Below are 56180 nucleotides of genomic sequence, written 5' to 3' on the forward strand. Positions count from 1 at the left end.
GAACGTGCTGGCCAACGTGATTATCTGCATCTACTATGCCGTGATTATCGGCTGGGCAGCCAGCTACACCTATTATTCGCTGGTGGGCGCATGGGGTGCCGACCCGCAGGCTTTTTTCTTTAAAGACTATCTGCATATGGCAGACGGCGCATCCGTAGGCTTCGATTTCGTGGGCAAAGTGCTCGGCCCCTTAGTCGGCGTATGGATTTTTACTTTTCTGATTCTCGCATTGGGCGTGCAAAAAGGCGTGGCGCGATCATCGAGCTTCTTTATGCCGCTTTTGGTGGTGATGTTTCTGATTATGGTCGCCATCGCGCTGACCCTTCCGGGAGCGGCCAAAGGTTTGGATGCGCTGTTCACGCCCGATTGGTCGAAGCTCTCCAATCCCGGCGTGTGGGTTGCCGCCTACGGCCAGATTTTCTTCTCGCTTTCCATCTGCTTCGGCATTATGGTAACTTACTCTTCTTATCTGAAACCCAAATCCGACCTTACCGGCACCGGCCTGGTTGTGGGCTTTGCCAACAGCAGTTTTGAAGTATTGGCCGGCATCGGCGTGTTTGCCGCGCTGGGCTTCATGGCCGCTGCCGCAGGAAAAGAAGTCAGCGATGTGGCCTCTTCAGGCATCGGTTTGGCCTTTATCGCCTTCCCCACCATCATCAACCAAGCACCGTTCGGCCCGTTAATCGGCCTACTGTTCTTCGGCTCGCTGGTTTTTGCCGGCATCACCTCGATGATTTCGATTGTGGAGGTAATTATCGCCGCAGTGCAAGACAAACTGCGCCTGGGGCGCATTGCCGCAACCTTCGCCGTATGTCTGCCGATGGGCATCGTTTCGGCACTGCTTTTCGGCACCACCACCGGCCTGCCGGTATTGGATGTGTTGGATAAATTCGTCAATACCTACGGCATTGTTGCCGCCGGTTTCCTATATGTTTTAGCTTTGGCCGCCGCAAAAAAACTGCCGGTGCTGCGCCAACACATCAACACAGTTTCATCTTTTAAAATCGGCACCTTATGGTATATTTTCGTGGGTATCACCATCTCCGTACTCGGCTATATGCTGTTTAACGACACCCAAACCCTGCTGGCCGAAAACTACGAAGGCTACCCCGACTGGTTCTTAAACACTTTCGGCTGGGGTATGTCGCTGGGCTTGGTTGTGCTGGCACTGCTGCTGTCGCTGCTGCCCTGGCGCATGGAAAACAAATTCAACCCCGATGAAGCCCACCCGTCAAACGGCACCCACAAAGGAGAACAACCATGAACACCGCCGCCATCACCATGCTCGTGATAACGCTTATTATCATTTGGGGCGGGTTTATTCTTTCAGTGATACGCCTGCCGAAAGAATAACCCACCACCAAACCGCAAATCATCAAAGGCCGTCTGAAAATATTTTCAGACGGCCATTATTTTTAAGGGGCTGACGTAGATTGGTAATGATGCCAAGCTACGAAAATGTAGATAACCCATTGCAAATTAAGCAAGAGAGTTCAAAAGAAACTGCTTGAATTTTTTGTACTCCAAGTTACTGCCCGTTCCGCTGCCGATGAAATTTTTGACGTTCCGGTTGAGCTGGATGAAAGCTGTTCCGGCGGTCATCGCAAAGGAAAACGCGGAAGCGGTGTGGCAGGGAAAGCGGTCGTTTTCGGCATTCTGCAACGGCAGTCAGGTTATATAACGGCAGTCAGGTTATATACGGTTGTAGCCGGTAATGCCGAGTCCGAGCCATTAGTGCCTGTAATCAAAAAGAAAATCATGCCGGACAGTATCGTTTATACGGATGGCCTGAGCAGCTGTGGCAAGCCGGATGTAAGCGGTTTTACCCACCACCGTATCAACCATTCCAAAGCGTTTGCCGACTGCCAAAACCATATCAACGGCATGGAAAATTTTTGGAATCAGGCGCAGCGCGTTTTTGCGCAAATATAACGTTATTGACCGAAAATCCTTTCCACTGTTCTTGAAAAAAAGTGGGTTTCGGTTTCAACTTCAGCACACTGTTAGGCAGCTAAAAACGCTGTGTGATTGGTGTGGAATTTAGGGCTAATTTACGTCAGCTCCTAAACTGTAAGGTTGCTAGTAGCAGACAGAATAAGTCATGTAGTGGCCGGAGCAACGCTATAATTATTTCCTCATTTGCTTCAGCCTATAACGGTTTCAAAATCCCTGCCGCAGATTTTGGCTTTCTTTCAATATGGGTCTTTATAACAATTGAATTTGGTAGCTTTCAAGGTAACAGATACAGTTTTCCCAACAGAGTGAGATTGCTGATTACAGATCTGGCTTGATTGTCTTTAACGTTAAAGCAAGTGGATTGGAAGCAAATTTCAGGGTATTGGGCAACATTGAACAAGTCGGTGCTTTTCAGGTGTCCGTTCAATTGAGTGTTGTTGGGAGCTGATGATGTTGGGTGGAATTTTCATGTCAATGGAGCTAGTTTAGGCTTGACGGTCAAACTGCACATTGCCTCTGAAATTATAGGAGCCGGCAGGCAGTATTGTTGCTGGTAATGGTGAAACAAAGTGTTTAACAGGTTTTTCATAGAGATCACTGAGATGGACAAGTTTGAATGCAAGATCTCAGCCTGTTGTGCCTAAAATATCGGGTTTGTGGCTAAAAATTTATTGCGCCGGGTCGATTAACAGCACCCGTGCATTCGGGCTGGACCATAGCAATTTTGCTGTTTGGCGCAGTCGGGTTTGAATGATGGTTCGGTGTAACTCAGGCAGGCGGCTGAGATAGCGGGCATCGCCGTAGCGGCGGTGGCTGGCGGCCAGCCGCTCCAGCCATATTTCGGGATTTTGTTGCCGCTTGGCTTCCTGTTCGATAAAAAGTTGTTGCAGATTATCGGCCTCGGTTTTGCTGATATTTTCGGGGAGACTTTCCAATATTTGCCGGGCAGTTTGCCAGGCTTCGGCAGCCTGTTCGGGGCGGGTGCTGAAAAACAGGTTGCTTTCTACCCGGTTGTAAACGGGTTGCGGCCGGGCGGTAAATTTTACGCCGTAGGTATTTTGGTTGCGGCTGCGCAGCGCATCTTTCAGGCGGGCGTTGGCGAGATTGACCAAAAGCGGAATCTGCTCGGAGGTGTCGGGTGTCCAATCATAGAACGGCTGCCACGACCAAGCGTTGATATCCGTACCGCCGGTGTCGTTAATTGCAGCACGGCGCAGGGTGCTGCCTTTCAACAGTTCGACAGGGCGGTTTTCGGCGGCGCGGCGTGGAATATCGGCCAGATATTGCGCCAAAAGCGGTTTGATTTTTTCAGACGGCAGGCTGCTGGCCACATAATAGGTTGTGGGTGCCGAAGAAAGTTGTTTCCAATGTTGCAGCAGGTCGGTTTCGGTGAGTGCGCGTATTTCGCTGCTGTTTTGTGCCCGGCTTTCCGGGCGGCCGTAGCGCAGCAATTCCAGTTCTATCTCCTGCCGTCCGGGAACGGATTGCAGGTAAACGGGGTGGCGCAGGGCGGCGGTTTCGATCACGTTTTGCCAAGGCCCGGCAGATGGGGCTGTCTGGCGGCTGCGGTAAAGTTGCAGCAGGGATTCGAGTGTTTGTTTCGAGGCTTGAATATCGGTGGTTTGATGGTCGTTTTCAAGGCGGTAACGGTAGCTGATGCCTTGCTGCTGCTGCCATTGTTTGAGCGAACGGCCGCCGAAATCAGCGGGCGAAGAATGTGAAACTGCATCGGCCGCCAACTGAGCCTGCCACTCGTTAAGACCGTTTTGCCGGTAACCGCCCTCAGATACAGCTTTGAAATAGATCTTGCTGCCTGCCACGGCTTTTTGCAGCAGCACGGCTTTGTCGCCGTTGCTGAATTGCAGATAGCTGACTTTATTGTTGCTGTCAAAACTCTCCGACACGATTCTGCCTTGCCCTGTGTGCGGCGGAAAAGTGTTTGCGGTCGATCGGGCGGTTGTCGCGGCAGCAGCAGGCACGGCAGCACGGTTATCGGGTTTGCGTTGTAGTGCCGCAATAGGGTTGCTTGATTTGCCGGCAAGATCAAGTGTGTTTTCGGGGGCTTGAATCACGGTAAGCCGGTCGGAAGCAGCCAGCCAGGCGGCGATGCGTTTATTTACGGCGGCGGCACTGATTCGGTAAAGCTGGCCTCGCTCGAGGGTTTGATTGTCGGGTGTGGGGACGGGTTTGTCTGAAAGAACGGTGTCGTCAGCCAGCTGCACGATTTGGGGCAGGTTGTCGGGCAGGGCGGAAACGGTGTTCATATGGTTGTGCAACACCTTGCGGTAGGCGGCGGTTTCTTCATTGCCGGCAGGTTGCAGACGGATGGTTTCCACGGCGTTGTTAAGCAGATTGAGTGCCTCCTGCGCGCCTGTGGCAGCATCGGCATAAAATATCAGCGAGCCGGTTTGTTTGCCGATGTTGCCGAGTTTGAATGATACAGACGGCTCCGTATTTTGCAGACGGAGGTTGACGATATGGGCGGCGAAGTTGTCCAGCAGGCGGTGGTAATAGCCTTGGCTGCCGCTGCTTTGCGATGGGGTGTTGTGAAAGCGGTAAACCAATGACAGTTTGGTTTCGGTGTTGTCTTTATCGTGTATGTGTTCGGTGCGCGGTGTATCGGTGAGTTTGGGTTCGTATTCACCGGCTTCGCGTTCAGGCAGCGCGATGGGTTTCAGACGGCCTAAGTTTTCTTTGATGGCGGCCGCAGCTTTTTTAGGATTGATGTTGCCTGCCACCACCAACACAGCATTATTGCTGCCGTACCATTTGTTGTGGAAGCGGCCGGCAGTAGCCGCCTGTGCGGTTTCGATGGCGGTTTTGCTGCCGATGGGGGCGTAGCGCGCACTGCGCGAGCCGCTGTGCAGCAGGGCGTGGTATTGCCGGTTTAAGCGGTGTGGGAGCGTTTGCTGCCCGCGCCACTCGCCCAGCACAACCTGCTGCTCTTTAACCCAGTCGGCCGGAGAAAACGTTTGGGGGGTGAGAATTTGCCGGTAAACGGCCAGGGCCTGTTCAAGCTGCCGTCTGCCGTAGGGCGGTGTCAGCATATAGCGGGTATGGCGGTAGCCGGTTTGGGCATTGTAATGCCTGCCCATCTGCCAGCCTTCGGCATTGAGGCGGTTGCCCAAACCCTGCGGGAATGCCGGCGAGCTTTGGAATACCATATGTTCGGTGATGTGTGCGATACCTTCTTCGCCTTCGTTTTCATCGGCAGCGCCCGCGTTGATTTGCAGGTGAAGCACCAGGCGGCGCTCGGCGGAAGGCACTTTGAAAATATGATATGCCAAGCCGTTGTCGAGTGTGCCTGCGGTATATTCGGTTTGGGCGGCACGCGCAAAGGCGATGGAGAGGGCTGCTGCGGCAAACAGCAGTAAACGCGGGAATAAGAGCATATTGTAATGTGTCGGTTAACGCCCTGCGGCAGGCGGCGGGGCGGTGTTGTTATGGGTGTGGCAAATCTGTTTTGTTGCCGTTGCGGCGTTGCTGCGCTTCGGTTCGGAGGCAGCGGTTTAAGCCGCCGAAGCGGCAACAGAGCCGGTTTTGTGCGCTCTGTATTGCCTGCGGCTTGCTTGGTGCCGGAAATGCGTGATCCACTATTGCAGATTAAATATAAGCGGATACGGCATGGCTCCGACTTTGTATTGCTGGCAGTGTTAAGGCCGGTTGCCTTGTTTTGTTCGATTTCTTCCGCTGCATTTTATTTTGCGGCAGAAATTGCCGGCGCAAATTTAGCTGCTTTAGGCTGCATTATGCCTGTTTTTAATTATATTGAATACACAAGGCCGTCTGAAAACAAGAAATTGCAGTTTCAGACGGCCTTGTGCAGCCAATTAACCAACATTGTGGTGCCTTATTCAGGCAAGCAGTTGCGGAAATAGGGCTTTCAGGCCGGCCACGATAATTTCCACCGATACCGCCGCCAGCAGCATGCCCATGATGCGGTTGAGAATGGTCAGGCCGGTGTCGCCCAGCTTTTTGCTTACGCGGGAAGCCGCTGCCAACACGGTGTAGCAGATCAGGCTGATAATCAGGCCGGCGACCAGTATCGACAAAATATCCCGATAGCTTTCGGCAGCCGAGGCGTAAATAATCACGGTTGAAATGCCGCCGGGCCCTATCATCATGGGAATCGCCAGCGGCACCACGGCAATGGCGCCGATATTCTGCATCTGTTTGGGGCGGATGGTGATATCGTTGCTTTCATCGGTGCCGACATCGGGCTTGGCGGGGTTGCTGCCCTGGTTCATCATCGAAATGGCAATCAGCAGCACCAAGATGCCGCCGCCCACCTGAAACGCGCCGACACTGATGCCGAAGAGCCGCAAAATCATGCCGCCGGTGAGGGTGAAGGCGGCAATGCCGATAAAAACGGTGAGCGAGGCTATCTGGGTAACCCTGCGCCGCTCGCGCTTGCTCAGATTGCGGGTGAGGTCGAGATAAATCGAAAGCGCGCCGAAGGGGTTGATCAGCACCATAAATGCCAAAATCAGCTTGCCGATTTCCATGCCTATCATAAGGGTTCCTTGCGTTGTGTGGTTTCAATGTTTTTATACAAAGCCATATTCTATTGGAGTGGCATAACCCTGCCGCCTGCCTGCTGGTTGCTTTTTAGTGGTGGGTGTGGTTTTTTCTGCATATCTGCTCATTTTTTAATTAAAGGTTTTTTTTATGAAGACTTGTAAAATCTTTACACATTCTGCCGGCCGCTATGAAGCGGTCAAGCAGGGTTGGTCTTGGCCTGCATTTTTTCTTTGGTGCCGTTTGGGCTTGTGTGAAAAAAATGTGGCTTCTGGGCGTGGGGCTGCTGGCTGTGTTTTTTGTATTGGGTGTTGCGGCAGGCGGTAACGAATCTTTAGATAACCTGATTAATATACTCAGCCTAGCGGTCAGCATCGTATTCGGCATACACGGCAACAGACTGCGCGAACGCAAGCGGTTATTTGTAGATGCCTGAATCGGTTTCGGCACCGAATCCCGAAGCGGCGGTGGCTCTGCATATTTTAAATAATGAAAAACAAGCCGCCCGGCAGAGGCCGGAGCAGAAACGTAACCTTGAGCATGGATGCAGGCCTGCGCTGCGGCTGTTTCCACGGGCGGCTGCCTGCTTTCTTTAACACCGCATCCAATATATTTTCAGACGGCCTTTGAGAAGGCACAGGCCGTCTGAAAATAATCTGATTGTTTGATCATCCTTTATTCTTCGGCGGGTATTCTTCGGCAGACAGACTGGTTACCGCCGCTGGTTGCTGATGCCCATCAGTAGGGCGAGCACCACCATGATCGACAGCGTGGCGGTGCCGCCGTAGCTCACCAGCGGCAGCGGCACGCCCACCACAGGCAGTATGCCGCTGACCATGCCCATATTGACGAAAGCATAGCAGAAAAACGTCATGGTGAGTGCGCCTGCCAGCGTGCGGCTGTAGAGTGTGGGGGCTTTGGCGGCGATGTAGAGGCCGCGCCCGAGTATCAGCAGATAAATCACCAGCAGCAATATGTTGCCGATTAAGCCGAATTCTTCGCCGTAAACCGCGAAAATAAAATCGGTGGTGGCTTCGGGGATATAGTCGAGATGGGTTTGCGTGCCGTTGAGCCAGCCTTTGCCCCAAACACCGCCGGAGCCGATGGCAATCATCGACTGCAAAATATGGTAGCCCGCGCCGAGCGGGTCTTTTGTGGGGTCGAGCAGGGTGAGCACGCGCGTTTTTTGATAATCGTGCATACCGTAGTGCCAAATCAGCGGCAGCGCGGCCACAAAGCCGGCAACGGCGGCAAAAATCACCTTCCACGGCAACCCGGCAAAAAACACCACAAACAGCCCCGAAGCCATAATCAACGCAGCGGTGCCGAGGTCGGGCTGCTTCAGAATCAGCGTGCCGGGCACCAGCACCAGCGCAATGGCGGCCAAATAGTGATACCAGCGCAGCGACATTTCATAACGCTGGAGAAACCACGCCACCATCATGGGCAGGCCGATTTTCATGATTTCAGACGGCTGAATGCGCACCACACCGATATCGAGCCAGCGTTGTGCGCCATTAACGGTAATGCCGAAAAAATGCACGCCCAACAGCAACACCACCCCTGCGGTATATACGGGCAGGGCAAACACCGCCAGGGTCTGCGGGTGGGTTCTGGCGATAAACCACAGCAAAACAAAGCCCAACACGGTGTGCAGGGTTTTGTTTTCAAGCTGGCCGATATCCTGCCCGTCGGCAGAATAAAGCAGAAACAGGCTCATAATGTAAACCGCCAGCATGGCATAAAACAGCCACGGATCCATAGGCTGCCATATGGTGCGTTTGATTCTGTCGAACAGCGTGTCTTCGTTGATGTTCAAGGTGTCGCTCCCGAGGCCGTCTGAACGTTGCCGGCTGTGGCGTAAGCCTGTTGGAACACCGATGCTGCCGGCGGAGAGGCGGGGGCACCGGTTACGGTTTGTGAGGTGTTTTCCTGCTGGGGGGCGGAAGTGCCGGCAGCTTGAACGGCTCCGGCCGGCGCACGGCCTGCTTTCAGGGCGAGCAGGTAATAATCGCTCAGGCTGCGCGCCAGCGGTGCGGCACTGGCGCCCCAGCCGCCGTTTTCCAGCAGCACGGCAATGGCGATTTGCGGTTTTTCAACCGGTGCGAAAGAAATAAACCAAGCGTGGTCGCGGTGTTGTTCGGCCAGCGCGGCGGCGTTATAACGCGCTCCCTGTTTAATCTGCACCACTTGGGCGGTGCCGGTTTTGCCGCCCATGGTGTAGGGCAGGCCGTGGCCGATACGGTGGGCGGTGCCGCCCGGCTGCAGCACTCTGGCCATCGCCTGTTTAACGTATTCGAAATTGCTCTGTTTGAACGGAATGCTGCGCTCGGGTTTGGGGCTGATGAGTGTGATTTCGCGCCGCTCGTGATTGATCAGCTCTTTGACCAAATGCGGGCGGTACACTACACCGTCATTGGCAAGAGAGGCGGTGGCATGGGCCATCTGAAGGGGGGTGTAGGCATTATAGCCCTGGCCTATGCTCACCGAAACCATTTCAGACGGCTGCCATTGGCGCGTTTTAGGGTCTTTCGATTTGGCAAACCGTTTGGCTTTCCATTCGCGCGAAGGCAGAATGCCTTTGTATTCATTGGGCAAGTCGATGCCGGTGGGCGAACCCAAGCCGAATTCGGCCAGATAGGGAGCGGTTTTGTCGATGCCCAACTCATAGCCCAGGCGGTAGAAAAACGTGTCGGAGGATACTTGAACCGCTTTACTCAAATTGGCCGAACCGTGGCCTCGGCGTACCGAGTCGCGAAACAGGTGGCGCGAGCCCGGAATGCTCCACGCGCCCGGGGCGGGCACCACCGTGGTTTGGGTGATTTTGCCGCTTTCGAGCAAGGCCATGCCCATAAACGGCTTGAAGGTGGAGCCGGGCGGATACAGGCCTTGTGTTACACGGTTGATCAACGGCCGCTGCCAGTCTTCATTAAGGGCTTTCCAAGTGTCGCTGTCGATGCCGTCAATAAACAGATTGGGGTCGAAAGAGGGTTTTGACACAAAAGCCAACACGCCGCCCGTTTGCGGGTTGAGGGCGATAATCGCGCCGCGGCGGCCGTTCATCAGGCGGTCGGCCTCTTGCTGAAGGCGGATATCCATTGCCAGCCGCAGCGTTTGGCCGGTTTTGGCCGGCACGGTTTTCAAAACGCGCACCACATGTCCGTAAGCATCTTTTTCTACTTCCTGATAGCCGGGCGTGCCGTGAAGCTGGCGTTCGTAAAAGCCCTCCAGCCCCGATTTGCCGATATGGGTGCTGCCACGGTAGAGCGAAACAAGGCTTTCTTCTTCAAGTTTTTTTTGGTCGCGGTCGCTGATACGGCCGATATAGCCGAGAAAATGGGCCGTCAGCTCGGGGTAGCGGTAGTTGCGGAATGTGCGTGCGTTGATTTCCACGCCCTTGAAACGGTAAAGTTGGGCAGAAAGACGTGCAGCTTCATCGGGTTGCAGTTTGAGTTTGAGCGGAATATTCTCAAAAGAACGGTATTCGGCGCGGAATTTTCTGAAACGCTTCAAGTCGCCCGGGGTGATGTCCACATACGCCCGCAGGGCTTCGATGGTGTCTTCTGTTTTGCCCTTGATCTCTCCAGGCACGATTTCTAAAGAATAGGCCGGATAGTTGCTGGCCAGCACCACGCCGTTGGTATCGATGATTTCGCCGCGTATCGGCGGGGTGGGCACCAAAGAAATACGGTTGGTGTTGGCTTGGGCCACATACTCGTGGTGTTTGAATACTTGCAGATACACAAACCTGCCCAAAAGCAGGGCAAACAAAACCACCATCAATGCAAAGGCCAACACCAGCCGCAACATAAAATCGCGCTGTCTGCTGGCCACATCGTGATCGTGGCCTGTATATTGGTAGAGGTTGTTGTCCATCAGCGTAAACGGCGTGAGTTAAGCAGGCCGAGCATCACTTTGCTCAGCAGAGGCCACAGCAGCGCACCGACAAACGGCGCGGCAAAGCCCTGCCAATCGGTGAAACGGTGGTCGTGCATCAAGCGTATCAAAGCCATCACCGCCTGATTGCAGAGCAGGGCGCACAACACTGCCACCGCCTGTATGCCGTAGCTGTGCACCATAATCTGCCGTTGCCGCTGCTGCACCAAAAACACCATCACCATATACGACAGCGCGTGCAGGCCAAGCGGCGCGGCGGTGCCGACATCGGCCAGCAGCCCCACGGCAAACGCAATGCCCACACCGACCGACTGGGGTTTGTATAAAGCCCAATAAAGCAGCACCAATGCGGTAAATTCGGGTAGCCAGAAAAACGTTTCAAACGGAAACGGCATAAAATCCAACAACATGGCAAGCATGAAGCCGGATACGGTAATGCGTTTTGGCACGCGGCTGTGAAATTCTTCGGAATCAGTCATGGCTGGAATTAAAGGGCAGGAGGCTGCTGTTGCGGCAGCACCAACACATATTTGCTGCTTCTAAACCCCGAAAGCGGCTTCAGGCCTACCCGGTAATAAGGCGTGCCGTCAGCGCGGGCAACCTGTTCTACCTTGGCTACGGGAATGCCTTCGGGGTAAACGCTGTCAAGGCCGGAGGTGAGTAAAACATCGCCGGGGCGCAAGTCGGCATCGGCGGGAAAATAACGCAGGCTGACTGCACCGCCGCTGCCGTAGAGCAGGCTGCGTACGCCTGTACGCGCCACCATCACCGGCACGATGGTTTTACTGTTGGTCAGCAGCGTCAGCTCGGCAGAAAAAGGCTGCACCTGAGTAATCTGGCCGATAAGCCCGTTTTGATCGATAACGGCATCGCCTTCCTGCAAACCGCTGCGCCCGCCTTTATTGATAATCAGCTTGTCAGACAGCGGATCTTTGCTGTTTGAAATCACTTCGGCACCGCCGCTGATGCGGATACCGCTTTGTTGCAGGCCGTACAGCTTTTTCAGCTCGGCCAGCTCGCGGGTTTGCACAGACAAGCGGGCATCTGAAAGTTTCAGACGGCCGTTTTCTTCGTTCAGGCGTTTGTTGTCGGCCATGAGGTTTGCCTGCGACTGCATAAACCCGGCCACATAGCGGTAAAGGTTTACCGGTTGGTTGGCCAGCCATTGCAGCGGATAAAGCGCGGTAGCCGCATAGCCTTTGGCGTGTTGCACGGCGGCATAGCGGTTATCGAGCAGCATCAGCGCCACACCGGCAATGGAGAGCACAATCAGCTTGCTCAGCGGCTTCATGCCTTTTTGGGCGAAATTCAACGACGGTTCAGACATAATCTTTCAGACGGCCTGCTGCAGTGGTTTGGCTGTTAAGGGTTGACCACAAAAATCGAATTCAGTTTGCCGATCATATCCAAAGCCTTGCCCGAGCCGCGCGCCACGCAGGTGAGCGGATCTTCGGCAATCATCACCGGCAGGCCGGTTTCTTCGGCCAGCAGACGGTCTAAACCTTTGAGCAGCGCACCGCCGCCGGTCAGCACTAAGCCGCGTTCGGCAATATCGGCACCCAGTTCGGGCGGCGTTTGCTCCAAAGCGTTTTTTACCGATTGGACAATTTGGTTGAGCGGCTCGGTTAAGGCTTCCAACACCTCGTTGGAGCTGATGGTGAAGGCACGGGGAATGCCCTCGGCCAGATTGCGGCCTTTCACTTCGATTTCATTGACTTCCATGCCTGGAAAGGCCGAGCCGATTTTGGTTTTGATTTCTTCGGCGGTGGCCTCGCCGATCAGCATGCCGTAGTTGCGGCGCACATAATTGATGATGCTCTCGTCAAACGCATCGCCGCCCACGCGGATAGAGTGCGAATACACCACGCCCGAAAGCGAAATCACGCCCACTTCGGTGGTGCCGCCGCCGATGTCCACCACCATGCAGCCGGTAGGCTCCTCAATCGGCAGCCCCGCGCCGATGGCCGCGGCCATCGGCTCTTCAATCAGGTTTACGCTGGATGCGCCTGCCGCCAGCGCCGAATCGCGGATAGCCTTGCGCTCCACCTGGGTCGAACCGCAGGGCACGCAAATCACGATGCGGGGCGCGGCTGCAAAACGGCTGTTGTTCACCTTTTTGATAAACTGCTTGAGCATTTTTTCGGTAACGTTGAAATCGGCAATCACACCGTCTTTCATCGGGCGGATTGCCTGGATACTGCCCGGGGTGCGTCCCAACATTTTCTTGGCTTCGGTGCCTACGGCCAAAATCGCGCTTTTGCCGTGGGCGGCATCGTTCTGCATGGCCACCACCGAAGGCTCGTCCAACACAACCCCTTTGTTGCGGATATAAATCAAGGTGTTGGCCGTGCCCAAATCAATAGCCAGATCATTGGAAAAATAGCGGGTGAGAAAGCGAAACATAGACATTTCCTAATGTGGATATATTTTGTTAAACAATAAAAAGATAATGGCGGCACAGCTTTTTCAGACGGCCTTTTGTTATTAAAATGCCCGCAAACCACCATGCCGAAAGATTGGGTTTCGGTTATAATCGCCTGCTGAGCGGAGCAATAACCGGATAAACGCGTAATAATACCCCAGTTTCGGTATTTGCAGAATTAATTTTAAGGATTTTTTATGGCACTCACCCTGAGCGATGTAGAGAAAATCGCCCGTCTTTCCCGCCTGAGCCTTACCGATGCGGAAAAAGCGCAAAACCTGAAAGAATTGAATGACATATTTTCATTAGTGGAAAAAATGCAAACCGTAAACACTGACGGTATCGAACCGATGGCACACCCGCATGAAGCCGCCCTTCGCCTGCGCGGAGATGCCGTAACCGAAACCGACCGTGCCGCCCAGTACCAAGCTGTTGCGCCCGAAGTGCGCAACCGTTTGTATATCGTTCCTCAAGTGATTGAAGATTAAACCGTTTAATTTTTCAGACGGCCTGCTGCACCTGAATCTTGAGGCCGTCTGAAAAAGTTGGAAACCGCGAAATGACCGCATACACCCTCAAACAAGCCGGCCAACTGCTGCAGGCCAAAAAAATTTCCGCAGTCGAGCTTGCCCAAGAATATCTGGCTGCCATCGATGCCGCAAACCCCGCTATCAACGGTTACATCACTTTAGATAAAGAAAAAACTTTGGCTGAAGCCCAAGCCGCCGATGCGCGCATTGCCGCCGGCAACGCCACCGCGCTGACCGGCGTTCCGATTGCCTATAAAGATATTTTCTGCCAAACCGGCTGGCACAGTGCCTGTGCCAGCAGAATGCTCGATAATTTCGTGTCACCCTACACCGCCACCGTGGTGCAGAACCTGCTCGATGCCGGCATGGTTACGCTCGGCCGCACCAATATGGACGAATTTGCCATGGGCTCCACCAACGAAACTTCGTTTTACGGTGCCGCCAGAAACCCGTGGAATCTTGAAAACGTGCCCGGCGGCTCGTCCGGCGGTTCCGCCGCCGTGGTCGCTGCCCGTTTGACACCCGCCGCGCTCGGCTCCGACACCGGCGGCTCCATCCGCCAGCCCGCCTCACACTGCGGCATCACCGGCATCAAGCCCACCTACGGTATCGTTTCCCGCTTCGGCATGGTCGCCTATGCCTCCAGCTTCGACCAGGCCGGCCCGATGGCGCAAACCGCCGAAGACTGCGCGATTTTATTAAACAGCATGGCCAGTTTCGATACGCGCGATTCCACCAGCTTGGAACGCGAAAAAGAAGACTACACCCGCGACTTAAACCGGCCGCTCAAAGGCTTGAGGGTCGGTTTGCCGAAAGAATACTTGGGCGCAGGCAACAGTGCCGATGTTCAGACGGCCTTGCAGGCTGCCATCGATTTGCTCAAATCGATGGGTGCCGAAATGGTGGAGGTTTCCCTGCCGCAAACCGAATTATCGATTCCCGCCTATTATGTGCTCGCTTCTGCCGAAGCCGGCACCAATCTGTCGCGCTATGACGGCGTGCGCTACGGCCACCGCGCCGCCCGATTCGGCGATTTGGAAGAAATGTACAGCCACACCCGCGCCGAAGGCTTCGGCAGCGAAGTGAAGCGCCGCATCATGATCGGCACTTATGTGTTGAGCCACGGTTATTACGATGCCTATTACCTGAAAGCGCAAAAACTGCGCCGCTTGGTCGCCAACGATTTTCAGACGGCCTTCACGCAATGCGATGTGATACTCGCGCCCACCGCACCGACCACCGCGCCCAAACTCGGCAGCGATATCAACGACCCCGTGCAGATGTATTTGAGCGACATCTACACCATCGCCGTCAACCTCGCCGGCCTGCCCGCGCTGGCCCTGCCCGCCGGTTTCGGTTCAGACGGCCTGCCCGTGGGCGTGCAGTTAATCGGCAATTATTTCACCGAAGCGAAAATTTTGGGGGCAGCGCATCAGATGCAGCTGAATAGCGGTTGGCATAGCAGAATGCCTAAATAAAAAAATGACTTTATTTTATTGAAGGAGAAACTATGCACGGAAAAGTTAAATGGTTTAATAAGATAAAGGGTTTGGCTCGATTATTGGTGAAGACTCCAAAGAGTATTACTACGACTCCAAAGAGTATTACTACAATGTAAGAGATGTTCAAGGTGCAGACTTGCCTGAAAATAATGGTAATGAAGTGGCATTCGAGCCTTCTCAAAATAAATGCGGCTTAAAAGCGGTTGAAGTAAAATTATTGGCAAAAAATAAGGGGCTGTACTAGATAACTAGGGAAATTTAACTTCAGGTTAGAATAATCCCTATGAGAAAAAGTCGTTTAAGTCAGTACAAGCAAAACAAACTGATTGAACTATTTGTTGCAGGTGTTACCGCCCGCACAGCGGCGCAATTAGTTAGCGTCAATAAAAATACCGCTGCCTATTACTTCCACCGTTTGCGCTTACTTATCTATCACAACAGCCCGCATCTGGAAATGCTTGATGGTGAAGTAGAAGTTGATGAAAGCTATTTTGGCGGACAACGCAAAGGCAAACGTGGTCGCGGTGCGGCTGGCAAAGTGGCTGTATTCGGGCTTTTGAAGCGTAATGGTAAGGTTTACACCGTTGCCGTACCCAATACACAAACTGCGACTTTATTGCCAATTATCCGCGAGCAAGTGAAGCCTGATAGCATTGTTTATACCGATTGTTACAAAAGTTATGACGTTCTTGATGTGAGCGAATTTTCACATTTTCGGATCAATCACAGCACACATTTTGCTGAGCGACAAAATCACATTAACGGAATTGAGAACTTTTGGAACCAAGCAAAACGCCATTTACGCAAGTTTAACGGCATTCCCAAAGAGCATTTTGAACTGTATTTGAAAGAGTGTGAATGGCGTTTTAACAACAGTGAGATAAAATTTCAAATTTCTATTTTAAAACAATTAGTAAAGCAGGATTTGTTCTAGTTATCTAGGACAGCCCCAAAAATAATGTTAACAATAGAAGTAAAGATGAAAGGGAAACATGTAAATATTGTAAGAAAAAAATGATTTCATTATAAGAAAAAATGATTCCCAGAATGATCATACAAAATGGCGCACCATATAAGTCTGTGTCCATATTGCGCAGCAACACATAAACAATTTAGTAACTGCTTTATTGCTACCGCAGTTTATGGTGATTATGATGCGCCAGAAGATTTTACGCCATTTTCGAGATGAAAAACTCCTTGCCAATCAGGTAGGTAAACAATTCGTTAAAATGTATTACCGTTATTCGCCGCCTATCGCCGATTATTTGCGAAGTAAGCCGAAATTGGCAAAGATTGTGCGTTTTTGCTTAGACAAAACTTTTGTCAGCTATTTGAATAAAAAATGATTTTGACTTGAAAGTGATTTAAACCGTTTGAAATATTGAGAAATAAGAGAGGATGCCGAATGCCACCATTTGCCCGCATTGCTGCTGTTAAGCGGCACCGCCTGTGCCGAACAAAATATGGTGCGGCAAAATGATGAAGCCGCCAGCCAAGCTCCTGTTGCCCAAGCCGCTTCTGCCACGCAAGCGGTGAAAGCCAATCCGCAAGCCGCAGAGCGCAAATGGCAAGGCAAACCGTGGCACAGGGTTTAAACCATCCGTGGGCACTGGCCTTTTTGCCGGACGGTCGCTTTTTGGGTAGCAAGCGCAGCGGTAATCTGCGTATCATCGGCGCACAGGAGCAAGTCGGCGCACCGATTACCGGTTTCCCAAATATCGACGTTGGCGGGCAGGGCGGTTTGCTGGATGTGGTGTTAGACAAAGAATTCGCCCAAAACCGCCGCCTGTATTTTTGCTTCAGCGAAGCGGCCGAAAATCGACAGCAGCGCCCATTTCGGCTGCCGTATCGTGCTCACGCTACAGCATATTTATTTTATTTAGAGCTGGGCGACCGTTACAGCCAAAAAGAACAGGCGCAAAAGCTGGACAATCATATTGGCAAAATTGTGCGTCTAAACCGCAACGGCGGCACGCCGTCGGATAATCCGTTTGCCCAACAAAACGCCGCCGAAATCTGGAACTATGGCCACCGCAATATCCAAGGTATGACTGCCGATGCCCGCGGTCGTCTGTGGGCCAGCGAACACGGCGCGCAGGGCGCGACGAAATTAATCTGATTGAAGGCGGCAAAAACTACGGCTGGCCGGTGGTTACCTACGGCACCGATTACGGCGGCGGCAAAATCGGCGAGGGTATCACCGCCAAAGCCGGTATGGAACAACCGCTGTATTATTGGAATCCATCGATCGCTCCGTCCGGGCTGGCCTTTGTTGGTAAAAATCCTTACCGCAGCGACTGGCAGGGCAACCTGCTGGCCGGTTCCCTCAAATTCGGCTACCTCGCCCGTTTGAAACTCGATAACACCCGCGTATTGAGCGAAGAAAAAATCGAAGTCGGCGAGCGTGTACGAGACGTGCTCCAAGCGCCGGACGGCTTTGTGTATGTGTTAACCGACAGCGGCAACGGCAAATTGCTGAAACTGCTGCCGCAATAAACGGTTTCAGGCAGGCATATACGGTAAGCCAACTCAGCAAAAGCAGGTTCCAAATCCGTGGCACGCATTACTAAGAAAGCGGTTAAAGGCCGTCTGAAAAATGAATTTATATTTCGATACCCGCTTGGCCGAAGGCTATAAAAGTGCATCACAAATTACCCGCGTGTTAACGGAAAACTGGATGGGAGCGCAAGTTTATTGCCCGAATTGCGGTTGCAAGCCGATTCAGAAGGCAGCCAATAACTGCCCGGTGCAGGATTTTTTGTGTGCCAGATGTGACGAACAGTTTGAATTAAAAAGTAAAAACGGGAAAACCGCTGGCAAAATGATTAACGATGGCGCTTATCAAACCATGATTGAGCGCATTCAGGCCGATGACAACCCGAATTTCTTTTTCTTATCGTATAGAAAAGTGGATTATTCTGTACAGCAATTGATGCTGGTGCCGAAACATTTTATGACGGTTGATATGATTATCCGTCGCAAACCGTTACCGCCAACAGCAAAGCGGGCGGGTTGGATCGGTTGCACGATAGACCTGAGCAAAGTGCCCGAGAGCGGCAAGATCCTCTTGATTCAGCAACAGCAGATTGTTGCCCCTGAAACAGTACGCGCCCAATGGCAAGCAACCCTGTTTTTAAGACAGCAACAAAGCAGCAGAAAAGGCTGGTTGCTGGCTATTATTAAATGCTTGGAGCAATTGCCTGAAACATTTAATTTGAAGCAGATTTATGCGCTTGAAGCAAAATTGGCTCTACAGTTTCCTAAAAACAAATATATTAAAGATAAAATCCGCCAGCAGTTGCAAATTTTGCGCGATCAGGGCGTGATTGAGTTTTCAGCCCGCGGGCAGTATCGGAAATCTAAATCGTCTTAAGATAAGATATATTAAATATATTTTAATATTCAATTGGTTAAATTTTAGAGAAAGACTCCTATGACCTGGGAAACCGTAATCGGGCTGGAAATCCATGTCCAATTAAACACCAAATCCAAAATTTTCAGCGGTGCGCCGACTGCTTTCGGCGCCGAGCCGAATGCGCACGCGAGTGTGGTGGAGTGCGCACTGCCGGGCGTGCTGCCGGTGATGAACCGTGAAGTGGTGGAAAAGGCCATCAAACTGGGCTTGGCGCTGGATGCCCAAATCAACCGCAAAAATGTGTTCGACCGCAAAAATTATTTTTATCCCGATTTGCCCAAAGGCTATCAAATCAGCCAGTTGGATCTGCCGATTGTAGAGCACGGCAAGCTGGAAATCGTGGTGGGCGGGGAGGTGAAAACCATCAATGTTACCCGTGCACATATGGAAGAAGATGCCGGCAAATCGGTGCACGAAGGTTTGAACGGTGCAACCGGCATCGATTTAAACCGTGCCGGTACGCCGCTTTTGGAGGTGGTGTCCGAGCCGGAAATCCGATCTGCCGCCGAGGCGGTGGCTTATGCTAAGGCGCTGCACAGTTTGGTAACCTGGCTGGATATTTGTGACGGCAATATGGCCGAGGGTTCGTTCCGCATTGATGCCAATGTGTCGGTGCGCCCGAAAGGGCAGGCCGAGTTCGGCACCCGCCGTGAAATTAAAAACCTCAATTCGTTCCGCTTTTTGGAGCAGGCGATTAATTATGAAGTGGAAAGCCAGATCGAAATCATCGAAGACGGCGGCAAAGTGCAGCAGGCAACCATGTTGTTCGACCCCGATAAAGGCGAAACCCGGGTGATGCGTTTGAAAGAAGATGCGCACGATTACCGCTATTTTCCCGACCCCGACCTGCTGCCGGTGATTATTTCAGACGGCCTGTTTCAAAAAGTGAAAGCAGAAATGCCCAAGCTGCCAAGAGAAATGGCGGCTCAGTTTGAGGCAGATTACGGCATCAGCAGCTACGATGCCCGCCTGCTTACGGCAAGCCGTGCCCAGGCAGCGTTTTTCGAGCAAACGGCGCAACTTGGCGGGCAGGGCAAACTGGCAGCCAACTGGATGAACGGCGAATTGGCTGCTGCGTTGAATAAAGAAGGTTTGAGTTTGGAAGAAAGCCCGATCCAACCCGAGCGGCTGGCCGGCCTGACGGCAAAAATTGCTGATGGAACACTCAGCAATAAGCTGGCCAAACAGGTGTTTGAAGCGATGTGGGGCAGCAATCTGAGTGCAGACGCCGTCATTGAGCGCGACGGCTTGAAGCAGATAACCGACACCGGTGCCATTGAAAAAATCATCGATGAGGTGTTGGCAGGCAATGCCAAATCGGTTGAGGAATACCGGTCAGGCAAAGAAAAAGCCTTTAATGCATTGGTGGGGCAGGTGATGAAAGCCAGCAAAGGTAAGGCCAACCCGCAGCAAGTTCGGGAGATGATGAAAACAAAGCTGGCCGGTTGAAATGGTTTTCAGACGGCCTGAGTTAGACAATTGCGGCGTTGTTTATACTTTTTGCTTTTTTCCTGAAGCCCTGTTTTTGGTTTTTTGAGGGTTATCGAGAATGCTGATAGGCACGGTTATCTTCGGCATGCATTAAGTTTGCGAAGCCAAACCATCGTTATCCGGCGAAAAACAAAATCTGTTGGGTAAAGAGTGTGGGCAAGCCGGCCTTTTCCAATGCCGTCTGAAAGGTTTAAATACTGCGCTTGCGTTAATAATGTTTTTTTAATGCTGCAAAGTCTCCTGCCTCATTGCAAGGATAAGCGGCCGGATGGTTTCTATCCGGCCGCTGTGTTTTATTTGACCGTTACACAATGAACCCTGCTTACGGTCATACAGGGTTATAGTGCGGCACTACCTTTGCGGTATCTGTCTGCAACCTGCTGCTGTGCCGGAAATTATCTGAATCCGCTGCCGGTAAGCCGGCAGGCAGTTTGGCCGGTTTTGGTATTACGGAAGATATTTTTGAGCGGCAACTGTTTCGTTTGGTCAAACCCGCATGATATGCTGCACCTGTGGGATGGCGTGCAGGGCGCGGATAATTTCGTTGAGCTGTTCGGTGTTTTTTACTTTCAGGAAGAATTTGAATTCGATAAATCCCTCGGTGCCGGGCTGTTTTTGCGGTGTTTCCACTGATTCGATGTCTGCGCCGGATGTTGAAATTGCCTGAGCCATCGAAGCCAACAGGCCGCGGGTGTCGCGGGAGCCAACAATCAGTGTGGTATGGAAATTTTGGTCGGTGATGTTTTCCCAGTCGGCATCAAGATGCAGGTTGGGGTCGGCTTTCAGCATATTGGGGCAGGTGTCGCGGTGGATAACCAAACCCTGGCCTTTAACCAGCAGGGCGCGGACGGCATCGCCGGGCAGGGGTTGGCAGCATTGCGCCAACTGTATTCTGCCGGTTTCGCTGCCGTTTATTTTAATCGGACTCAGACGGACTTCTCCGCCGAAATGTTCTCCCGCCAACCCGGCTATGTGCATAGCTACGGTAACGGGCAGGGTATGGCCCATGCCGACATTGTAGAGCACATCTTCAAATGTAGTTTGTTTGTTGTTAAGGTCTTCCAGATATTTTTCTTTCAGGCCGTCTGAAAGCAGGATATTCTGCGGCAGCAGGCTGGAAAGGGCTTTTTGCAGCAGACTTTCTCCCAACATAACGGCATCTTTGCGGTTCATGTTTTTGATGTAGTTGCGGATGGCGCTGCGGGCGCGGCTGGATACGGCAAAATTCAGCCATGCGGGGTTGGGTTTGGCCTGCTCGGAGGTGATGATTTCGACTGAGTCGCCGGTTTTCAGTTTGGTGCGCAGCGGCATCATGGTGTTGTTGATGCGCGCGGCTACGGTGCGGTGTCCGATGTCGGTATGCACGGCATAGGCGAAATCGATTGGGGTGGCACCTTTGGGTAGCGCCAGAATTTTTCCTTTCGGGGTTAGGATATACACTTCGTTGGGGAATAAATCGACTTTGACGGCTTCAAAAAATTCCATGGCATTGGCGCTGCCGGCTTGCAGGTCGAGAATATTTTTCAACCAGCGGTCGGTGTGCAGCGTGGCTTGGTCGATGGTGTTTTTGCCGGATTTGTAGATCCAGTGGCCGGCAACTCCGCCTTCGGCTACCGCATCCATTTCCCAAGTGCGTATCTGCACTTCGATAGGTAGGCCGTAGGGGCCGACCAGCGTGGTGTGCAGGCTTTGATAGCCGTTGCTTTTGGGTATGGCGATATAGTCTTTAAAACGGCCGGGTTTGGGTTGATAGAGGCTGTGCAGGGCGCCGAGTGCGGCATAACAGGCGGGAATGCTGTTTACAATCACGCGGAAGCCGTAAATATCCATCACATCGGCAAAGCGCAGATTTTTAGACTGCATTTTCTGATGAATGCTGTAAAGGTTTTTTTCACGGCCTTTGATTTTGGCTTCGATATTGGCATCAACCAAACGCACACTGAAGGCCCGCAACACTTTGCCCACCACATCGCGGCGGTTGCGGCGGCTGGCCTTCATGGCTTTTTGCAGGGTTGCGTAGCGGCGCGGGTGCAGGTTTTGGAAAGATAAGTCCTGCAATTCCTGATAGGCATTGTTCAGGCCGATGCGGTTGGCAATTTGGGCATAGGTTTCAAGGGTTTCCTGCGCGATGCGGCGGCGTTTTTCGGGGCGCATCGAACCGAGTGTGCGCATATTGTGCAGGCGGTCGGCAAGTTTGACCACAATCACGCGTACATCTTTGGTCATGGCCAAAATCAATTTGCGGAAGCTCTCGGCTTGATGTTCGGCCTTGCTGTTGTATTCAAGCTTTTCAAGCTTGGAGAGGCCATCGACCATTTCGGCGATGGTTTCGCCGAATTCGGCAGCCATTCCGAGCTTGGTTACGCCGGTGTCTTCGAGCACATCATGCATCACGCCGGCACACAATCCCTGTATGTCCATATGCCAAACCGCCAGCTGTGTGGCAACGGCCAGCGGATGGGTGATGTAGGGTTCTCCGCTTTTGCGGGTTTGACCGTCGTGTGCATGAAAGGCGAAAGCGCAGGCTTTTTCAAGCAAATCTTGCTCTTTATTGTCCAAGTAGAAAGCCGTGCGGAACAGCAGGTTGCGGGCTTCTGTTGTCAGCGGATCATATGGAGCGGTAGGTTGCGGCGCACGCATTCAGACGGCCTCATACGGTTATTTGCTGCGTTTGAGCAGCTCTGTGGTAATTTCGCCTGCTGCAATTTCACGCAGAGCGGTAACAGTGGGTTTGTTATTGCGCACATCGTCAACCAGCGGGGCTGTACCGTTTTCGAGCTGGCGGGCGCGGCGGGCGGCGGTGAGGGTGAGGTCGAAGTGGTTGGGAATTTTGGTAACACAGTCTTCTACGGTGATTCGTGCCATTTTGTCAGATGCTTTCTCGTGATAAACGGTTTAAAGAAATGTTAAAAGAAATAGGGATATATTGTCGCTGTTTTTTAAGAATTTTCCAACAGATTTTCCACAAACAGCTGTTGCGAAGACTGTTTGAGACGGTGTGATTTAATGATAGAGAGCAAATCGGCTTCAGCCTCGGCCAAGTCATTGTTTACGACCACATAATCGAACAAAAACGCCTGTTCGATTTCGCAACGGGCTTTGCTCAAACGCTTGACCACCACTTCGGCTGTATCGGTACCGCGGCCGGTCAGCCGCTCGGCCAAAGCTTGAAACGAAGGCGGCAGAATGAAAATGCTGCATACATCGGGCCACACGCGGCGCACCTGCTCGGCACCTTGGATATCGATTTCCAAAATAACATCATAGCCTTGAGAGCGCAGCAGGTTTACGCCTTCCACGCTGGTGCCGTAATAATTGTCAAACACTTTGGCATGCTCGAGAAAAGCATTTTCGCTGATCATCTGCTCAAATTCTGCGGTATCGACAAAATAATACTGGCAGCCGTGTTTCTCGCCGGTTCTCGGCGCACGGGTGGTGTGGGAAACCGATACACGGATGTCGCCGTGGTGTTCGGTGAGGCGGGAGACCAGCGTGGTTTTACCGGTGCCGGAAGCAGCGGAAATAATAAAAATATTGCCTTTGGAAGATGCTTGCATGATAAGGGTCAAGAAAGGGAGATTGCCGCTTATTATGCCACAGCGGCAGATGGGGCGACAACGGGAACAAAGCTTTGCTACAATCAACTATTTATTGACTATCAAAGTTTAGGGCAAGATTGATATGCTGATTCATCCCGATGTGATGGGCGTGGGCAAGTTGTATGAAAAAATCCGCAAAGTGCCGGATTGGCCGAAAAAAGGCATTTTATTTCATGATATTACGCCTGTATTGCAAAGCCCAGAATATTTCCGCTTATTGGTAGATTTACTGGTTTACCGCTATATGGGGCAGAAAATCGATGTGGTGGCCGGCTTGGACGCACGCGGATTCATTATTGGGGCAGCTTTGGCTTACCAATTAAATGTAGGGTTCGTACCCATTCGCAAAAAAGGCAAACTGCCGTTTGAAACGCTGTCGCAAAGCTACGCATTGGAATATGGAGAGGCAACGGTAGAAATCCATACCGATGCCGTTCAGAAAGGCGCACGGGTGTTGCTGGTCGATGATTTGGTGGCTACTGGCGGCACCATGCAGGCAGGCATTGAATTGATCCGCAAACTCGGCGGCAAAATCATCGAAGCAGCCGCGATTCTCGAGTTTACCGATCTGCCCGGCGGGGCCGATATCCGCACCCGTGGTGTGCCGCTGTTTACGCTTTATCAAAACGAAGGAGCCATGCCCGATTAATTATTCTGCTTCGACATAATGGTTTTGGGATGAACACAAGCCGTCTGAAACTGTTTTTAGACGGCTTGTGTTTGTATAACTCTATACAGGCTTAGAATTTGTATTCAATTTGGCCGCGCACTACGTTGACATCTTGTTTGCTATTGCCCGCGGTAGCGTTGACTTGTTTGCCGTGCAGGTAGAACGCGTTGAGTTTGAAATTTTTGTAGGGAACGTAGTTCATGCCGATTTGTGCGCCTTGTACGTTTTTGCTGTAGTCTTCAACCGAAGAGATGCCCGACATTGCGCCAACGCGGCGCAGATTGAAGAATACATCATAAGAATTGCGGGTTGCCCAGTCGGCATTTTTGAATTTTACGCCGGCAAATATTCCATCGGGCGATACTTTTTTACCCGCGCTGTCTTTAACGCCGGTGAGGTTGGAGCGGCTGTAGGCTGCCATTGCGCCCCAGGTGTCGTTAAATTTTACATCGGCGCCGATTTCGCCGAAAACGGCATTTTTGCGGCTGTTGTCGGGCTGTTTCACATTATCCAGATAAACGGCGGTGGCGCCGATATTGACTTTGTCGCTCAGGGGAACCACGGTTTGTGCGGAAACCATCATCTCGCGGCGTACTTCTACACCCCAAGGGTTGTCGTTTAAATGTTTGGTTACGCGGGCAACGGCAACTTTGGTGGGGAATTTGTAGTCGAAAAACAATTCGCCGCCGGTTACTTCGTTATCAAGCACGCGGCCGTATGAAGAAAATGCGCCGAATTTGCCAACGCGCGCTTTGATTTTGTCGTACACGGTGCCCTCGGCATAGAGTTTGTTCATGGGCACATCATGGTCGCCGTTGAATTTGCCGGTTTCCAGGTCGATTTGGGGCTCGATTTGGGTAACGATTTTCCAATCTTTATAAATGCGTGCAGAAAGCCATAAATCGGCGTTGAGATGGCTGACGGTGTTGTTGGCGGGGTTGGGTACGGCCGTGTAGCTGGCGGCGGTGTCGCCTGCATCGGCGCGGGCACGGATGGTGCCGTGGATGCCGAGGCGGTCGGGGATAATGTTGAAATCCCGCGATGCGCGTTTTGCTCCGGCATTGACATAATCATCGGTAGTGGTCAGTGCGGCATCTGTGTTGGCTGCAAAAGCGGGTGCGGCAAAAAGAGAGGCACACAGAAAAGACAGGATTTTCTTAGCGTTCATATTATGCTCCGAAGTTGGAAAAAGTAGCAGTGTCGAAATCAAATTGCCCGAGCACTCAAGCGATGCCGGACGGGATGCAGGAAAGCAGACGTTTGTTTTGTAAAATGACATCGGTGTCATTGTCTGTTTTTTAAAAACGGTTGCGTTTTCAAGCCGTTTTTTTAAGTTTTTTTATGGTTGCTATCGTATTGAAAATAAGTGTTGCCCGTCAAGCACTTTAAAAAAACATTGCAGTTTGACGGGCGTTTTTTTTGATATGCGTCAATATAAAAATACCAGGCAGATGATTGCGGCTTGCTGCAAGGCTGCCGGTTTTTGTGATATTGCGGGTAATAAGCCTGTATCGGCCTTATTGGGGTTGTTTGACACTGTCTGAATCGGAATTTGAAGCCGTCTGAACAGCGGATTGGATAAAGCAGAAATCAAGGGGGGATATGGTTTTCAAACGGCCTGTTCGGGCGGACTGTTCAGATGGTTTCAAAAATCTTCGAATGATTTTTCAGACGGCCTGCGGGTGTTTTTTAAGAAGGAGTAAGCGGCGTTTCAAATGTTTTCAGATGTTTTCAGAAGCTTGGGGATCGCGGGGAAGTGGAAATGTGTAGCGCAGGGTTTGCCGGGCAGGGCGGCCGTGTATGGTAGGGCAGTCGGCATCATCGGTTTGCCGGAAAAGGGGCGGGTTTGAGCGGTGCCATACTGCAATAGCCCAACGCTGCCGGTAGTGATTCGTGCTATAATTTCGGCCTTTATGGCGGCGGCCGCATTCCCATATTGCCGGTTGGGCAATTTATCTGCCGGGTTGATAACCGGTCGGTATGATTGGGAACGGGGCAGGCCGTGATTTTTGACAGGGCAGTGTTCAAGCGCTGCCCTGAATTTCGAATATCTGCAAATAAGGTTTGGAATCATGATTTCTACCAACGGTGTTACCATGCAGTTTGGCGCAAAGCCGCTGTTTGAGAATGTGTCTGTCAAATTCGGCGAAGGCAACCGCTACGGCCTGATTGGTGCCAACGGCTCGGGAAAGTCAACCTTTATGAAAATCTTGGGGGGGGACTTGGAGCCGACCAGTGGTGAAGTGGCGGTTGAAAACGGCGTGCGCTTGGGCAAACTGCGTCAAGACCAATTTGCTTATGAAGATATGCGCGTGCTGGATGTGGTGATGATGGGACACGCTGAAATGTGGGCGGCGATGACCGAGCGTGATGCGATTTATGCCAATCTCGAAGCCACCGAAGACGACTATATGAAAGCAGCCGAGTTGGAGGCCAAGTTTGCCGAATACGATGGCTATACTGCCGAAGCGCGCGCTGCTGAGCTGTTGAGCGGTGTGGGTATCGAAGAACCGCTGCACAACGCGCAAATGAGCGAAGTTGCTCCCGGCTTCAAACTGCGCGTGCTGCTGGCGCAGGCATTGTTTTCCAAGCCTGATGTGCTGCTTTTGGACGAGCCGACCAACAATTTGGACATCAACACCATCCGCTGGCTCGAAGGTGTGCTCAATCAATACGATTCGACCATGATTATCATCAGCCACGACCGCCATTTTTTAAACGAAGTGTGCACACACATGGCCGATGTGGACTATAACAGCATCACCATCTACCCCGGCAACTATGACGACTATATGCTTGCTTCGGCGCAATCGCGCGAACGTGCCATGCGCGATAATGCCAAGGCCAAAGAAAAACTGCAGGAATTGCAGGAATTCGTGGCGCGCTTTTCGGCCAACAAATCCAAAGCCCGCCAGGCAACCAGCCGTCTGAAACAGGCCGACAAAATCAAATCCGAAATGGTGGAAGTCAAACCCTCGACCCGCCAAAACCCGTATATCCGCTTTGAAACCGATGAGAAATCGAAGCTGCACCGCCAAGCTGTGGAAGTGCAGGGCTTGGGCAAGCGTTTTGAAAAGCCATTGTTTAAAAACCTGGGCTTTATCCTTGAGGCAGGCGAGCGTCTGGCCGTTATCGGCCCCAACGGTGCGGGCAAATCCACCCTGCTGAAGCTGTTGGCCGGCGCGTTCGACAGCCGCTGTTCAGACGGCCTCAGTGCCGATTCGGGCAGCGTCAAATGGGCGGAAAAAGCCCATGTGGGCTATTATCCGCAAGATCACGAAAACGATTTCGATGTGGATATGAACCTGACCGAATGGATGCGCCAATGGAGCGGGGAGGGCGATGATGAGCAGACGGTGCGCGGTACGCTGGGGCGGCTGCTGTTCGGCAGCAACGATGTGGTAAAGCAGGTGCAGGTGCTCTCCGGCGGTGAAAAAGGCCGTATGCTCTATGGCAAACTGATTTTGCTGAAACCCAATGTGCTGATTATGGACGAGCCCACCAACCATATGGATATGGAAAGCATCGAATCGCTGAATATGGCGCTGGAAAAATATCGAGGCACATTGATTTTCGTATCCCACGACCGTCAGTTTGTTTCATCACTGGCCACCCAGATTATCGAGCTGGACGGACAAGGCGGCTACGAGCATTACTTGGGCGGTTATGAAAGCTATCTGGAGAAAAAAGGCTTGGCGTAACCCCATCTCCGTGCCCGAAATAACCTGAGGCCGTCTGAAACCTTTCAGACGGCCTTGATGCTGCAAGATAACGGAGCAAACACGTCATGCAAACCGCAACCTTAACCGTTGGCAGCAAAACCATCACCGCTTATCTGCCCGAACACCCGCAAACCTCGCCGCTGCTGCTGACGTTTTCAAACAGGCAGGAATCCGATGCGCTGGCGGAGCTCACCGGCGGGCAGCCATCGATGAACCGGTTTGGGAACACGCGTTCACACCGTGGCCGGCGCCTCGTGCCTTCAGGCAGGCTCCTGACTTTGGCGGTAGTGCAGATGCTTATCTTGAATGGATTGCCATTGACGTTTTGCCCGCAATTGAAAAACAGTTCGGCCTGAACCCTTTATGGCGGGGTGTGTTGGGTTATTCTTTGGCAGGGTTGTTCGCCGCCTATTGCTCCTACCGCCGGTTTTTGTTTAACCGTATGGCCGCTGTTTCTGCATCGCTGTGGTTTGACGGCTGGCAGCAGTTTGCCGCCGCAAACACACCGCTTTTTCTGCCCGAATACGCTTATTTTTCAGTGGGCAGCAAAGAAAAAAACGCCAAAAACCCACGCTTGGCGCAAATTGAAACCGCCATACTTGCCACACGGCAAAACTGGCAGGCAGCGGGAGCCGTAACGTTTTTTGAGCGTAACAGCGGCGGCCATTTTGAGAATATAACGCAGCATTTGGTCAAAGCGGCACAATGGCTGCCGGGCCGATAGCCGGTTTGTTTTTAAATCATATTTAAAATCATGCTATTGCTGCGCTGTCTTGCAGTATTCGGCATGATGGCGGGTTTCCTTTCTTCATTTTCGGCAGCGGGCGGCGAACCGCAGCAACACCATAACGGGATGCGGGAACATGCTTCTGGTTGCGGAATTTCTACTATAGCCTGCATTTGGTCGACTTGCTTGGTTTTTTCAAGCAGATTTGCTGTATTTGTATTTGATGCCGATTGAAATATATCCCGCTGGCTTTATCGGGAAATTGCTGCTCCGCCGGAATCATCTGTTTTATCCAGCGCATCGAGTTTTTGCTGTGCTTCGCCTACCGCCGCTTCAAGATTCCGGATGCGCTCTTGGTAGCGCACATAATTGCGTTCGTTGCCGTAGCGCACCTTTTTTCCGTCTTCCAACGCTTTTTGTGCCTGCTCGAGTTGCTGTCGGGCGGCTTGGCGCTGTATGGTGTCTGAGCCGGCCGCGCGGTTTTCGGCACGGCTCTCCTGTGCGGCGGGCTGCAGATTGTTTGCCGGCGGTGTGGAGGAATACAGGCCGACTCTGCCGACATCGGCTTTTTGGCAATGGCTGCCGGGGTTTTGCGTATAAACGCGCTTCCCGTTTTGCATACACTCGTAAACCGGTGCGGCAGATGCGGGCAATATGCTTGCCGAGAGTAGGGCGGCGGCAGACAGGCGGATGATGTTGTGCATGGTTTTCTTTCCGTAACGCGAAGTATGCAGTATGCCGTGTGAAAATCAAACGGGCAAGGCCGGAGGGGGTTACCATGCCTGCCGCAGCCAAAACCACCACACCGCAAGCAGAGCCAGCACCATCAACAGATTGCCGGCAACCACCGCGCGCCAGCGGCGTTCGGCAGGTTGGGCATTTTGTGGCTTGCGCGTGCGGCGCACATAAAAAAACGGGCTGAGCAAAATGGAAACCGCCGAAATCAGAATCACCGCCGCATAATAAATTTTTTCACGTTCCATTACCGTTTTTTGTTCAAGTATATTCCGTTGATAAAAAACGCGGTGGAATATCATCGACATCCACCGCAGTTTTGGCAATATTACTGCATAGTCCTCAGTTTTTCCAGCATATTTTCTATGCGTAAAATATAGCCGTTAAAATCGGCATCATTAACATAAAGCAAGGTGGAGCCGTCCGGGTGCGGCAATATCTGGTTCAGCATATATTTCCCCAATCTGCCGAAAGGCATGGCGATGCGCTCACCGCTTTTTATATTCCAAAACTGCGCCATATCGTATTCTTTTTCTCCGTCTCCAACGCGGTAAACCACCAACCATTCGTTATCCAGCTTTTGAAGCCGGGTTTGATGGTTCATACGCTCGGGGCGGAAAGTTTGCGCCACTTTGCCGGCAAGCGTATCAAATTCGCTGATGACAGGGCTGTTGTCGAATCCCTGTGGCGTTACATAGAAAAAGCGGCCGGGCGCCAACGAAACACAATCCGAATCTATCGGATCGGCCGGTTCGGCGATGACTTTCCACTCGGGCAACACGCCGCTGCCGTATTCCGGTACAAACACATAACGGCCATTGGTAAGATAAGTTTTGCCGTCCACCATTCTGATCAATCTCGTTGGGGGTTCCTCATAAGGAAACTCAAACGGATAACATATGCGCCCGCCTTTCGCAGCGTTGGGAATCCATCCCGATTGCTTCCCATCGCCTATCAAAAGAATATCGTTACCGATCCAGCGTATCAAAAAAATGTTTTTGATTGTTTACGGCACGGTGATGTCTTCCCAAGATCGGAAATTCAGCGGATCGGCACCAACCTTTATTACCGTCTGCAGGCGGCATTTGCGCTTTTCGCGCACAGTATTGACGAACTCCGCGCAATAAAGGCCGTGCCTGCTGTAATAATCATGCCCCCTAAATACGCAGGGTTATACTGCATCTCAACTTCTGCTTCAGCATACGTTGTACTGTAATTTTCAATCAATTGCTGCAATGCTGCCTGCTCAAACACCGTTTCATAAGCCGGAAAGCTGTGCTTTAAAGCGGATTCGGCGTCGCTTACCGTTGCTTTCCAATCGATCAGCGGACAATTTTCTTCTATAAAATGTTCCATTTTTTTCTTACAGCCCCAAATAATATTGCTTATAACCGGTTTCATTCATCATTCCGTATGTATTATACAAACGGTTGTTTTTATAAAATATTTCGAATAGATTACTAGGTAATCTTATCGGCTGCAACAGTAGGTGCAAGGGTTCGCGCAACAGATAATATCCGGTAATAAAGAATAACTATTGCGGCAGGGCCGTCTGAAACTTTCAGACGGCCTTTCGAATATTTTTCGCGCCTGCTCTTGATTTTCTGTTGAGTATCATTACTTCAAACTCTATCCAACGCGCCGCCATTGAAGCGGGCGCATAAACAATATTTACACCAAACGGAAAGCAATGATGGCAACCGAAAAAACTTATTACGAAATACTCGGCGTGTCTAAAGATGCGGATATTGCCGAAATTAAAAAAGCCTACCGCAAACTGGTGCGCCGATATCACCCGGATGTCAGCAACGACCCCGATGCCGACCAAAAAACCAGCGAAATCAATCTTGCCTACAATATTCTGAAAGATCCTGAAAAGCGTGCCGAATACGATGAAATGCTGGCCAATCCGTTTCAGGCGCGGCAGCAGGCCGGCAGCGCGGGGCGGGGCGGGTTTGAAGGCTTCGGCGGCTTCGATACGGGTGCAGAGGGCTATCAGCATCACCATTTCGACAGCAGCCGCTTCGGCGAAGGCCGGCCTTTCGGCAGCGGCGACTTCCGCTTTGATGATATTTTCTCCGCTTTCGGCCATGCGCAGCAGCCCCGCGGGCGGCGGCCGGGCGAATCTTTGCAGGGCGAAGACCAATATGCCGAACTCAGCATAGACATCGCTTCGGCCTACGAAGGCAGCGAGCGTAGTTTAAGCATCGATATGCCCACGCTCAATGCTGAGGGCGAAATGGCCTACGAACGTAAAACCCTGCATGTGAAAATCCCCAAAGGCATCGGTGAAGGGCAGCAGATCCGCCTGCGCGGACAGGGTCTGCCCGGATTTAACGGCGGCGCAAACGGCGATTTATATTTGAAAGTGCGCTTTCGCGAATCGGAAGAGCTGTATGTGAAAAGCGGCAAAGATATTTATCAGCGTATCGATGTGATGCCGTGGACGGCGGCTGTCGGCGGCAAAATAGAAGCGGATACGCCGGCAGGCCGTCTGAACGTCAATATCCCTGCCAACAGCCGCACCGGCCAAAACCTGCGCCTGAAAGGCAAAGGTATTCCGGCCAAAGAAGCGGGCGATTTATATCTGACCGTGAATATTGTGCTGCCGCGTGCCGACAGCGGAGCCGACCGTGCCGCTTGGCAGAAATTGGCGGAGCATTACGGTGTGAAAGGATAAACCATGAGCCAAGAATACGAATACGATGTGCAGCTGAGTTTTAACGAAGTCGTCCGCGCCTGTAACAATGACCGCGACTGGGTGGTGGGCGTGATTGAGGAAGAAATCATTTCGGTGGGAGGCAGCCCCGATGAAGCCGTGTTCAGCGGCTTCCAGCTTGCCCGCCTGCGCCGCGCCCGCCGAATCAGCCGGGATTTTGAAGCCGGTATTCCGGCTACCGCGCTGATTATGCAGCTTCTCGATGAATTGGAAAGCCTGCGCAAAAACCATGCCGGCTGACGGCTGTGCTGCGGTGGGCAAGCAAAGCGTTCCGGCAGATTGGTGCAACTTGGTTGCGGCGTATTGATTTTTTTAAAACAGTGAAGTAAAATCCGTGAAGGCAAATTCACAAGGAAGCATGATGAGCAACAAACTGACCGCCCCTACAGAGCTGCCCGCCGGAGACGATTTGCGTGCTGTGCTGGCCTATAATATGCGCCTTTTCCGTGTGAACCGGGGCTGGTCGCAGGAGGAATTGGCGCGGCGGTGCGGGTTGGACCGCACTTATGTGTCGGCGGTGGAACGCAAACGCTGGAATATCGCTTTGTCGAACATCGAAAAAATGGCACTTGCTCTCGGTGTGCCTGCCTACCAGCTTTTGCTGCCGCCGCAGGCGCGGCTGGATATGGCGCAGTAGGGCTGCCGGTTGCGGAAACGGTAAAACCGCCCAAGTTGCCCGGGCGGTTGTGGAAATCTCTGTATTAAATTCGGATATAACGGTAAACGGATGTTGCAGGTTTCAAACAGGTTTGATTAAAGGCATCGGCTGTTTATTTTACATGCGGGGCAATGATTTGCAGCATCTGCACCAGCACTTTCGGGTTGCCTGCCACGATATTGCCGCTTTCCAGCCAGTTTCCGTTGCCGTTCATATCGGTAATGATACCGCCTGCTTCCCGCACGATTAAAGCGCCGGCGGCGATGTCCCAGGGTTTGAGGTTGAACTCGAAAAAGCCGTCAAAACGGCCGCAGGCCACGGCGCACAAATCCAGTGAGGCCGCCCCTTCGCGGCGGCCGCCTGCGGTTTTGGCGAGAACGTCTTTCAGAATGGCGAGATAGGTATTCATCATGCTTTGATCGACAACGGGAAAGCCGGTGCCGATCAGGCAGCGGTTCAGCTCGATGCGGTTGGATACGCGGATGCGGCGGTCGTTGAGCAGCGCACCTTTGCCGCGCGAGGCCATATATAAATCGTTGCGCTCGGGAGCATAAACCAGGGCTTCCTGCAACACGCCTTTGTGCAGCAGCGCCATCGAAACGGCGTATTGCGGGTGACCGTGCAGATAGTTGGTGGTGCCGTCCAGCGGGTCGATAATCCACTCGTATTCGGCGGCGGCTTTGCCTTGCATGCCGCCTTCTTCGGCGGTGATTTTGTGGTGGGGGTAGGCTTCTTTGAGCGCATCAACCAAAATGGCTTCGGAACTGCGGTCGATATCGGAAACAAAATCGTTAAATGCTTTGCTGTCGGTTTTAACGGCGTCTAAATTGCGCGAGGCGCGTATCATCATATCGCCTGCTTTGCGGGCGGCTTTGAGGGCAGTGTTCAAAATCGGGTTCATGGCGGCTTTTCCAATCGGGTGCAATAATGCGCAAACCAACTCGGCGTTTTGCGGTTTCCAATGTTTTTTTAAAGAACGTTTCAGACGGCCTTTTCATTTGGCTTCAGGCCGTCTGAACAATGAAATCGAAGCCCGTATTATACCCCCGTTGCGAAAATAAAACATGAACAATCCCCAACCCGCTCTGCCGCATTATCTCGGCAATATCCGCATCGTGCTCGCCCGCACCGGCCATCCGGCCAATATCGGCGCTGCCGCCCGCGCCATGAAAACCATGGGGCTGCACCGTTTGACGCTGGTGGCACCGCAGCTTATCGCCACGCCGGTAACGAAAGAGCCGCCTGTGTTTGATGCGGCCGATCCGCAGTCGTTCAGGCTGCCTGAAGAAAGTTTTGTGTTGGCTTCGGGTGCGGCAGATGTGCTCGAAAATGCCCGCATCACCGCCACGCTCTCCGAGGCATTGGCCGACACCTCTTTAAGCTGCGCCCTCACCAGCCGCAAACGCGAGCTGACCGCGCCGCTGCAAACCCCGAAAGAGTTGGTTCCCGGGCTGTTGCAGGCCGCCGCGCAGGGACAGCAGGCGGCATTGGTGTTCGGCAATGAAACTTTCGGTTTGAGCATCGAAGAAGTGCAAAGCTGCAACCGCCTGATGACCATCAACGGCAACCCCGGCTATTTCTCGCTCAACCTTGCGCAGGCCGTGCAGGTGGTATGCTACGAGCTGTTCAGCCAAACCGGCGCGCCGATGGTGCATCAGGCGGCGCAACCCAACCCCGCCACCCACGAACAAATCGCCGGCATGGTTGCCCATATGCAAAGCGTGATGGAAAGCGTGGGCTTTTTCAACCGCCGCAACAGCGAGCGCCTGATGCGCCGCATGCAGAGCCTGTTTATGCGGGCAGGCACGCAAACCGAAGACATCGATATCTTGCGCGGGTTTTTAAACACCGTTAAACGCAATTTGAAAGATTGAGGTTTTGACAAATTTAGAAAAGAAATGTTTTTTAAATTTTACAGGGAACAAAGGGAACAAATTAAAAAAAATCATATTCATAAAGAAACAATTGCATAACTATGCAGTTGATTGCTTTAATCATTTTAACTAAAGGAATATGGTTTATGAAAACTTTGACTATTCAAGAAATGCATTATGTAAGTGGTGCCGGTTTTTTGACAGCGGCCCGGGCTGGGGTGCTGCCATTGGAGGCACAATAGGCGGTCGTTTGGGTGTATTGGGAGGGTTGGCCGGCGCAGGTATTGGCCATGTAATCGAAACAACTGACTACAATGCTTGGGGAAGGAATTATATCAATTCCGTTATGAGTGATATTAATAGTGGCAATATACCTGCTGATTAAGGAAATCTAATCATGAAACAGGCAACATTCAGAATACTGGGTGGAGCAATCGGAGCGGCTGTATATTGGTTGATATATGCAGTAACCGATTTACCTGTTTATGATTATTGGATTACCTTCATTTTACTGATGATTGTTGGGATTTATTCTGCTGAAAAAGCTTATCTCCGCTATTACGGTAAATGAGCGGCATATGAAACAGGCTTGAGCCGGGCTATCGGGTTCGGGTCTGTTTTCGAATATGGACTAGGAGCGGATAATGAACCTTATGCTTTTCCGGCTGATAGGCTTGATTATAGGCTGGGTTTTATATTACATAATCTATAAAGCGACATCATGGCCGAATTATGCTTATATAATTACAGCTTTGGTTTTGGTGTTTTTCAGCATCTATTTTGCTGAAAAATTCTACTATCGGCTTTTAAAATAATGCAACTGCTTGCTTTTTAAGCATTGCTATATGGTGTTAAACAGGCTGTTTGATATAACAGCCTGTTTTTATGAATAAAAGTGTTATAATTTTAAAGTGTTATAATTTTTCATTTACCTATTTAGGATATATGAACTACTCCCTCGACGCCCTGTGGTGGCGTTTGACCGACCCCGGCGTGCGTGCGCTCGCCTCGGTTCTCACCGCGCCCGTACTCTGGCACAGCGGCGCAGAATTGGGCGTGCGCGAACTGTTGGGCGGCAAAGGCTTCCGTTATCTGCTCGATTTGGACGGCAACCCTGAAAGCCTGCGGCACTATCTGCAAGCGCGCTGCCCGTTCGGCAACCGTTTGGGCTGGTATGCCGAAAGCCTGCTGGCGTTTTGGCTGGAAACCGCGCCGCATACCCGCCTGCTGGCGCAAAATGCCGTGGTGCAGAACGCGCAAGGCCAAACCGCAGGCGCGGCCGACTTCATCGCTCTGGTTAACGGGCAGCCGTGCCACATCGAACTAACCTGCAAATACTACGGCAGCCGAAGCGGCAGGCCGTCTGAAATGATAGGTTTGAACCGGCACGACCGTTTGGCCGATAAAGCCGCCAAGCTCGCGCAGCAAACCGCCCTGCTGCAAACCGAAGTAGGGCAGGGCGTGTTGCGCGGTTTGGGGTTGCAACCGCAGCAGGTGCGCGCCGTTACGGTGGTGCGCGGCATCGCATTTTCGGCTGCGCCGCCTGCTGCCGAAAATGCCCCGTTAAATCCCTATGGTTGGCACGGCCTCTATATAGAAGATTGGGCGGAATATGATTTTTCAGACGGCCTCAAACGCTATTATGCGTTGCCGCGTATGGATTTTTTAGCCCCCGCGCGCATCGCCGGAAACGAAACGCAGGGCGCAGACGACATCCGCAACTTGGAAAGCGGCCTGATTGCCGAACTCGAACACCGCCCGGACGGCTGCTGGCACGAAGTCAAACGCTTAATGAAGGTGCAGCGGCCGGGCGGCCGGAGCATGTAATTTCCCCCAAGAAAGTGCAAGCTTCATTAAGCTTCATTTATGATGGAAACGGTTTCGGCTTTTTGCCCCGAAAAGGAGGATTTTATGAACAAAATGCGTATATTTATTGCCTTGTCTGCCGCGCTGTTGGCGGCTGCCTGTGCATTTACGCCCGAGCAGCGCGCGGCACGCGAAGCGGCGCAGAAAAAACGCGAACAGGATTTGCAGGTAGCATTGGCGGCGCAATGTGACAAAGAAACCGCACAGCTGATGCGGCAACAGTTTGAATGGTCGGCAAACCCGGATGCGCCGGTGAAAAAATCGTTCCGACTAAGCTATGTAGATAAGGTTTCCGACCCGATGTTTCAGGCCTGCTACAAAATGGCGTGGCAGAATTACCTTGCCCGCCAAGAGCTTGAGCGTGTGCGTTATTACGACAGTTGGGACGGTTTTTACTATCCGTTCCGCCGCCCGTTCTGCCGTTACTGTTGGTAGGCCGCTGTATCCCGAGCAGGTGGTTTGCCGAGGCTTTCGGCCGCCTGAAAAGCAGGCGGTAAAATCCGTTAAGGCCGTCTGAAAAGCCGGCTTTCCGGAAGGGTTGGCAAAATCCGTGCAAGCTGCTGAAAGTTGTGGCATAATCCCGCTTTCCGTTTGAAACGGATTTCAGGAGTTTGCACGGGTTTGAGGCTTGGCAAACTTGTCTGAACCGCAAGGTTCATTATTTTTCGGAGTTTATCCATCATGGCATTGACCGTAGAACAAAAAGCACAAATCGTTAAAGATTTCCAACGCAAAGAAGGCGATACCGGCTCTTCTGAAGTGCAGGTTGCCCTGCTGACTTTCCGCATCAACGACCTGACCCCCCACTTCAAAGCCAATCCCAAAGACCACCACAGCCGCCGCGGCCTGTTGAAAATGGTGAGCCAGCGCCGCCGCTTGCTGACCTATCTGCGCCGCACCCGGCCCGACACCTACCGCACCCTGATTACCCGTTTGGGCCTGCGCAAATAATCTTGATTTTAACGGCAAACGCCGCTTCGTTTTAAAAGAAGCGGCGTTTTTTATCGCCGGGCGGGCTTGCAAAGGCTTCAGGCCGAGGCCTTTGCAAAAAACCGTTTTAATCCTGAATTTATTTATATTTCGTCATGCTCGGGCTTGGCCCGAGTATCTCTTTTTCTTCTTAAACAAAAAGATGATCGGGTTGAGCACGAGCATGACGATACTTAGGCGTTTCAGACGGCCTCGATGAATTAAAAAAAGCCTGGGGCCTTTGCAAAAATACCCTTAAGGCCGTATGAAATGCTTAAATTCTGTCATTAGCTTCGCAAGTCCGCTGCTACCCCCGCGTAGGCGGGAATCCAGCCTTAAAACCATCAAATATTTTATTTCAATAACTTATGAAAAACGACTGGATTCCCGCCTACGCGGGAATGACGATAATCGGATGTTTCAGACGGCCTAAATAAATTTTGTACTCAGCCTTACCCGGCATATTTCGCAGTGTTCAAACGGCGGTTTTCTCGCTTAAAAAATCGATAAAGCTGCGTACTTTCGCGCTTAAAAACGTGCGGTCTATATAGGCTGCATAGAGTTTGGTGGTGAAAATATGGTAATCCGGCAGCAGCTGCACCAGCCTGCCCGAAGCCAAATCTTCGTCCACACACCATGCGGGCTGGTAGCCGATGCCCACCCCTGCACGGATCAGGCTGCCCGTCATCAGCGTGCTGTTGGAGTGGGCAACAGGGTTTAAGGCCAGTTTGGTGCACTTTCCGCTGCCGTTGTGGCGTATTTCGATGCCGCTCATATCCACATAAGAAGCCAGCACTGCCGGATGGCTGCCAAGCTCTTCGGGGGTTTTCGGCACGCCGTTGCGGCGCAGATAATCCGGCGAGGCGAGCAGCAGAAATTCGATATCGGCCAGCGGCTTCACAATCAGCGAAGGGTTGGGTGTGTCGGATACGCGCAAGGCCAGGTCGTAACCTTCGGCAATCAGATCAACGTGTCGGTTGCTCAAATCGAGATAGAGCGACACATCGGGGTAACGTGCGGAATATTCGGCCAGCCAGCCGCTGAAACGCGGGTTGGCAAACCACCTGGGCATGGTGATGCGCAACACGCCCTGCGGTTTGTCGGTGCCGTTGGCAGCTTTGCGGGCGGCGGTTTCCAGCGTTTCAAGCGCATAGCTGCATTGGCGGAAATATTCTTCGCCCGCTTCGGTTAAGTGCAGGTTGCGGCTGTTGCGGTGCAGGAGCTTGGCTTGAATGGTGTTTTCGAGATGGCTCACATGCTTGCTGGCCATGGCGGTGGAAATGCCGAGCTGCACGGCGGCGCGGGTGAAGCTGCCGCTTTGCACTACTTGGCGGAATACTTTGAGGCTGAATAGGGTGTCCATGTTTTCTTATTGGTAAACGGTGTTTCAATAAAAAGATAGTATATCAATAAAAATTAAACGGCTATACTGCGCACGTTTTAACAAACACACATATCTTAAGGATTTTTTATGGGCGTTTTATCGCGTTTCCAACCTGTTTTGCTTTCTGTTTTGCGCATTACCGCAGCCTATATGTTTATGCTGCACGGCACGGCCAAGCTCTTCGGGTTGTCTTATGTGGCGCAACTTGATGGTTTGCCGTTAATGTCCCTGCCCGGTATTGCGGGTATTTTCGAAACATTCGGCGGGCTGCTTTTGCTGCTCGGTTTGTTTGTCCGCCCCGTTGCCTTTATACTTTCCGGCTTGATGGCAGCGGCTTATTTTATTGCACACGCTCCCGCCGCCCCGCTGCTGCCGTTGATTAACCAGGGCGAGCCGGCAGCGCTATACAGCTTTGTTTTCCTCTATTTGGCAGCTGCGGGCGGCGGTGCATGGGCTTTAGACAACAAGTTCAAAAAAGCAAAATAAGATTTGCCCCGTGGTAATCGCTTGCATCAAAATTTATCTTGGTTATCTGATTTTATAAAGGAAACATTATGGCTTACCAAAATATTCAACAAACGGCGCAAACCCGCCGTTCGGTTTATGCGTTAAACAAAACCCTGCCGCTGCCGGCAGCGGAAGTGGCGGGCATCGTTGAGCACGCCGTGCTGCACACGCCGTCTTCGTTCAATTCGCAATCAACCCGCGTGGTGGTGCTGTTGGGTGCCGAGCATGAAAAATTGTGGCAGTTTGCCGAAGATGCATTGCGCGCCATCGTTCCCGCCGACAAATTCGCTCCGACCAGGCAAAAGCTCGATATGTTTAAAGCCGCCGCAGGTTCGGTGTTGTTTTTTGAAGATCAAGAAGTAGTGAAAGGTTTGCAGGCGCAGTTTCCCGCCTATGCCGACAACTTCCCCGTGTGGGCCGAGCATGCAAATGCTATGCACCAATACGCCGTATGGACCACGCTGGCAGCCGCAGGCATCGGTGCCAACCTGCAACACTACAATCCGCTGATTGACGCGGCCGTGGCCAAAGAGTGGGCGCTTCCCGCTTCGTGGACGCTGCGCGCGCAAATGGTATTCGGCGGCATCGCAGCCCCCGCAGGCGAAAAAACGTTTGCCCCGCTGGAAGGCCGCTTCAAAGTGTTCGGCGCATAATCCGTTTTCTGTGCATACTGTTGGCTGATGCCCGAGCGGCCGGCAATGAGGCCGTCTGAATTTTTTCAGACGGCCTTTCGTTTTAACCCGCCATGCCTTAATGGTTTCTGCACGGCAGACCTGCTCCGCCAGAATAAAACGCGTTGATCTACAGGCAGAAGGTTGGTTTCCGCGCATCCGCACATTCAAAAACCGCCGGGGTAAGCAGGCATGGGAAGCATGCGGGCGCAGACCATCTGCTTAGACCGTTTAAACGGCAACTGCGGCTTACCGTGCTCGACCCTGGGTGTCCGGCTGAATGCCCGTCGCGCAAAAAGGCCGTCTGAAAATATTTTCAGACGGCCTCTCGTTATGATTATGAAACCGTTGCCGAAAAACGTTATACTTTACTGACTGTATTTTACAATCGTATTTTACAATCATACCCATACCGTCTGATTACGGAGCCGATAATGTCTGAAACCAACCGATTACTCTGCCGCGAACTCAGCCTGTTGGCTTTCAACAGCCGCGTGTTGGCACAGGCGCAGGATACGCGCGTGCCGCTTTTGGAGCGTTTGCGCTTTTTGTGTATCGTATCGTCCAATCTCGATGAATTTTTCGAAGTGCGCATGGCCTATCTCAAACGCGAGCACAAGCAGCGCCCCAACTTGGTTCTCGACAGCGGCAAAACGCCTGCCGAAACCATTGCCGCCGCCCGCGAAGAAGCCCGTGCGCTGATACGCGAGCAATACGCCCTGTTTAACGAAGAATTGCAGCCGGCCTTAAGCGAAGAAGGCATACATTTCTACCGCCGCCGCAACTGGACACTAGAGCAGCGCGCCTGGATTCAAAACTATTTCGACCGCGAGCTGCTGCAAATCCTCACCCCCATCGGGCTTGACCCTTCGCACCCGTTTCCGCGCCCGCTCAACAAATCGCTCAATTTCGCCGTTGAGTTGGTGGGCAACGATGCATTCGGCCGTGCCTCGGGCATGGCGATTGTGCAGGCACCGCGCATTTTGCCGAGAGTAATCAAACTGCCGCCCGAAATCTGCAACGGCGACCACGGCTTTGTGTTTTTATCATCGATTCTGCACGAATATGTCGGCAAGCTTTTTCCCGGCATGGAAGTCAAAGGCTGCCACCAGTTCCGCCTCACCCGCGACAGTGACCTGACCGTTGATGAGGAAGACCTGAAAAACCTGCGCACCGCCATCCAAAGCGAACTGCACGACAGGGAATACGGCGACGGTGTGCGCCTTGAAGTGGCCGAAACCTGCCCTGCCCACATCTATGAATTTCTACTCGGCCATTTCAAGCTCGACATTAACGAGCTCTACCAAGTGAAAGGCCCCGTCAATCTCGTGCGCCTGATGGCTGTGCCCGATATGGTCGAACGGCCTGATTTAAAGTTCCCTCCCCGCACGGCGGGGCTGCCCAAAAGCCTGAGCAAGGGCAAGTCGGTGATTGATGCCGCCGCTGCTGCCCCCGTGCTGCTGCACCACCCCTACCAATCGTTTGAGCCGGTGGTGCGTTTTATCCAGGAAGCCGCCGCCGACCCCGATGTTGTCGCCATCAAAATGACGATTTACCGCACCGGCAGCAATTCCGAGCTGGTAAAAGCCCTGCTGCGTGCCACTCAGGCGGGGAAAATCGTAACTGTGGTGGTGGAGTTGATGGCGCGGTTTGACGAAGCCAACAACGTCAATTGGGCGCAGCAGCTTGAAAATGCCGGCGCACATGTGGTGTACGGCGTGTTCGGCTATAAGGTGCATGCCAAAATGGCATTGGTTATCCGGCGTGAAAACGGTGTGCTCAAACGCTATGCCCACTTGGGCACGGGCAACTACCATCAAGGCACTTCGCGCATCTATACCGATTTCGGGCTGATTACCGCCGATGGCGACATCACCGCCGATGTGAATACATTATTCTTGGAAATCACAGGCTTGGGGCAGCCCGGCCGTCTGAACACACTCTATCAGAGCCCGTTTACGCTGCACACTATGCTGATAGAAAACATAGAGCGCGAAATGCGCCACGCCCAAGAGGGCCGCCCCGCATGGGTTATCGCCAAGATGAATTCACTAATCGAGCCCGGCATCATCGAAGCGCTCTACGCTGCCAGCGCCGCAGGGGTGCAGATTGATTTGATTGTGCGCGGCATGTGCGCGCTGCGCCCCGAAGTGCCCGGCCTGTCGGACAATATCCGCGTGCGCTCCATCATCGGCCGCCAGCTCGAGCATTCGCGCGTATATTATTTTTATAACGATGGCGAAGAAAACACCTATATTTCCAGCGCCGACTGGATGGGGCGCAACTTCTTCCGCCGCATCGAAACCTGCACCCCCATCGAAGATGCCGCCCTCAAAGCCCGCGTGATACGCGAAGGCCTCACCCTCGCCCTGCAGGACAACCGGCAGGCGTGGCTGATGCGGCCGGACGGCAGCTATGTGCGCGCCGAACCTGCCGCCGGCGGAGAAGAGATGAACCTGCAAGAGCAACTGTGGGCGCAATACGGTGCTTAGCAGTGAGTTTTTTATTTTGCTGCGGCGCGGCTCAAAGGAAGCGGTTTTGCAAGCCGCCGAGGCGGGCGATGGAATCGTTCTGCCGCCCGGAACCGTAACCGAAAAGATCTGCTGCCGGCGGCAAAACATACCGCCGGCAAGGGTTTAAGGCATTGCAAGGCCGTCTGAAACATTGTTGCGGCCGCATAAAACGCCGTATAATCCGAAAACCAAACCCGACACCCAACCACCACGGAGCAAGGCATGAATTTTGAACAAGCGCGTTTCAATATGGTAGAACAACAAATCCGCCCCTGGGATGTGTTGGATTTTGATGTTTTAGACGCATTGGCCGAAGTGCCGCGCGAGCGTTTTGTCAGCGAAGCACAGCAGGCTTATGCCTATGCCGATACCGCGCTGCCGCTGCCCAACGGCGGCAGTATGCTCGAGCCGAAAACCGTTGCCCGTTTGATTCAGGGGCTGGCGCTGAAAGCCGGAGAGCGCGTGTTGGAAGTCGGCACCGGCTCGGGTTACGCCACCGCGCTGCTGCATAAACTGGGCGGCAGCGTTGTTACGGTAGATATCGATGCCGAGCAACAGCAGCGCGCCAAAAACGTGCTGGACGGCCTCGGTTTCGACAACGTGGTTTATCAAACAGGCGACGGCCTGGCGGGTGTTTCCGAAAGTGCACCGTTTGATGCCGTGTATATCGGCGGTGCCGTGCCTGCTGTGCCCGAAGCCTTGAAAAACCAGCTCAAAAACGGCGGCCGCATGGTGGTGGTGGCGGGCGGCAAGCCCGTCCAGCGCGCTTTGCTGATTACCCGAAACGGCGAAGCCTTTACCGAGCGCACGCTGTTCGATACCTATATCCCTTATCTGAACGCTCCTGCCGCCGGCAAGTTTCAGTTTTAACCGCGCAACCTGCCCGCATCAGAAACCCGGCCCCGTGCAGACGGTTTTTCGGCGGGGCTTGAATCCGCAAAGGTTTAGAGGCCGTCTGAACGCTTTTCAGACGGCCTCGCCACACGCTTAAACACATCATGATTCCACAAATCACTCCCGAACAATTGCAGCAATGGCTGGCCGAAGGCAAAGTGCTGACCCTGCTGGATGTGCGTACCGATGAAGAAGTTGCGCTCTGCGCGCTGCCCGGCCATACACACATTCCCATGAACCTGATTCCGCTGCGCCATAACGAGCTGCCCGATGAAGGCCCGATTGTGGTGTATTGCCACCACGGCGTGCGCAGTCTGCACACAGCCATGTATCTGGCCGATGCGGGTTTTGACGAACTGTATAACCTGCAAGGCGGCATTGATGCCTGGTCGCTGCGGGTAGATTCGACCCTGCCGAGATATTGACCGCTCGGGCGCAGGGCCGCCCGCCCGTGGCCAATATTGCGGCTTCCTGCTTTGAAAACATAGCATAAGATTATGTTTTATAATGTATTTATAAATGAAATCGGAGCGGGTTGCGGCGCGGTAGGCCGGGGCGGTGAAGGCCGTCTGAAAAAAACGCGCCAATCGGTTAAAATGCCCTCTTTACACGTTTCAGACGGCATCGGCAATGAGCGGAGCCCCTCCCAACTACATCACCCCCGCAGGCTGGCAGGCTTTGAAAGACGAACTCTACAGCCTGGTTCACAAAGAGCGCCCCGAAATCGTTCAGATTGTAAACTGGGCGGCGGGCAACGGCGACCGCAGCGAAAACGGCGATTACCTTTACGGCAAACGCCGTATGCGCGAAATCGACCGCCGTATCCGTTTTCTAACCAAACGCCTGGAAGCGGCGCAGGTGATCGACCCTGAAACCCGCGAGGCCACCGACCAAATATTTTTCGGCGCCACGGTAGAATTGTTGCGGGGCAATGGCAGCGGGCAGGTGGTAAAAATTGTCGGCATCGATGAAATAGATGCCGCCCAAAACAAAATTTCATGGGTGTCGCCGCTGGCGCGCTGCCTGATTAAAGCACGCGAAGGCGACGAAGTGGTGTTGCACGGCCCCGAAGGCAGGGAGGTAATCGAGGTTTTGTCGGTGGCCTATGTGAAAATCGACTGACCGCCCGAGATACGATGCTGCTGCATTTCGGCTGGGTTTTGACGGCCTGCGGTTGTGTTTGTATTCCGTCTGCCCGTGCCGTTTTCAGACGGCCTCGGATGTCGGGATAACGGTATTTTTGAATACCGGTCGGTGTTGCCGCCGCACTCCGGCATCTTTTGGCAACCCCGCCCGCCGGCCGGGCATCATGCCCGAAGCGGGCTGCCCCTGCACCGCCGGATTTTTCAGGTTGCGGCAGTAAAATTTCAGGCCGTCTGAAAACCTTTCAGCCGGGTATGGCCGGATTGCTTCAGGGCAGGGCAGGTAGGGCGGCGGTGCAGCCGTTTCAGACGGCCGGGCGGGCATCGGGCAGGTGCGCCGCAGGCCGTGCTTGCAAGGCGGCAGCCTTTGCGTCCCGCTGATCGGCAGAGGCTGCGCCAAATGATTATTGAGTTATTTTTGAACCCAGAGGTTGATATGAGCCAATATGTTTATTCCATGCTGCGCGTGAGCAAGGTTGTTCCGCCGCAGAAAACCATCATCAAAGATATTTCGCTGTCGTTTTTTCCCGGTGCCAAAATCGGCCTGCTGGGCTTGAACGGCGCGGGCAAGTCCACCGTGTTGCGCATTATGGCCGGCGTGGACAAAGAATTTGAAGGCGAGGCCGTGCCGATGGGCGGCATCAAAATCGGCTATTTGCCGCAAGAGCCTGAATTAGACCCCGAAAAAACCGTGCGCGAAGAAGTGGAAAGCGGCTTGGGCGAGGTGGCGGCGGCGCAGAAACGTTTGGAAGAAGTGTATGCCGCCTATGCCGACCCTGATGCCGATTTCGATGCGCTGGCCGAAGAGCAGGGGCGTTTGGAAGCAATTATCGCGGCCGGCTCTTCCAGCGGCGGCGGTGCGGAACACGAGCTGGAAATCGCCGCCGATGCGCTGCGCCTGCCTGAATGGGATACCAAAATCGGCGTGCTCTCCGGCGGCGAAAAACGCCGCGTGGCCTTGTGCAAACTGTTGTTGAGCAAACCCGATATGCTGCTGTTGGACGAGCCGACCAACCATTTGGACGCGGAATCGGTGGAATGGCTGGAGCAGTTTTTGGTGCGCTTCCCCGGCACGGTGGTGGCCGTTACCCACGACCGCTATTTTTTAGACAACGCCGCCGAATGGATTTTGGAGCTCGACCGCGGCCACGGCATCCCGTGGAAAGGCAATTATTCTTCTTGGCTGGAGCAGAAAGAGCAGCGTTTGGCACATGAGGCCAAATCTGAAGCTGCCCGCATCAAAGCCATGAAGCAGGAGCTGGAATGGGTGCGCCAAAATGCCAAAGGCCGTCAGGCCAAATCAAAAGCGCGGCTGGCGCGTTTTGAAGAAATGAGCAATTACGAATACCAAAAGCGCAACGAAACGCAGGAAATCTTTATCCCCGTGGCCGAGCGTTTGGGCAATGAAGTGATTGAATTTTCGAATGTTTCCAAATCGTTCGGCGACAAACTGCTGATTGACGGTTTGAGTTTCAAAGTGCCGCCCGGCGCGATTGTCGGCATCATCGGCCCCAACGGCGCGGGAAAATCCACCTTGTTTAAGATGATTTCGGGCAAAGAGCAGCCCGATTCCGGTGAAGTGAAAATCGGCCAAACCGTGAAAATGAGCCTGATTGATCAAAGCCGCGACGGTTTGCAAAACGACAAAACCGTGTTCGACAACATCGCCGAAGGCCGCGATATTCTGCAGGTGGGCCAGTTTGAAATTCCCGCGCGCGCCTATCTCGGCCGTTTCAACTTCAAAGGCAGCGACCAGAGCAAAACCGCCGGCAATTTATCCGGCGGCGAGCGCGGCCGTCTGCACCTGGCCAAAACCCTGCTCTCCGGCGGCAACGTGCTGCTGCTGGATGAGCCTTCCAACGATTTGGATGTGGAAACCCTGCGCGCGCTGGAAGATGCTTTGTTGGAATTTGCCGGCAGCGTGATGGTGATTTCGCACGACCGCTGGTTTCTCGACCGCATCGCCACCCATATTCTGGCCTGCGAGGGCGACAGCAAATGGGTGTTTTTCGATGGAAACTATCAGGAATACGAAGCCGATAAAAAACGCCGCCTGGGTGAAGAGGGCGTGAAACCGAAACGGATACGCTACAAACCGGTAACGCGTTAATGGTTTGAACATTTCGAGGCCGTCTGAAAAATATGTTTCAGACGGCCTTGATGATTTTGCAAAGCCTTAATCATCGCGGCAAAAGCGGTGCGCGGTGTCTGCGCGGCCTGCGGGCAGCGGCCGCTGCTTTATAACCGCATAACGATATTGGCACCGCCGCTCAAACGGTTTTGCCGTGTTGGGTAATCAATGGATTGCCATATTGGAATTTTTTGGCGGCAAAACGGGAGCAGGCGCAGAAAACATAAGGGTTGGGCTGTTTGCTTGGCCGCTGCAGGCCGCCAGCAAACCCCGCGCAGACACGGCGGAGTTTGTTCGGGCAATATCGGGCTGAAGCCCGAATGCGCCGAAAAGCGATGACGGATAACAGCGTGTGCATGCGGGCTGCAAGGGTGTGATTGCTGAAAAAAATTCATAAGGCCTTGCGGGTTTGCCCTGCTAACTTGCGGGTTTGCCCTGCTAATGTGCACGGCGCATGGCGGGCAAAATCCGCGCCATCGGCGTTTCCAATTTCCACCCCGACCGTGTGATGGATTTGATGGTGCACAACCGCATCGCCCCCGCTGTCAATCAGATTGAGATGCACCCTTTCTACCGGCGCGAAAACGAGCGGGCGTTTCATGCCGAACACGGCATCCTCACCCAATCGTGGGCTTCGTTTACCGAGGGGTGCAACGATATTTTCAAGCATCCCGTGCTGTCGGCCATTGCCGCCAAGCACGGCAAAAGCGTGGTGCAGGTGATTCTGCGCTGGCTCAACCGGCGCGGCGTGGCGGTGATTCCCAAATCGGCCACCCCCGAGCGCGTGGCAGATTTTCGATTTCGAGCTGAACGGGCAGGATAGGGAGCAGATTGCCGCACTCGACACCGGCGCAAGCCTGTTTTTCGACCACCGCGACCCCGAGCGGGTGAAATGGCTGGGCGGCGTAAAAATCCACGATTAGGCGTTTGCTCTGCCGATGCTTTTCAGACGGCCTTGAAGCAGATTGAGGCCGTCTGAAAACATGCAGGCGCGGCTGGAAAAATGTGAGGCCTATGCGGGCAAAGCCCTTTTTTCCACCGCAACGGCACCGGCGCAGGCCGTTTCGGGCGAAAGCGGCTGCCTGTATCAATCAACCCACTAACTGAAAGGAAGCCGATATGGCCATTCATAACCAACAAACCGAGTGCCAGGCTTTGAAAGACTTGGCGGACGCCTTTTCCAATCTGGCCGATGAAAAACGCGTGGCCGAGCAGATGGCCTTATTTACCGAAGATGCCCGCGTTACCACTTATATCGGCGGCAAACTGTTTGCCGAAATGAAAGGCCGCGCAGAAATTGAAAAAGTGTTTAGTGATTTTTTAGCCGGTTTCCACACGGTTTACCACCTCAACGGTCAGCATACCGTAACCTTCCGCAGCGGAACCGAGGCCGAGGCCGTTAATTATTGCGCGGTGAAACTGGTGGGTGAACAAGAAGGCAGGCAGGTTTTGCAAGACCACAGCGTGCGCTATCAAGATAATTATGTGAAGCAGGGCGGAACATGGTTGATCAGCCGGCGTATTGCGGGCTTTATGATCAGCGAAACCCGCATCATCGGCTGAGGATATTCAGGCCGTCTGAAAACTCGAAAAGGAAGAAAACCCGTGAAAAAAAACTTATTGCTCACCACCTTATCCCTTGCGCAGGCTGCCTGCGCCCAAAGCGGCAACGGCCGCCTCACACTGGCCGAACAAGGCAGTTTCGCCATCGGCGGCACTGTGAAAACCAGCGCAGGCCGCTACAGTGCCGACTCCGCGGCCCTCAAAGGCAGCAGCAACATGTCTATCAGGCTTCCACCCAAGCCGGCGGCCAAACCCTGCACGGCGCGCCGCCGTGTTCTACCAAATCCCTGAGCGCACCCGCCGCCTGCCGCTGGTGTTTCTGCACGGATACGGCGGCTCCATGCGCGCTTGGCAGACCACGCCTGACGGGCGCGAAGGTTTCCAAAACATCTTCCTGCGCAAACGCTACCCCGTGTATCTGGTGGACCAGCCGCGCTGCGGGCAATCCGGCCGCAGCACCGTTGGTGCGGAAATCCAAGCCGTGCCCGATGACCAGTTTTGGTTCGCCCGGTTCCGCATCGGCACCTATCCCGATTTCAACCCCGGCGTTGCCTTCCCGCAAGATAAAGAATCGCTGCAACAATTTTTCCGCACCATCACCCCCGACACCGGCCCCACCGATGCCGCCGCCGTCACCGCCGGCATGGGCGCGCTGTTCGACAAAACCGGCGGCGGCATTCTGATTACCCACTCCGCCGGCGGCGCGTTCGGCTGGTTGATAGCCGGCCAAAACCCCAACGTAAAAGCCGTGGCGGCCTACGAGCCGGGCAACTTCCCCTTCCCCGCGAAGTGCCGCCGCTGATGGAAAACTGCTTCGGCAACATCGCCCCGATGAAAACCGATGCCGACACCTTCCGCCGCCTCACGCAAATCCCGATTGCGATCTACTTCGGCGACTTCATCCCCGATGCGCCAAACGGCACCCAGGGCGGCGACCAATGGTATATGCGCATGAAACTGGCGCAGGATTGGGTGGATACCGTCAACAAACACGGCGGCAAAGCCACGCTGGTGCACCTGCCGAAAGTGGGTATCAAAGGCAACACCCATTTTCCGTTCAGCGATTTGAACAACGCCGAAGTGGCCGAGCATCCGGCCGCCTGGCTGAAAGAGCAGGGGTTGGACAAATAATGGTTTTCAGACGGCCTAAGGCCTTTGCAATATCCGCATCCCCATCTGCGGCGATTTCTGAGTTGTAAGTTTATCCCCCTTTGGATTACTGCTCACCCGCATGCCTATCAGTGTGATATGTCTGCCCCGCTGCACTGTTACGCCTTAGCTGCATCTGCATCGGGGAAGAGGGTAAAGGCCTCGGCCTGTCTGATGCCTGCTTGAAAGTATCCGGAATACACGCCTCGGGCTTGACCCGGGTATCTTTTTGTTTTGAAAAAATAGAGATACCCGGGTCAAGCCCGAGTATGACGGCGGTTGGATATTTCAGACGGCCTTATTTTGATTTTGCCGATTGCGGGCAAACAGATTCGGCAAAACATCAGGCCTGTTTGAAAACAGATGCTTTGTTTTCAGACAGGCCTTTGCAGTTTATCGGATCAAAACCGTTCAAACGCCGTTATCACACCATTTCCGCTGCCATCATTTCCGCCTGTTTTAACACCGTTTCGGTGGCGAGCTGCTCCATATCGGGCGGATAGCCGTATTTCTTCAGCAAACGTTTGACCATTACGCGGATTTTCGCTCTGGCATCTTCCCGATTCCACCAATCCACCGTTACGCTGTTGCGGATTTGGTTGGTGAGCACCACTGCCAATTCGCGCAATTTGTCTTTTCCCATCAATTCTTTGGCGCTGTCGTTGGCGGCCACGGCAGAATAAAAGGCAAATTCAAACTCGCTTAAACCCAATTCTTCGGCCAGTTTGTCGGATGATTGGATTTCTTTTGCCAGTTTAATCAGCTCATCAATCACTTCGGCTGCGGTCAATACCTTGTTTTGATAACCTTTAATCGCATTATCCAGCATTTGTGCCAGTTTTTTGCCTTCGGTAACGCTTTTTCGGCTGCGCACTTTGATTTCATCGTTCAGCAGTTTTTTCAGGGTTTCCAATGCCACATTTTTATGCCGGTAACCGCGCATTTCTTCCATAAATTCATCGGATAAAATGCTGATGTCGGGTTTTTGAATGCCTGCTGCATCAAAAATATCCACCACCGATTCGCTTACCAAAGCCTGATCGATGGTTTGGCGCACGCGTTGCGCCAAATCCTCCTGAATATTATTGCTGCCCGCCCCGGCGGTAAATTTTGCCAAACGCGCCTTCACCGCCTGATAAAACGCCAAAAGCGGCGCATATTCCATGGCCGTATCATGCGGCACGGCCAAAGCAAAGGCTTTGGAAGCCGCCAACACCGCCGCCAGAAAACGTTCTTTGCCGCGCCCTTGGTCAAGCCCCAAAATAAAATCTTCGGCTTCCAATATAACGGCTAATTTGCGCGCGGTATCGGCGGTAAAATATTCCGCCGCATCAAAGCTGTGCAGCATATCTTCCAGCACATCCATTTTTTCGCGCAACACCAGCACCGCCTCATCTTGCAGCAAGGCCGGCTCGCCGCGGCCGCCGGCGGAGGCGTAAAAACTCAGGGCATTTTTCAAATCGGCGGCAATGCCCAGATAATCCACCACCAAACCGCCCGTTTTATCGCGGTGTACACGGTTCACACGGGCAATCGCCTGCATCAGATTGTGCCCTTTCATCGGCTTGTCGATGTAGAGCGTGTGCATACACGGCGCATCAAAGCCCGTAAGCCACATATCGCGCACAATCACCAGTTTGAGCGGATCGTCATCGTTTTTCATGCGCAACGCCAATTGCTGGCGGTCGCCTTTGCTGGTGTGGTGCTTGGCCATATCGGCGCCGTCTGAAGCCGAAGAGGTCATGACCACTTTAATGGCGCCGGCTTTAAGCTCATCGCTGTGCCATTCCGGTTTAACCGCCACAATTTCTTTATACAGATTAACGGCAATCCGGCGCGACATCGCCACGATCATGCCCTTGCCTTGCCCTGCATTGGCTTTCAGGCGGGCTTCAAAGTGCTGAACGATATCTTGGGCCACTTCTTTAAGGCGCCCGCTGCTGCCGACAATCGCTTCCACTCTTGCCCATTTGCGTTTTTCGGCTTGGTTCGGCGCGGCTTCTTCCTGCTCGTCCAATTCTTCGTCTAATTGGCGGATCAGCTCGCGGCCCTGATCATCCAAATGAATTTTCGCCAAACGGCTTTCATAGAAAATCCGCACCGTTGCTCCGTCTTCCACCGCCTGCGAAATATCGTAAATATCCACATAATTGCCGAACACCGCCGGCGTGTTCACATCATAGCTTTCGATCGGCGTGCCGGTAAAACCCAAATACGTGGCGTTGGGCAGCGCATCGCGCATATATTTGGCAAAACCGTAAACCGTGCGCTTGCCCGTTACCTTGCCGTTTTCGTTTTTAATATCCGCTTCTTTGGCAGAAAAACCGTATTGCGAGCGGTGCGCCTCATCCGCAATCACCACAATATTGCTGCGGTCGGATAATTGCTCATACACGCTTTTGCCGTCATCAGGCTGGAATTTATTGATGGTGGTAAACACCACGCCGCCCGATTTCACCGACAACAATTGTTTCAAGTCTTCGCGCGATTCGGCCTGTTTCGGCGCTTGCCGCAGCAAATCTTTGGCTGCCGAAAACGTGCCGAACAATTGGTCGTCCAAATCGTTGCGGTCGGTTACCACCACGATGGTCGGATTATCCAGCGCCAAAACGATTTTTCCCGCATAAAACACCATCGATAACGATTTGCCCGAACCCTGCGTATGCCACACCACGCCCGCTTTTTTATCGCCCTGTTTGGCATTGGTAACGGTGTTCGGCCTGCCGTGCACCGCCACTTCGGCGGCATAAGCGCCTGCGGTGGCGGGCAGGCTTTGCCCCACCGCGCGCAAAGTGGACAACACCGCCGCATTCACCGCGTAATACTGATGATACGCCGCCATTTTCTTCACCGGTTTAACGGTTACCGTGCCGTCTGCCGCTTCGTGTTTCATGTCTTCAAACACAATAAAATGGCGCAGCATATCCAACAGCATAACCGGGTTGAGCAAGCCTTTTATCAACACGTTTAACTGCGGCTCGGTGCGTTCGGCCTCGGTTTGGCCGTTGTGGCTTTTCCATGCCATATAGCGCGACAAATCGGCCGATAATGTGCCGGCACGCGCCTCCAGGCCGTCTGAAACCACATTAAACGCATTGAAAGTGTATAAAGACGGCAACTGCGCCTGATAAGTCTGGATTTGGCGGAAGGCCGCAGCCACGGTGGCGTGTTCGTTGGCCGCATTTTTCAATTCCATCACCACCAAAGGAAAACCGTTGACATACAGCACCACATCCGGCCGCCGTTCGTGCTGCCCGTGTTTGATGGTGATTTGGTTGACCACCCAAAACTCATTGGCGGATACATCGTCGAAATCCAGCAAATGCACCATTTCGCCGCGCGTTTCGCCGTTAATTTTCCGCTCCAACATCACGCCTTGGGTGAGGAGCTGATGAAAACGGCGGTTATTGGCAAGCGTATCGGGTGTGGCGGTATCGTTGATTTGCCGCCATACCTGCGCGGTATCGGCACCGCTCAACTGCGGATTGATGCGTTGCAAGGCCGCTTCCACCCGTTCTTTGAGCAACACTTCGCCATAAGCACGCAAAGGCGCTGCCCCCTTCGGTTCGATGTCCGCACCGTAGCGGTAATCCCAGCCCAAAGCCTGCAACGCTTCAATAGCCATGAGTTCGATATCGTTTTCGGTAAGTCTGCTCATCGTTTTTTTCGCTATACCGTTAATTTATATAAAAATTCCGCCACCATCCGCGATAAGGCTTCATGTTAGCAGCGGCTTTCTACTATATCGACCATTAAATCGTCCAAGCCGCTGTCGTATTGGATGTCCACACCTTGTATTTCCAGAAAAGTCAGCATCACAGCCAAAGCCGTGCGCTTGTTTCCGTCTATAAAAGCATGCCCTAATTTCAAATATATTATCGATTTGCTTGTAATGAATCTGCTGCTCAATCCGCCCCAGCACGCCTTCCAACCGTTCCAAGTGAACGCCGCCGCGCCCGATGCCGGTTTGCCGTAAAATCTCATCATGAACGGCGATAACAAATTCTTGAGTAATCGCGTGATTCATTTGTCAGCCAACTTGCGTAATTCGGCTTGATGGGCGGCAATAACCCGTTTGGCGCTGTGCAATACCAAACGCTTGGTGGCTTCGTTATTCTGTAGCTGCATCGGCACCACTTTGGCCTGTTCGTTTTGATAACTCCGGCTATTGGGCGGAATATCCGCCAATCGTTTTTTATTCATTGTTGAAACTCCTAAATATTGCGGTTTCAGGCTGCCTGAAATCCTGATTTTTGTGATGATGTATAACGGCTCAAACGGTAGCCGGTTTGTTCCCGCTGTGCACCCGAGCCGGTTACCGCCATTTTGTTGACCTCAACAAACATGGTCTTCGGGTAGGCTTCCTGATTTTTTACAAGCTGTTATGGCGCGGTCAATGGCCTTGGAAAAATTACGCCATTCGCTGTATTCCAGAATATCCTGCAATGTCCGTGCCGACCAAAATTCGACACCGTGTTCATCGTGTTGTTTGGCTTGTTCGAAAAGATTGTGGCTCATGATTTTCTCCGCAACGGATATAAAAGCTTTCAGGCCGTCTGAAAAGCCGCGCGCACTTCGCCGCTGATCAGTTTGGGCAATAAGGTATCGCGCAGAGTTTCCAGGGTTTGGATTTGTTGGGAATTAACAATACGTTTATCAAGCAATGGCTTCATAGTTTGGCTCATTGTGGCTAATGTTTCAGATGAAGGGATTTTGACCATTGCTTCGTCCAAATCTTTGCGTTTGATATGCCCCATGGTTGTAGCATGACTTTGTGCTACTGAAATAAACTCCGCCAAATGAAATTTACACCATTCGTAATAAAACCATTTTGGATAATCTTTTGATTTCACATTGAATAAATGCTGGTTCAATACACATTTTTGCCCAGACCAAATTTTTACCATTAGTGATGCCGACCAAGCAAAAATAATATCCCCATTTTCAACAATATATTCAGATTTAACTGTTTCCGTTGCCCAATCCGAACTATCGCTAATACCTGAAGTCAATTCTTTAATTTTTAAAACGGGTAAACCTCGCTCTCCGATTTGAACGGGAAATTTTTGACAAGCCAAACCATTGGTAAAAGTTGCAATACTGCTTAATGGCTTTTCCTCCCAATCTTCCCGTGCTTCTTCCACAAACCATTGGCGGAACAGGGTTTCTGCCATTTGTTCCAAGGTGTGGTTTTGGCGGTGCAGCAGGTCGATTTTATCGTCTAGTGCGGATAAAACATCGGCAATCGCTTTTTGTTCGGGAAGAGGAGGGGGGCTAATAATTAATTCATGAATGTAATTTCTATTTAAAGTGGGGACGGCACTTCCTGTATTAAATCCTGAGAAATCTAATGTTTTTAATAAATAAAATGCAAATTTTTCATCATTTCCAAAAAAATTTTTGACATACAAAACGGTATTATGAGCCCAAAATTTTGTTGAATAGTATTTGGGCGTTCCAATATTGCCACTTCTACCTATGGTAATACCTTTTCCATCACAGGTTGCTTCATTATGGTAACCAATTACACCATTTGAGCCTGCGACTGGAATACTTCCTGCTTGCATTTGACTTTTGGGTAAATCATGCCCACGTTGAAAATATATAAACTCTCCTAATTTCTTTTCTCTCCACCCACTCATTCCGTCACCTCATTTAAACGAATTTTTGCCAACTGTTCGGCAATCTGTGCGTTTAAACGGGTTTCTTCTGCCAGTTGTTCGTTTAGCTCATTTTGCAAAGCGGCAAAGCGTTCGGCAAAGTTAAATTCGTCCTCTTCTTCAGGCAGCCCTACATAACGCCCCGGGGTGAGCACATAGTCCAATTCGGCGATTTTGCCGCGCGGCACGCTGGCGCAAAAACCGGCGATGTCTTGGTATGCGCCGTCTTTATTCCGCCAGTTGTGGTAGGTGCCGCTGATTTTGGCGATGTCGTCGTCGGTAAGGATTTTGTTTTTGCGGTTAATCAGTTGCCCCATGTTGCGCACGTCAATAAACAGCACTTCTTCGCTGCGGTCGCGGTAGCGGCGGGTGTCGGCGCGGTCTTTGCGCATAAACCATAAGGCGGCGGGAATTTGGGTGTTTAAAAACAGTTTGGCAGGCAGGTTGACGATGCAGTCGATCACGTTGGCATCGTCAACCAAGGCTTTGCGGATGCCGCCTTCGCCGCCGGTTTTGCTGGTGAGTGCGCCTTTGGCAAGCACCACACCCGCCTGCCCCTGCGGGGCGAGATGGTGCAGAAAGTGTTGCAGCCAGGCGAAGTTGGCATTGCCTGCGGGCGGAGTGCCGTAACGCCAGCGCGCATCACCGGCGAGTTTTTCGTTCCACCAATCCGAAACGTTAAACGGCGGATTGGCGAGGATAAAATCGGCTTTCAAATCTTGGTGGGCATCGTTGAGAAACGATCCTTCGCTGTTCCAATACACATGCTCGGCATTGATGCCGCGGATGGCGAGGTTCATTTTGCACAGCCGCCATGTGGTTTGGTTGCTTTCCTGGCCGTAAATGGAAATGTTGTCGATGCGCCCTTGATGGGCTTCGATAAAGGCTTCCGACTGCACAAACATGCCGCCCGAACCGCAGCAGGGATCGAACACGCGCCCTTGGTATGGCTCGATCATGTTGACCAGCAGTTTGACGATGGATTTGGGCGTGTAGAACTGCCCGCCCTGTTTGCCTTCGGCCAGGGCGAATTCGCCTAAAAAGTATTCGAACACATGCCCCAAAATATCGGCGGAGCGGTCGGCGGTGTGGTCGAGGTCGATTTTGTGGACTTCGTCAATCAATTCACCCAATTTGGTCGGGTCGAGATTCTGGCGGGCATACACTTTGGGTAACACGCCTTTGAGCTGGGTGTTGTCGTGCTCGATGTTTTCCATGGCTTGGTCCACCAATACGCCGATATTGCTCTGTTTGGCATTGCCGACCAGTTGCTGCCAGCGGGCGTTTTCGGGCACA

58 protein-coding genes and 4 pseudogenes (2 of these 62 only partly in view) are annotated in these 56180 nt (G+C 52.7%); 38 read left to right on the forward strand and 24 right to left on the reverse strand.

The annotated features are described in order from the left end of the window. From H7A79_RS03395 to H7A79_RS03405, 3 genes and pseudogenes are all read left to right on the forward strand, one after another. On the forward strand, nucleotides 1-1264 hold the 3' portion of the coding sequence (locus tag H7A79_RS03395; protein WP_187001054.1) for a sodium-dependent transporter. It extends 281 nt beyond the left edge of the window; 1264 of the gene's 1545 nt are visible here — the last part of the coding sequence; its start codon lies off the left edge, out of view; the stop codon is at nucleotides 1262-1264. Beyond that, on the forward strand, nucleotides 1261-1353 hold the full coding sequence (locus H7A79_RS03400; protein WP_135035139.1) for a methionine/alanine import family NSS transporter small subunit: 93 nt from the start codon (nucleotides 1261-1263) through the stop codon (nucleotides 1351-1353). The genes H7A79_RS03395 and H7A79_RS03400 overlap by 4 nt, the downstream gene beginning before the upstream one ends. Before the next feature lie 111 nt (nucleotides 1354-1464). Then, nucleotides 1465-2044: pseudogene (locus tag H7A79_RS03405) on the forward strand (IS1595 family transposase). 186 nt (nucleotides 2045-2230) lie between these two features. On the opposite strand, the gene H7A79_RS03410 reads toward H7A79_RS03405, so the two are convergent. Further along, the gene (locus H7A79_RS03410) at nucleotides 2231-2383 is read right to left on the reverse strand and encodes a YceI family protein (protein ID WP_135035136.1); all 153 of its coding nucleotides are present in this window, start codon (nucleotides 2381-2383) and stop codon (nucleotides 2231-2233) included. A gap of 241 nt (nucleotides 2384-2624) precedes the next feature. After that, nucleotides 2625-5348: a M16 family metallopeptidase gene (locus H7A79_RS03415; RefSeq protein WP_187001055.1), complete on the reverse strand. Its 2724-nt coding sequence runs from the start codon at nucleotides 5346-5348 to the stop codon at nucleotides 2625-2627. Between the two features lie 357 nt (nucleotides 5349-5705). On the opposite strand from H7A79_RS03415, the gene H7A79_RS03420 reads away from it, so the two are divergent. Beyond that, nucleotides 5706-5834: a hypothetical protein gene (locus tag H7A79_RS03420; protein ID WP_281384970.1), complete on the forward strand. Its 129-nt coding sequence runs from the start codon at nucleotides 5706-5708 to the stop codon at nucleotides 5832-5834. On the opposite strand, the gene H7A79_RS03425 is transcribed toward H7A79_RS03420, so the two are convergent. Then, a complete protein-coding gene (locus tag H7A79_RS03425; protein ID WP_135035130.1) occupies nucleotides 5811-6470 on the reverse strand; it encodes a MarC family protein in 660 nt (219 codons plus the stop codon). The genes H7A79_RS03420 and H7A79_RS03425 overlap by 24 nt on opposite strands. A 154-nt stretch (nucleotides 6471-6624) precedes the next feature. Between H7A79_RS03425 and H7A79_RS03430 the strand changes: the two are divergent. Continuing rightward, nucleotides 6625-6947: pseudogene (locus tag H7A79_RS03430) on the forward strand (DUF2628 domain-containing protein); the annotation flags it as partial. A 239-nt stretch (nucleotides 6948-7186) separates the two neighbouring features. Here H7A79_RS03430 and rodA read toward each other — a convergent pair. The 5 genes from rodA to H7A79_RS03455 are packed head-to-tail and all read right to left on the reverse strand — an operon-like array spanning nucleotide 7187 to nucleotide 12774. Next, complete coding sequence (rodA, locus tag H7A79_RS03435) at nucleotides 7187-8236, reverse strand: rod shape-determining protein RodA (RefSeq protein ID WP_187001612.1); 1050 nt, start codon at nucleotides 8234-8236, stop codon at nucleotides 7187-7189. Nucleotides 8237-8289: 53 nt separating this feature from the next. Further along, the gene (gene mrdA, locus H7A79_RS03440) at nucleotides 8290-10350 is read right to left on the reverse strand and encodes a penicillin-binding protein 2 (RefSeq protein WP_187001056.1); all 2061 of its coding nucleotides are present in this window, start codon (nucleotides 10348-10350) and stop codon (nucleotides 8290-8292) included. Further along, nucleotides 10350-10850, reverse strand: coding sequence for a rod shape-determining protein MreD (gene mreD, locus H7A79_RS03445; protein WP_135035124.1), 501 nt, complete (start codon nucleotides 10848-10850; stop codon nucleotides 10350-10352). The genes mrdA and mreD overlap by 1 nt, the downstream gene beginning before the upstream one ends. A gap of 8 nt (nucleotides 10851-10858) precedes the next feature. Further along, nucleotides 10859-11698 (reverse strand): rod shape-determining protein MreC, encoded by an 840-nt coding sequence (mreC, locus tag H7A79_RS03450; RefSeq protein ID WP_187001057.1) that lies wholly within the window; start codon nucleotides 11696-11698, stop codon nucleotides 10859-10861. A gap of 35 nt (nucleotides 11699-11733) precedes the next feature. After that, nucleotides 11734-12774, reverse strand: a complete 1041-nt coding sequence (locus H7A79_RS03455) for a rod shape-determining protein (protein ID WP_135035118.1) — start codon at nucleotides 12772-12774, stop codon at nucleotides 11734-11736. A gap of 216 nt (nucleotides 12775-12990) precedes the next feature. Between H7A79_RS03455 and gatC the strand changes: the two genes are divergently transcribed. From gatC to gatB, 8 genes and pseudogenes are all read left to right on the forward strand, one after another. Next, nucleotides 12991-13281: an Asp-tRNA(Asn)/Glu-tRNA(Gln) amidotransferase subunit GatC gene (gatC, locus tag H7A79_RS03460; RefSeq protein ID WP_135035115.1), complete on the forward strand. Its 291-nt coding sequence runs from the start codon at nucleotides 12991-12993 to the stop codon at nucleotides 13279-13281. Nucleotides 13282-13352: 71 nt separating this feature from the next. Next, nucleotides 13353-14801, forward strand: coding sequence for an Asp-tRNA(Asn)/Glu-tRNA(Gln) amidotransferase subunit GatA (gene gatA, locus H7A79_RS03465; protein WP_187001058.1), 1449 nt, complete (start codon nucleotides 13353-13355; stop codon nucleotides 14799-14801). 307 nt (nucleotides 14802-15108) lie between these two features. Further along, entirely contained in the window at nucleotides 15109-15759 is a 651-nt protein-coding gene (locus H7A79_RS03470) for an IS1595 family transposase (protein ID WP_186999880.1), read from the forward strand. A 220-nt stretch (nucleotides 15760-15979) separates the two neighbouring features. Continuing rightward, a complete protein-coding gene (locus H7A79_RS03475; protein ID WP_353663640.1) occupies nucleotides 15980-16171 on the forward strand; it encodes a CFI-box-CTERM domain-containing protein in 192 nt (63 codons plus the stop codon). A gap of 69 nt (nucleotides 16172-16240) precedes the next feature. Next, nucleotides 16241-16420, forward strand: coding sequence for a hypothetical protein (locus H7A79_RS03480; protein ID WP_187001059.1), 180 nt, complete (start codon nucleotides 16241-16243; stop codon nucleotides 16418-16420). Then, nucleotides 16390-17321, forward strand: a pseudogene (locus H7A79_RS03485) (PQQ-dependent sugar dehydrogenase). Before H7A79_RS03480 ends, H7A79_RS03485 begins: the two are co-directional and overlap by 31 nt. Nucleotides 17322-17421: 100 nt before the next feature. Beyond that, on the forward strand, nucleotides 17422-18198 hold the full coding sequence (locus tag H7A79_RS03490) for a DpnI domain-containing protein (RefSeq protein WP_187001060.1): 777 nt from the start codon (nucleotides 17422-17424) through the stop codon (nucleotides 18196-18198). Between the two features lie 60 nt (nucleotides 18199-18258). Next, entirely contained in the window at nucleotides 18259-19689 is a 1431-nt protein-coding gene (gatB, locus tag H7A79_RS03495; protein WP_135033768.1) for an Asp-tRNA(Asn)/Glu-tRNA(Gln) amidotransferase subunit GatB, read from the forward strand. A 528-nt stretch (nucleotides 19690-20217) separates the two neighbouring features. Here gatB and H7A79_RS03500 read toward each other — a convergent pair. From H7A79_RS03500 to gmk, 3 genes are all read right to left on the reverse strand, one after another. Then, the gene (locus H7A79_RS03500; protein WP_187001061.1) at nucleotides 20218-22371 is read right to left on the reverse strand and encodes a RelA/SpoT family protein; all 2154 of its coding nucleotides are present in this window, start codon (nucleotides 22369-22371) and stop codon (nucleotides 20218-20220) included. A gap of 18 nt (nucleotides 22372-22389) precedes the next feature. Continuing rightward, nucleotides 22390-22596 carry a DNA-directed RNA polymerase subunit omega gene (rpoZ, locus tag H7A79_RS03505; protein WP_135033770.1) on the reverse strand — a complete coding sequence of 69 codons (207 nt, stop codon included), beginning with the start codon at nucleotides 22594-22596 and terminating at the stop codon, nucleotides 22390-22392. Between the two features lie 74 nt (nucleotides 22597-22670). Continuing rightward, nucleotides 22671-23288, reverse strand: coding sequence for a guanylate kinase (gene gmk / locus H7A79_RS03510; protein ID WP_135033771.1), 618 nt, complete (start codon nucleotides 23286-23288; stop codon nucleotides 22671-22673). Between the two features lie 124 nt (nucleotides 23289-23412). Here gmk and H7A79_RS03515 point away from each other — a divergent pair, with 124 nt between their 5' ends. Continuing rightward, nucleotides 23413-23979: an adenine phosphoribosyltransferase gene (locus H7A79_RS03515; RefSeq protein ID WP_135033772.1), complete on the forward strand. Its 567-nt coding sequence runs from the start codon at nucleotides 23413-23415 to the stop codon at nucleotides 23977-23979. Nucleotides 23980-24070: 91 nt separating this feature from the next. Here the strand turns inward: H7A79_RS03515 and H7A79_RS03520 are convergent, their stop codons facing one another. Beyond that, nucleotides 24071-25168, reverse strand: coding sequence for a hypothetical protein (locus tag H7A79_RS03520; protein WP_135033773.1), 1098 nt, complete (start codon nucleotides 25166-25168; stop codon nucleotides 24071-24073). A gap of 904 nt (nucleotides 25169-26072) precedes the next feature. Here H7A79_RS03520 and H7A79_RS03525 point away from each other — a divergent pair. Continuing rightward, nucleotides 26073-27701: an ABC-F family ATPase gene (locus tag H7A79_RS03525; RefSeq protein ID WP_135033775.1), complete on the forward strand. Its 1629-nt coding sequence runs from the start codon at nucleotides 26073-26075 to the stop codon at nucleotides 27699-27701. A gap of 226 nt (nucleotides 27702-27927) precedes the next feature. Then, nucleotides 27928-28446, forward strand: coding sequence for an alpha/beta hydrolase-fold protein (locus tag H7A79_RS03530; protein ID WP_246408121.1), 519 nt, complete (start codon nucleotides 27928-27930; stop codon nucleotides 28444-28446). A 254-nt stretch (nucleotides 28447-28700) separates the two neighbouring features. Here the strand turns inward: H7A79_RS03530 and H7A79_RS03535 are convergent, their stop codons facing one another. The 4 genes from H7A79_RS03535 to H7A79_RS03550 all read right to left on the reverse strand — a co-directional run bounded on the left by H7A79_RS03535 (nucleotide 28701) and on the right by H7A79_RS03550 (nucleotide 30585). Continuing rightward, nucleotides 28701-29153 carry a lipoic acid synthetase gene (locus H7A79_RS03535; protein ID WP_187001062.1) on the reverse strand — a complete coding sequence of 151 codons (453 nt, stop codon included), beginning with the start codon at nucleotides 29151-29153 and terminating at the stop codon, nucleotides 28701-28703. A gap of 69 nt (nucleotides 29154-29222) precedes the next feature. After that, a complete protein-coding gene (locus H7A79_RS03540) occupies nucleotides 29223-29432 on the reverse strand; it encodes a hypothetical protein (RefSeq protein WP_187001063.1) in 210 nt (69 codons plus the stop codon). 80 nt (nucleotides 29433-29512) lie between these two features. Next, nucleotides 29513-30031 carry a hypothetical protein gene (locus H7A79_RS03545; RefSeq protein ID WP_187001064.1) on the reverse strand — a complete coding sequence of 173 codons (519 nt, stop codon included), beginning with the start codon at nucleotides 30029-30031 and terminating at the stop codon, nucleotides 29513-29515. A 218-nt stretch (nucleotides 30032-30249) separates the two neighbouring features. Then, nucleotides 30250-30585: a hypothetical protein gene (locus tag H7A79_RS03550; protein ID WP_135033842.1), complete on the reverse strand. Its 336-nt coding sequence runs from the start codon at nucleotides 30583-30585 to the stop codon at nucleotides 30250-30252. Nucleotides 30586-30874: 289 nt separating this feature from the next. Between H7A79_RS03550 and H7A79_RS03555 the strand changes: the two genes are divergently transcribed. The 3 genes from H7A79_RS03555 (at nucleotide 30875) to H7A79_RS03565 (ending at nucleotide 32540) form a co-directional block, all read left to right on the forward strand. Beyond that, complete coding sequence (locus H7A79_RS03555; protein WP_246408047.1) at nucleotides 30875-31864, forward strand: DnaJ C-terminal domain-containing protein; 990 nt, start codon at nucleotides 30875-30877, stop codon at nucleotides 31862-31864. Between the two features lie 3 nt (nucleotides 31865-31867). Continuing rightward, nucleotides 31868-32143, forward strand: coding sequence for a chaperone modulator CbpM (locus H7A79_RS03560; protein ID WP_135033843.1), 276 nt, complete (start codon nucleotides 31868-31870; stop codon nucleotides 32141-32143). Between the two features lie 118 nt (nucleotides 32144-32261). After that, on the forward strand, nucleotides 32262-32540 hold the full coding sequence (locus H7A79_RS03565; protein WP_187001065.1) for a helix-turn-helix domain-containing protein: 279 nt from the start codon (nucleotides 32262-32264) through the stop codon (nucleotides 32538-32540). 133 nt (nucleotides 32541-32673) lie between these two features. Here H7A79_RS03565 and H7A79_RS03570 read toward each other — a convergent pair whose 3' ends face one another. Then, on the reverse strand, nucleotides 32674-33462 hold the full coding sequence (locus H7A79_RS03570; protein WP_187001066.1) for an inositol monophosphatase family protein: 789 nt from the start codon (nucleotides 33460-33462) through the stop codon (nucleotides 32674-32676). 163 nt (nucleotides 33463-33625) lie between these two features. Here H7A79_RS03570 and H7A79_RS03575 point away from each other — a divergent pair, with 163 nt between their 5' ends. The 6 genes from H7A79_RS03575 (at nucleotide 33626) to rpsO (ending at nucleotide 37252) form a co-directional block, all read left to right on the forward strand. After that, a complete protein-coding gene (locus H7A79_RS03575) occupies nucleotides 33626-34435 on the forward strand; it encodes an RNA methyltransferase (RefSeq protein ID WP_135033846.1) in 810 nt (269 codons plus the stop codon). Between the two features lie 139 nt (nucleotides 34436-34574). After that, entirely contained in the window at nucleotides 34575-34820 is a 246-nt protein-coding gene (locus H7A79_RS03580; protein WP_135033847.1) for a hypothetical protein, read from the forward strand. Between the two features lie 12 nt (nucleotides 34821-34832). Further along, nucleotides 34833-35006, forward strand: a complete 174-nt coding sequence (locus H7A79_RS03585) for a hypothetical protein (protein WP_187001067.1) — start codon at nucleotides 34833-34835, stop codon at nucleotides 35004-35006. Nucleotides 35007-35380: 374 nt separating this feature from the next. Continuing rightward, nucleotides 35381-36262 carry a DUF1853 family protein gene (locus tag H7A79_RS03590; protein WP_187001068.1) on the forward strand — a complete coding sequence of 294 codons (882 nt, stop codon included), beginning with the start codon at nucleotides 35381-35383 and terminating at the stop codon, nucleotides 36260-36262. A gap of 84 nt (nucleotides 36263-36346) precedes the next feature. Continuing rightward, entirely contained in the window at nucleotides 36347-36736 is a 390-nt protein-coding gene (locus H7A79_RS03595; protein WP_187001069.1) for a hypothetical protein, read from the forward strand. Nucleotides 36737-36982: 246 nt separating this feature from the next. After that, entirely contained in the window at nucleotides 36983-37252 is a 270-nt protein-coding gene (gene rpsO / locus H7A79_RS03600) for a 30S ribosomal protein S15 (protein WP_135033850.1), read from the forward strand. 493 nt (nucleotides 37253-37745) lie between these two features. On the opposite strand, the gene H7A79_RS03605 is transcribed toward rpsO, so the two are convergent. Further along, a complete protein-coding gene (locus tag H7A79_RS03605) occupies nucleotides 37746-38633 on the reverse strand; it encodes a LysR family transcriptional regulator (protein ID WP_187001070.1) in 888 nt (295 codons plus the stop codon). A gap of 108 nt (nucleotides 38634-38741) precedes the next feature. On the opposite strand from H7A79_RS03605, the gene H7A79_RS03610 reads away from it, so the two are divergent. The 13 genes from H7A79_RS03610 (at nucleotide 38742) to H7A79_RS03670 (ending at nucleotide 49206) form a co-directional block, all read left to right on the forward strand. Next, nucleotides 38742-39140, forward strand: coding sequence for a DoxX family protein (locus H7A79_RS03610; protein WP_187001071.1), 399 nt, complete (start codon nucleotides 38742-38744; stop codon nucleotides 39138-39140). Between the two features lie 68 nt (nucleotides 39141-39208). Beyond that, the gene (locus tag H7A79_RS03615; protein WP_187001072.1) at nucleotides 39209-39814 is read left to right on the forward strand and encodes a nitroreductase family protein; all 606 of its coding nucleotides are present in this window, start codon (nucleotides 39209-39211) and stop codon (nucleotides 39812-39814) included. 452 nt (nucleotides 39815-40266) lie between these two features. Then, a complete protein-coding gene (gene ppk1, locus H7A79_RS03620) occupies nucleotides 40267-42324 on the forward strand; it encodes a polyphosphate kinase 1 (protein ID WP_187001073.1) in 2058 nt (685 codons plus the stop codon). A gap of 243 nt (nucleotides 42325-42567) precedes the next feature. Then, nucleotides 42568-43215, forward strand: a complete 648-nt coding sequence (locus H7A79_RS03625; protein WP_187001074.1) for a protein-L-isoaspartate O-methyltransferase family protein — start codon at nucleotides 42568-42570, stop codon at nucleotides 43213-43215. A 125-nt stretch (nucleotides 43216-43340) separates the two neighbouring features. Then, entirely contained in the window at nucleotides 43341-43664 is a 324-nt protein-coding gene (locus H7A79_RS03630) for a rhodanese-like domain-containing protein (RefSeq protein ID WP_135033856.1), read from the forward strand. A 205-nt stretch (nucleotides 43665-43869) separates the two neighbouring features. Further along, nucleotides 43870-44361 (forward strand): transcription elongation factor GreB, encoded by a 492-nt coding sequence (greB, locus tag H7A79_RS03635; protein WP_187001075.1) that lies wholly within the window; start codon nucleotides 43870-43872, stop codon nucleotides 44359-44361. A 54-nt stretch (nucleotides 44362-44415) separates the two neighbouring features. Further along, a complete protein-coding gene (locus tag H7A79_RS03640; RefSeq protein WP_187001076.1) occupies nucleotides 44416-44619 on the forward strand; it encodes a hypothetical protein in 204 nt (67 codons plus the stop codon). A 198-nt stretch (nucleotides 44620-44817) separates the two neighbouring features. Beyond that, complete coding sequence (gene ettA, locus H7A79_RS03645; RefSeq protein ID WP_135033859.1) at nucleotides 44818-46491, forward strand: energy-dependent translational throttle protein EttA; 1674 nt, start codon at nucleotides 44818-44820, stop codon at nucleotides 46489-46491. Nucleotides 46492-46966: 475 nt separating this feature from the next. After that, a complete protein-coding gene (locus H7A79_RS03650) occupies nucleotides 46967-47335 on the forward strand; it encodes an aldo/keto reductase (protein WP_214646405.1) in 369 nt (122 codons plus the stop codon). 296 nt (nucleotides 47336-47631) lie between these two features. After that, nucleotides 47632-48075, forward strand: a complete 444-nt coding sequence (locus H7A79_RS03655) for a nuclear transport factor 2 family protein (protein ID WP_214646406.1) — start codon at nucleotides 47632-47634, stop codon at nucleotides 48073-48075. A gap of 42 nt (nucleotides 48076-48117) precedes the next feature. Then, on the forward strand, nucleotides 48118-48366 hold the full coding sequence (locus tag H7A79_RS03660) for a hypothetical protein (RefSeq protein WP_214646407.1): 249 nt from the start codon (nucleotides 48118-48120) through the stop codon (nucleotides 48364-48366). After that, the gene (locus H7A79_RS03665) at nucleotides 48347-48877 is read left to right on the forward strand and encodes an alpha/beta fold hydrolase (RefSeq protein ID WP_214646408.1); all 531 of its coding nucleotides are present in this window, start codon (nucleotides 48347-48349) and stop codon (nucleotides 48875-48877) included. Before H7A79_RS03660 ends, H7A79_RS03665 begins: the two co-directional genes overlap by 20 nt. Then, nucleotides 48877-49206, forward strand: coding sequence for an alpha/beta hydrolase family protein (locus H7A79_RS03670; protein ID WP_214646440.1), 330 nt, complete (start codon nucleotides 48877-48879; stop codon nucleotides 49204-49206). Before H7A79_RS03665 ends, H7A79_RS03670 begins: the two co-directional genes overlap by 1 nt. Before the next feature lie 442 nt (nucleotides 49207-49648). Here the strand turns inward: H7A79_RS03670 and H7A79_RS03675 are convergent, their stop codons facing one another. From H7A79_RS03675 to H7A79_RS03695, 6 genes and pseudogenes are all read right to left on the reverse strand, one after another. Continuing rightward, nucleotides 49649-52882 carry a type I restriction endonuclease subunit R gene (locus H7A79_RS03675; RefSeq protein ID WP_187001077.1) on the reverse strand — a complete coding sequence of 1078 codons (3234 nt, stop codon included), beginning with the start codon at nucleotides 52880-52882 and terminating at the stop codon, nucleotides 49649-49651. A gap of 170 nt (nucleotides 52883-53052) precedes the next feature. Continuing rightward, nucleotides 53053-53133 (reverse strand): annotated as a pseudogene (locus H7A79_RS15290) (hypothetical protein); the annotation flags it as partial. 114 nt (nucleotides 53134-53247) lie between these two features. Next, on the reverse strand, nucleotides 53248-53427 hold the full coding sequence (locus H7A79_RS03680; protein ID WP_135033861.1) for a hypothetical protein: 180 nt from the start codon (nucleotides 53425-53427) through the stop codon (nucleotides 53248-53250). A 132-nt stretch (nucleotides 53428-53559) separates the two neighbouring features. Then, nucleotides 53560-53742, reverse strand: coding sequence for a hypothetical protein (locus H7A79_RS03685; protein ID WP_187001078.1), 183 nt, complete (start codon nucleotides 53740-53742; stop codon nucleotides 53560-53562). A gap of 29 nt (nucleotides 53743-53771) precedes the next feature. Beyond that, entirely contained in the window at nucleotides 53772-54866 is a 1095-nt protein-coding gene (locus tag H7A79_RS03690) for a restriction endonuclease subunit S (RefSeq protein ID WP_187001079.1), read from the reverse strand. Beyond that, nucleotides 54863-56180, reverse strand: the 3' portion of a protein-coding gene (locus H7A79_RS03695; RefSeq protein WP_187001080.1) for a type I restriction-modification system subunit M. Its footprint extends 236 nt past the window's final position; 1318 of the gene's 1554 nt are visible here — the last part of the coding sequence; its start codon lies beyond the right edge, outside the window; its stop codon occupies nucleotides 54863-54865. Before H7A79_RS03695 ends, H7A79_RS03690 begins: the two co-directional genes overlap by 4 nt.

It is taken from the genome of Neisseria musculi, from assembly GCF_014297595.2.
Classification (GTDB): domain Bacteria; phylum Pseudomonadota; class Gammaproteobacteria; order Burkholderiales; family Neisseriaceae; genus Neisseria; species Neisseria musculi.

Bases quoted from the DNA above. Each gene is read 5' to 3' on its own strand.
- H7A79_RS03400 (WP_135035139.1), top strand. From the start codon at position 1,261: ATGAACACCGCCGCCATCACCATGCTCGTGATAACGCTTATTATCATT.
- H7A79_RS03415 (WP_187001055.1), bottom strand. From the start codon at position 5,348: ATGCTCTTATTCCCGCGTTTACTGCTGTTTGCCGCAGCAGCCCTCTCC.
- H7A79_RS03420 (WP_281384970.1), top strand. From the start codon at position 5,706: ATGCCTGTTTTTAATTATATTGAATACACAAGGCCGTCTGAAAACAAG.
- H7A79_RS03425 (WP_135035130.1), bottom strand. From the start codon at position 6,470: ATGATAGGCATGGAAATCGGCAAGCTGATTTTGGCATTTATGGTGCTG.
- rodA (WP_187001612.1), bottom strand. From the start codon at position 8,236: ATGGATCCGTGGCTGTTTTATGCCATGCTGGCGGTTTACATTATGAGC.
- mrdA (WP_187001056.1), bottom strand. From the start codon at position 10,350: ATGGACAACAACCTCTACCAATATACAGGCCACGATCACGATGTGGCC.
- mreD (WP_135035124.1), bottom strand. From the start codon at position 10,850: ATGACTGATTCCGAAGAATTTCACAGCCGCGTGCCAAAACGCATTACC.
- mreC (WP_187001057.1), bottom strand. From the start codon at position 11,698: ATGTCTGAACCGTCGTTGAATTTCGCCCAAAAAGGCATGAAGCCGCTG.
- H7A79_RS03455 (WP_135035118.1), bottom strand. From the start codon at position 12,774: ATGTTTCGCTTTCTCACCCGCTATTTTTCCAATGATCTGGCTATTGAT.
- gatC (WP_135035115.1), top strand. From the start codon at position 12,991: ATGGCACTCACCCTGAGCGATGTAGAGAAAATCGCCCGTCTTTCCCGC.
- gatA (WP_187001058.1), top strand. From the start codon at position 13,353: ATGACCGCATACACCCTCAAACAAGCCGGCCAACTGCTGCAGGCCAAA.
- H7A79_RS03470 (WP_186999880.1), top strand. From the start codon at position 15,109: ATGAGAAAAAGTCGTTTAAGTCAGTACAAGCAAAACAAACTGATTGAA.
- H7A79_RS03475 (WP_353663640.1), top strand. From the start codon at position 15,980: ATGCGCCAGAAGATTTTACGCCATTTTCGAGATGAAAAACTCCTTGCC.
- H7A79_RS03490 (WP_187001060.1), top strand. From the start codon at position 17,422: ATGAATTTATATTTCGATACCCGCTTGGCCGAAGGCTATAAAAGTGCA.
- gatB (WP_135033768.1), top strand. From the start codon at position 18,259: ATGACCTGGGAAACCGTAATCGGGCTGGAAATCCATGTCCAATTAAAC.
- H7A79_RS03500 (WP_187001061.1), bottom strand. From the start codon at position 22,371: ATGCGTGCGCCGCAACCTACCGCTCCATATGATCCGCTGACAACAGAA.
- rpoZ (WP_135033770.1), bottom strand. From the start codon at position 22,596: ATGGCACGAATCACCGTAGAAGACTGTGTTACCAAAATTCCCAACCAC.
- gmk (WP_135033771.1), bottom strand. From the start codon at position 23,288: ATGCAAGCATCTTCCAAAGGCAATATTTTTATTATTTCCGCTGCTTCC.
- H7A79_RS03515 (WP_135033772.1), top strand. From the start codon at position 23,413: ATGCTGATTCATCCCGATGTGATGGGCGTGGGCAAGTTGTATGAAAAA.
- H7A79_RS03520 (WP_135033773.1), bottom strand. From the start codon at position 25,168: ATGAACGCTAAGAAAATCCTGTCTTTTCTGTGTGCCTCTCTTTTTGCC.
- H7A79_RS03525 (WP_135033775.1), top strand. From the start codon at position 26,073: ATGATTTCTACCAACGGTGTTACCATGCAGTTTGGCGCAAAGCCGCTG.
- H7A79_RS03535 (WP_187001062.1), bottom strand. From the start codon at position 29,153: ATGCACAACATCATCCGCCTGTCTGCCGCCGCCCTACTCTCGGCAAGC.
- H7A79_RS03540 (WP_187001063.1), bottom strand. From the start codon at position 29,432: ATGGAACGTGAAAAAATTTATTATGCGGCGGTGATTCTGATTTCGGCG.
- H7A79_RS03545 (WP_187001064.1), bottom strand. From the start codon at position 30,031: ATGGTGGACGGCAAAACTTATCTTACCAATGGCCGTTATGTGTTTGTA.
- H7A79_RS03550 (WP_135033842.1), bottom strand. From the start codon at position 30,585: ATGAAACCGGTTATAAGCAATATTATTTGGGGCTGTAAGAAAAAAATG.
- H7A79_RS03555 (WP_246408047.1), top strand. From the start codon at position 30,875: ATGATGGCAACCGAAAAAACTTATTACGAAATACTCGGCGTGTCTAAA.
- H7A79_RS03560 (WP_135033843.1), top strand. From the start codon at position 31,868: ATGAGCCAAGAATACGAATACGATGTGCAGCTGAGTTTTAACGAAGTC.
- H7A79_RS03565 (WP_187001065.1), top strand. From the start codon at position 32,262: ATGATGAGCAACAAACTGACCGCCCCTACAGAGCTGCCCGCCGGAGAC.
- H7A79_RS03570 (WP_187001066.1), bottom strand. From the start codon at position 33,462: ATGAACCCGATTTTGAACACTGCCCTCAAAGCCGCCCGCAAAGCAGGC.
- H7A79_RS03575 (WP_135033846.1), top strand. From the start codon at position 33,626: ATGAACAATCCCCAACCCGCTCTGCCGCATTATCTCGGCAATATCCGC.
- H7A79_RS03580 (WP_135033847.1), top strand. From the start codon at position 34,575: ATGGTTTATGAAAACTTTGACTATTCAAGAAATGCATTATGTAAGTGG.
- H7A79_RS03585 (WP_187001067.1), top strand. From the start codon at position 34,833: ATGAAACAGGCAACATTCAGAATACTGGGTGGAGCAATCGGAGCGGCT.
- H7A79_RS03590 (WP_187001068.1), top strand. From the start codon at position 35,381: ATGAACTACTCCCTCGACGCCCTGTGGTGGCGTTTGACCGACCCCGGC.
- H7A79_RS03595 (WP_187001069.1), top strand. From the start codon at position 36,347: ATGAACAAAATGCGTATATTTATTGCCTTGTCTGCCGCGCTGTTGGCG.
- rpsO (WP_135033850.1), top strand. From the start codon at position 36,983: ATGGCATTGACCGTAGAACAAAAAGCACAAATCGTTAAAGATTTCCAA.
- H7A79_RS03605 (WP_187001070.1), bottom strand. From the start codon at position 38,633: ATGGACACCCTATTCAGCCTCAAAGTATTCCGCCAAGTAGTGCAAAGC.
- H7A79_RS03610 (WP_187001071.1), top strand. From the start codon at position 38,742: ATGGGCGTTTTATCGCGTTTCCAACCTGTTTTGCTTTCTGTTTTGCGC.
- H7A79_RS03615 (WP_187001072.1), top strand. From the start codon at position 39,209: ATGGCTTACCAAAATATTCAACAAACGGCGCAAACCCGCCGTTCGGTT.
- ppk1 (WP_187001073.1), top strand. From the start codon at position 40,267: ATGTCTGAAACCAACCGATTACTCTGCCGCGAACTCAGCCTGTTGGCT.
- H7A79_RS03625 (WP_187001074.1), top strand. From the start codon at position 42,568: ATGAATTTTGAACAAGCGCGTTTCAATATGGTAGAACAACAAATCCGC.
- greB (WP_187001075.1), top strand. From the start codon at position 43,870: ATGAGCGGAGCCCCTCCCAACTACATCACCCCCGCAGGCTGGCAGGCT.
- ettA (WP_135033859.1), top strand. From the start codon at position 44,818: ATGAGCCAATATGTTTATTCCATGCTGCGCGTGAGCAAGGTTGTTCCG.
- H7A79_RS03650 (WP_214646405.1), top strand. From the start codon at position 46,967: ATGGCGGGCAAAATCCGCGCCATCGGCGTTTCCAATTTCCACCCCGAC.
- H7A79_RS03655 (WP_214646406.1), top strand. From the start codon at position 47,632: ATGGCCATTCATAACCAACAAACCGAGTGCCAGGCTTTGAAAGACTTG.
- H7A79_RS03670 (WP_214646440.1), top strand. From the start codon at position 48,877: ATGGAAAACTGCTTCGGCAACATCGCCCCGATGAAAACCGATGCCGAC.
- H7A79_RS03675 (WP_187001077.1), bottom strand. From the start codon at position 52,882: ATGAGCAGACTTACCGAAAACGATATCGAACTCATGGCTATTGAAGCG.
- H7A79_RS03680 (WP_135033861.1), bottom strand. From the start codon at position 53,427: ATGAATAAAAAACGATTGGCGGATATTCCGCCCAATAGCCGGAGTTAT.
- H7A79_RS03685 (WP_187001078.1), bottom strand. From the start codon at position 53,742: ATGAGCCACAATCTTTTCGAACAAGCCAAACAACACGATGAACACGGT.
- H7A79_RS03690 (WP_187001079.1), bottom strand. From the start codon at position 54,866: ATGAGTGGGTGGAGAGAAAAGAAATTAGGAGAGTTTATATATTTTCAA.